General features: G+C 63.9%; 39 protein-coding genes and 1 other RNA gene (1 of these 40 running past the window's edge). 18 read left to right on the top strand and 22 right to left on the bottom strand.

Annotated features, from left to right (window positions below):
* Both bamA and dnaB read right to left on the bottom strand, forming a co-directional pair.
* On the bottom strand, positions 1 to 1,062 hold the start of the coding sequence (bamA, locus tag N3J91_08385) for an outer membrane protein assembly factor BamA (protein ID MCX8156447.1). It extends 1,308 nt beyond the left edge of the window; 1,062 of the gene's 2,370 nt are visible here — the first part of the coding sequence; it begins with the start codon at positions 1,060 to 1,062; its stop codon lies off the left edge, out of view.
* A gap of 23 nt (positions 1,063 to 1,085) precedes the next feature.
* On the bottom strand, positions 1,086 to 2,681 hold the full coding sequence (gene dnaB / locus N3J91_08380) for a replicative DNA helicase (protein ID MCX8156446.1): 1,596 nt from the start codon (positions 2,679 to 2,681) through the stop codon (positions 1,086 to 1,088).
* Positions 2,682 to 2,973: 292 nt separating this feature from the next.
* Between dnaB and purB the strand changes: the two genes are divergently transcribed.
* A complete protein-coding gene (gene purB / locus N3J91_08375) occupies positions 2,974 to 4,287 on the top strand; it encodes an adenylosuccinate lyase (GenBank protein MCX8156445.1) in 1,314 nt (437 codons plus the stop codon).
* A 134-nt stretch (positions 4,288 to 4,421) separates the two neighbouring features.
* Here purB and N3J91_08370 read toward each other — a convergent pair whose 3' ends face one another.
* Complete coding sequence (locus N3J91_08370; protein ID MCX8156444.1) at positions 4,422 to 5,210, bottom strand: polyphosphate polymerase domain-containing protein; 789 nt, start codon at positions 5,208 to 5,210, stop codon at positions 4,422 to 4,424.
* A 192-nt stretch (positions 5,211 to 5,402) separates the two neighbouring features.
* Here N3J91_08370 and N3J91_08365 point away from each other — a divergent pair, with 192 nt between their 5' ends.
* Together N3J91_08365 and N3J91_08360 are read left to right on the top strand one after the other, a co-directional pair.
* Positions 5,403 to 7,964: a U32 family peptidase gene (locus N3J91_08365; protein MCX8156443.1), complete on the top strand. Its 2,562-nt coding sequence runs from the start codon at positions 5,403 to 5,405 to the stop codon at positions 7,962 to 7,964.
* Positions 7,965 to 7,990: 26 nt separating this feature from the next.
* Positions 7,991 to 8,449 (top strand): beta-hydroxyacyl-ACP dehydratase, encoded by a 459-nt coding sequence (locus N3J91_08360; GenBank protein MCX8156442.1) that lies wholly within the window; start codon positions 7,991 to 7,993, stop codon positions 8,447 to 8,449.
* A gap of 68 nt (positions 8,450 to 8,517) precedes the next feature.
* On the opposite strand, the gene N3J91_08355 is transcribed toward N3J91_08360, so the two are convergent.
* The gene (locus N3J91_08355) at positions 8,518 to 10,923 is read right to left on the bottom strand and encodes a carbohydrate binding domain-containing protein (protein ID MCX8156441.1); all 2,406 of its coding nucleotides are present in this window, start codon (positions 10,921 to 10,923) and stop codon (positions 8,518 to 8,520) included.
* A gap of 144 nt (positions 10,924 to 11,067) precedes the next feature.
* Between N3J91_08355 and N3J91_08350 the strand changes: the two genes are divergently transcribed.
* The 3 genes from N3J91_08350 to N3J91_08340 all read left to right on the top strand — a co-directional run bounded on the left by N3J91_08350 (position 11,068) and on the right by N3J91_08340 (position 16,185).
* Positions 11,068 to 12,255 (top strand): FIST C-terminal domain-containing protein, encoded by a 1,188-nt coding sequence (locus N3J91_08350; GenBank protein MCX8156440.1) that lies wholly within the window; start codon positions 11,068 to 11,070, stop codon positions 12,253 to 12,255.
* Between the two features lie 117 nt (positions 12,256 to 12,372).
* Positions 12,373 to 14,580, top strand: a complete 2,208-nt coding sequence (locus tag N3J91_08345; GenBank protein ID MCX8156439.1) for a carbohydrate binding family 9 domain-containing protein — start codon at positions 12,373 to 12,375, stop codon at positions 14,578 to 14,580.
* Between the two features lie 174 nt (positions 14,581 to 14,754).
* Complete coding sequence (locus N3J91_08340) at positions 14,755 to 16,185, top strand: NAD(P)H-hydrate dehydratase (GenBank protein MCX8156438.1); 1,431 nt, start codon at positions 14,755 to 14,757, stop codon at positions 16,183 to 16,185.
* A 38-nt stretch (positions 16,186 to 16,223) separates the two neighbouring features.
* Here the strand turns inward: N3J91_08340 and infA are convergent, their stop codons facing one another.
* Positions 16,224 to 16,445, bottom strand: a complete 222-nt coding sequence (infA, locus tag N3J91_08335) for a translation initiation factor IF-1 (protein MCX8156437.1) — start codon at positions 16,443 to 16,445, stop codon at positions 16,224 to 16,226.
* Between the two features lie 227 nt (positions 16,446 to 16,672).
* Between infA and deoC the strand changes: the two genes are divergently transcribed.
* Positions 16,673 to 17,434 (top strand): deoxyribose-phosphate aldolase, encoded by a 762-nt coding sequence (gene deoC / locus N3J91_08330; GenBank protein ID MCX8156436.1) that lies wholly within the window; start codon positions 16,673 to 16,675, stop codon positions 17,432 to 17,434.
* A 28-nt stretch (positions 17,435 to 17,462) separates the two neighbouring features.
* On the opposite strand, the gene N3J91_08325 is transcribed toward deoC, so the two are convergent.
* Entirely contained in the window at positions 17,463 to 19,298 is a 1,836-nt protein-coding gene (locus N3J91_08325) for a carboxypeptidase-like regulatory domain-containing protein (protein ID MCX8156435.1), read from the bottom strand.
* 200 nt (positions 19,299 to 19,498) lie between these two features.
* Between N3J91_08325 and N3J91_08320 the strand changes: the two genes are divergently transcribed.
* From N3J91_08320 to N3J91_08305, 4 genes are all read left to right on the top strand, one after another.
* Positions 19,499 to 21,265 carry a DUF885 domain-containing protein gene (locus tag N3J91_08320; GenBank protein ID MCX8156434.1) on the top strand — a complete coding sequence of 589 codons (1,767 nt, stop codon included), beginning with the start codon at positions 19,499 to 19,501 and terminating at the stop codon, positions 21,263 to 21,265.
* Complete coding sequence (locus tag N3J91_08315) at positions 21,262 to 21,843, top strand: hypothetical protein (protein ID MCX8156433.1); 582 nt, start codon at positions 21,262 to 21,264, stop codon at positions 21,841 to 21,843. The genes N3J91_08320 and N3J91_08315 overlap by 4 nt, the downstream gene beginning before the upstream one ends.
* 168 nt (positions 21,844 to 22,011) lie before the next feature.
* Entirely contained in the window at positions 22,012 to 22,674 is a 663-nt protein-coding gene (locus N3J91_08310) for an adenylate kinase (protein MCX8156432.1), read from the top strand.
* Positions 22,675 to 22,753: 79 nt separating this feature from the next.
* Positions 22,754 to 24,130, top strand: coding sequence for a hypothetical protein (locus tag N3J91_08305; GenBank protein MCX8156431.1), 1,377 nt, complete (start codon positions 22,754 to 22,756; stop codon positions 24,128 to 24,130).
* A gap of 12 nt (positions 24,131 to 24,142) precedes the next feature.
* Here the strand turns inward: N3J91_08305 and N3J91_08300 are convergent, their stop codons facing one another.
* Positions 24,143 to 25,168 (bottom strand): Gfo/Idh/MocA family oxidoreductase, encoded by a 1,026-nt coding sequence (locus N3J91_08300; protein ID MCX8156430.1) that lies wholly within the window; start codon positions 25,166 to 25,168, stop codon positions 24,143 to 24,145.
* Positions 25,169 to 25,230: 62 nt separating this feature from the next.
* The gene (locus tag N3J91_08295; protein MCX8156429.1) at positions 25,231 to 27,606 is read right to left on the bottom strand and encodes a VIT and VWA domain-containing protein; all 2,376 of its coding nucleotides are present in this window, start codon (positions 27,604 to 27,606) and stop codon (positions 25,231 to 25,233) included.
* Between the two features lie 126 nt (positions 27,607 to 27,732).
* Here N3J91_08295 and N3J91_08290 point away from each other — a divergent pair, with 126 nt between their 5' ends.
* Genes N3J91_08290 through N3J91_08280 form a run of 3 tightly spaced genes read left to right on the top strand, consistent with a single transcriptional unit; the run spans position 27,733 to position 30,118 of the window.
* Complete coding sequence (locus tag N3J91_08290; protein MCX8156428.1) at positions 27,733 to 28,536, top strand: LysM peptidoglycan-binding domain-containing protein; 804 nt, start codon at positions 27,733 to 27,735, stop codon at positions 28,534 to 28,536.
* Positions 28,537 to 28,550: 14 nt separating this feature from the next.
* On the top strand, positions 28,551 to 29,369 hold the full coding sequence (locus tag N3J91_08285) for a hypothetical protein (GenBank protein MCX8156427.1): 819 nt from the start codon (positions 28,551 to 28,553) through the stop codon (positions 29,367 to 29,369).
* 14 nt (positions 29,370 to 29,383) lie between these two features.
* Complete coding sequence (locus N3J91_08280; GenBank protein MCX8156426.1) at positions 29,384 to 30,118, top strand: ABC transporter ATP-binding protein; 735 nt, start codon at positions 29,384 to 29,386, stop codon at positions 30,116 to 30,118.
* A gap of 101 nt (positions 30,119 to 30,219) precedes the next feature.
* Here the strand turns inward: N3J91_08280 and gltA are convergent, their stop codons facing one another.
* From gltA to N3J91_08250, 6 genes are all read right to left on the bottom strand, one after another.
* On the bottom strand, positions 30,220 to 31,644 hold the full coding sequence (gltA, locus tag N3J91_08275; protein ID MCX8156425.1) for an NADPH-dependent glutamate synthase: 1,425 nt from the start codon (positions 31,642 to 31,644) through the stop codon (positions 30,220 to 30,222).
* A gap of 15 nt (positions 31,645 to 31,659) precedes the next feature.
* Positions 31,660 to 32,496, bottom strand: coding sequence for a sulfide/dihydroorotate dehydrogenase-like FAD/NAD-binding protein (locus tag N3J91_08270; protein MCX8156424.1), 837 nt, complete (start codon positions 32,494 to 32,496; stop codon positions 31,660 to 31,662).
* A gap of 298 nt (positions 32,497 to 32,794) precedes the next feature.
* Entirely contained in the window at positions 32,795 to 33,751 is a 957-nt protein-coding gene (locus tag N3J91_08265; GenBank protein MCX8156423.1) for a sugar phosphate isomerase/epimerase, read from the bottom strand.
* Between the two features lie 4 nt (positions 33,752 to 33,755).
* Positions 33,756 to 34,538 carry a DUF1080 domain-containing protein gene (locus N3J91_08260; protein ID MCX8156422.1) on the bottom strand — a complete coding sequence of 261 codons (783 nt, stop codon included), beginning with the start codon at positions 34,536 to 34,538 and terminating at the stop codon, positions 33,756 to 33,758.
* Positions 34,539 to 34,573: 35 nt separating this feature from the next.
* Positions 34,574 to 34,789, bottom strand: coding sequence for a hypothetical protein (locus N3J91_08255; GenBank protein ID MCX8156421.1), 216 nt, complete (start codon positions 34,787 to 34,789; stop codon positions 34,574 to 34,576).
* An 18-nt stretch (positions 34,790 to 34,807) separates the two neighbouring features.
* Positions 34,808 to 35,797 (bottom strand): SPFH domain-containing protein, encoded by a 990-nt coding sequence (locus N3J91_08250; protein MCX8156420.1) that lies wholly within the window; start codon positions 35,795 to 35,797, stop codon positions 34,808 to 34,810.
* 289 nt (positions 35,798 to 36,086) lie between these two features.
* Here N3J91_08250 and N3J91_08245 point away from each other — a divergent pair, with 289 nt between their 5' ends.
* Both N3J91_08245 and N3J91_08240 read left to right on the top strand, forming a co-directional pair.
* Positions 36,087 to 36,614: a hypothetical protein gene (locus tag N3J91_08245; protein ID MCX8156419.1), complete on the top strand. Its 528-nt coding sequence runs from the start codon at positions 36,087 to 36,089 to the stop codon at positions 36,612 to 36,614.
* A 134-nt stretch (positions 36,615 to 36,748) separates the two neighbouring features.
* Positions 36,749 to 37,330, top strand: a complete 582-nt coding sequence (locus tag N3J91_08240) for a hypothetical protein (protein MCX8156418.1) — start codon at positions 36,749 to 36,751, stop codon at positions 37,328 to 37,330.
* 4 nt (positions 37,331 to 37,334) lie between these two features.
* On the opposite strand, the gene rnpB is transcribed toward N3J91_08240, so the two are convergent.
* From rnpB to N3J91_08220, 4 genes are all read right to left on the bottom strand, one after another.
* Positions 37,335 to 37,735: RNase P RNA component class A (gene rnpB / locus N3J91_08235), an RNA gene on the bottom strand.
* Positions 37,736 to 37,776: 41 nt separating this feature from the next.
* Positions 37,777 to 39,261: an NADH:flavin oxidoreductase gene (locus N3J91_08230; GenBank protein ID MCX8156417.1), complete on the bottom strand. Its 1,485-nt coding sequence runs from the start codon at positions 39,259 to 39,261 to the stop codon at positions 37,777 to 37,779.
* A 132-nt stretch (positions 39,262 to 39,393) separates the two neighbouring features.
* Positions 39,394 to 40,716: a LemA family protein gene (locus N3J91_08225; GenBank protein MCX8156416.1), complete on the bottom strand. Its 1,323-nt coding sequence runs from the start codon at positions 40,714 to 40,716 to the stop codon at positions 39,394 to 39,396.
* A gap of 138 nt (positions 40,717 to 40,854) precedes the next feature.
* Complete coding sequence (locus N3J91_08220; GenBank protein ID MCX8156415.1) at positions 40,855 to 42,450, bottom strand: sulfatase; 1,596 nt, start codon at positions 42,448 to 42,450, stop codon at positions 40,855 to 40,857.
* A 221-nt stretch (positions 42,451 to 42,671) separates the two neighbouring features.
* Here N3J91_08220 and N3J91_08215 point away from each other — a divergent pair, with 221 nt between their 5' ends.
* Positions 42,672 to 44,360 carry a BatD family protein gene (locus tag N3J91_08215; protein ID MCX8156414.1) on the top strand — a complete coding sequence of 563 codons (1,689 nt, stop codon included), beginning with the start codon at positions 42,672 to 42,674 and terminating at the stop codon, positions 44,358 to 44,360.
* Positions 44,357 to 45,106: a tetratricopeptide repeat protein gene (locus N3J91_08210; GenBank protein ID MCX8156413.1), complete on the top strand. Its 750-nt coding sequence runs from the start codon at positions 44,357 to 44,359 to the stop codon at positions 45,104 to 45,106. Before N3J91_08215 ends, N3J91_08210 begins: the two co-directional genes overlap by 4 nt.
* Here the strand turns inward: N3J91_08210 and N3J91_08205 are convergent.
* The 4 genes from N3J91_08205 to N3J91_08190 are packed head-to-tail and all read right to left on the bottom strand — an operon-like array spanning position 45,072 to position 57,626.
* On the bottom strand, positions 45,072 to 45,746 hold the full coding sequence (locus N3J91_08205; GenBank protein MCX8156412.1) for a hypothetical protein: 675 nt from the start codon (positions 45,744 to 45,746) through the stop codon (positions 45,072 to 45,074). The two genes, N3J91_08210 and N3J91_08205, sit on opposite strands and share 35 nt — an antisense overlap.
* 8 nt (positions 45,747 to 45,754) lie before the next feature.
* Complete coding sequence (locus N3J91_08200; GenBank protein ID MCX8156411.1) at positions 45,755 to 46,624, bottom strand: hypothetical protein; 870 nt, start codon at positions 46,622 to 46,624, stop codon at positions 45,755 to 45,757.
* 12 nt (positions 46,625 to 46,636) lie between these two features.
* Entirely contained in the window at positions 46,637 to 47,257 is a 621-nt protein-coding gene (gene coaE, locus N3J91_08195; GenBank protein ID MCX8156410.1) for a dephospho-CoA kinase, read from the bottom strand.
* A gap of 31 nt (positions 47,258 to 47,288) precedes the next feature.
* The gene (locus N3J91_08190; protein MCX8156409.1) at positions 47,289 to 57,626 is read right to left on the bottom strand and encodes a hypothetical protein; all 10,338 of its coding nucleotides are present in this window, start codon (positions 57,624 to 57,626) and stop codon (positions 47,289 to 47,291) included.
* Positions 57,627 to 57,671 lie beyond the last annotated feature (45 nt).

Genomic DNA, 57,671 nt, shown 5'->3' with positions numbered 1-57,671 from the left:
GGTCAAATCCATCGTCCCCCGCTCGACGTTGGGATTTTTGAGCGGCACCACCGTGGCATCAATATACCCCCGGGCGCCGTAACGATCCCGCAGCGCCTCCAAATCCCGCTCCAGTCCCTTGGGCTTGAAGATTTCCCCGGCGCCCATCTTGAGGGTGCGCGCCAGCTCTTCATTGGAAAACAGCGTATTGCCCTTGAACGCGACGTCGCCCACCTTGTATTGCCGCCCCTCGGTCAGCACAAACCGCACCACCACGCTCTTGGGACCGGTGGAATCCACTTTCACATCCTGCAAATCAAAATCAATGTACCCCTCGTTGCGGTAATGATCCGCCAGCCGCTCCCGGTCATCCTCCAGCACGTCATCCTTCAACCGCCCCGAGCCGGTCAGCCACGAGAAAAACCACCGCTTGCGCGTCTTCACCACCCTCCGCAGCTTGGATTCCTTGAGTTGCTGTGCCCCCACAAACTCCACCCGCTCGATTTTGATCTTCGGGCTTTCGTTAATCTGGAACGTCACCGTCCCCCGCCCGGCGCGCTCGTCAATGGACACCAGGTTGGTGACCGTCGTCTGATGGTACCCGCTCTTTTGATAAAACTTCTGCAGCTCCAGCGTGTCATTGAAGATCTTGGCTTCGTCCAACGGCTCCCCCACCTTGGAGCTGACCTTCTTGCTGAGCTTGCTCTCCGAGTATTTCTTGTTGCCCTCAAACTTGATGGAGGTCAGCCGCGGTTTGCCGATGATGTGATACACCAGCTCAATGCCGTCGGGCAGGGCGATCGGCTCCACCACCACCTGCCGGAACTGGCCGGTGCCGTACAGGGAGCGGATGTCCTCGCTGGTGTTGGCCTGCAGGTAGCTGTCCCCCGGTTTGACCCGGATGTGCGAGCGGATCATCGGCTCGCTCACCGTGGCCGGCCCCACGTAGTCAATGGTCACCTTCCGCACCACCGGCGCGGTTTGCGCGCCCAGCGGCGCCGTCCAGAGCCATCCGCTGCACACCACGGCCACGAGCCACCCAAGGGCGCCCCCGCGCGGTTGTTGCCTGAGCCATGTCATCATAGATCAAACCCTGCCGTCGCACACTAGCCGGTTGCGGGCACATCTTCCGGCTCCACCTTCGCCACCGATTCAAACCGCGTGTACCCCTTCACAAACATGAGGCGGATGTCGCCGGTGGGGCCGTTGCGCTGCTTGGCAATCAGCAAATTCACCGGGATGGCTTCCGCCTGCATCATCTCCCCCGCGTCGTCGCCGTCCATGTTGGCCGCCTTGTAAGGGCTTTTCGGATCGGCCCGGTACAGCAGGCCCACCACGTCAGCGTCCTGTTCGATGGACCCCGATTCCCGCAAATCGGACAGGCGCGGCTTGCTCTCGCGTTTTTCCATCTCGCGGTTGAGCTGGCTCAGGACAATAATCGGCACGTTCAATTCCTTGGCCAGCGCCTTGATGCCTTTGGAAATGTCGGCGATCTCCTGTTGCCGGCTTTCCATTGCGCGGGAGGAAGTAGAATGGAGGAGTTGCAGGTAGTCAATGACGAAAAGTTGAATGCCATACTGCTGATGCAGCCGCCGCGCCCGCGCCCGAAGCTGCAAAATGCTCAGATTGGCCGTGTCATCAATGTACAGCGGCGCCTGGCTCAGCTCCCCCGCATGCTGGGTCAGCCGCTGGAAATCCTCATAGTTCAGGAAGCCCGAGCGCAGGTTCTGCGCGTTCACCCGCGCCCGCGAGGACAGCATGCGCAGCACCAGCGATTCCGCCGTCATTTCCAGACTGAAAATCCCCACCGGCTGCTTCAACTCCAGCGCCACGTGCTCGGCTATGTTCATCGCCAGCGATGTCTTGCCGATGCTCGGCCGCGCCGCAATGATGAACATTTCCCCCCCATGCAGCCCCGTCGTCATGTCGTCCAAATCCGGAAAACCGGTGGACAACCCCGTAATTTGCCCCTTGCGCTGGTGCCGCTCCTCAATGATCTGTATGGAGCGCATCACCAGATCATGCATCTTCATGGACTTCTCCTCCACCCGCTCCTCACTCAGGCGCAGGATGTCCGTCTCCACCTGGTCCAGCAGCGCATCCACATCCCCCTTGTAATCATACACATTCTGAATGATGTGCGTGCAAGCATGGAGCAATTTCCGGAGGATGTATTTCCCCCAGACAATGTCCATGTAATACTGCAGATTCGCCGGCGAATGCTCCGCCTCCAACAACGATGCGATATACGCCGCCCCCCCGGCCTTCTCCAGCTCGCCCCGCGATTGCAGCCGTTGCAGCAGGGTGACCATGTCAATCGGCTCCCGCCGGTCAAACATCTGCACCAGATTGTCGTAAATCACCTGATGCTTGAGATCGTAAAAAATCTCATGCTTGTCCCGCAGCCGCCGGTCCTTGAACCGGAAACCCCCGCCGCCCTCGGCCCCCGCCCCCTCTCCCGCCACCGCCTCTTGGAACTGCTGGACTTTGAAACGTTGAATGGACGCCCCCAGCCCCTCCTGCGGATCCAACAAAAGACACCCCAGCACCGCGCGCTCCGCCTCCAACGAATGGGGCGGCAGCCGGTCCACCGGCGTTTCCCGGCCCGCCGCCTGCCGGACGCCCTCTCGCCGGCGCGCGCGTGGCTTCTCCCCGGCGGGGTCATTCACATCCATCGGTTGTTGTTGCGGCTCGTTAAGCATGGGGGATAGCAAAGCCTATTTTCATTAAAAAGAGGCGACCTTCTTATTAAAAGTTATTGAGCTACTTTTCACAAGTTATAAGCATTAGCCCTGAAACAGGGGTCGGTCCTCATTTTTAAGTCCACATGCCCTCCCCTGAAATTCATGCAAGTTTGTGTCTATTCATGTCTATTTGTGTCTATTCGTGTCTATTCGTGGTTAACACCCCCCCCCGGCTTTCGGAGCGGGTCCTTTGGTCATTGGTCATTGGTCATTGTCTGACTTCGCCGCTTCGGCTACATTCCCCCCCGCCATGATACAACGTTACACACGGCCCGCCATGCGGGAAATCTGGACGGAGCAACGCAAACTGGAAATCTGGCTTCAGGTGGAGCTGCTCGCCCTCGAAGCCCTCGTCAAGGAAGGCATCGTGCCGGAGCAGGATTTCCGCCTCATCCGCGAGCGCGCCGGCTTCGATGTGGAGCGCTGCAAGGAGCTGGAAAAAACGCTCAATCACGATGTCATTGCCTTTACCACCTGTGTGGCTGAGCGCATCAACCACCCCGCCAGCCGCTGGTTTCACTTTGGCCTGACCTCCAGCGACATTCTGGACACAGCCTTCGCTGTGCAGATGACCCAGTCGGCGGATTTGCTGCTGGAAGATGTGCGCCAGTTGCGCCAGGTCATCGCCCGCCGCGCCCGCGAGCATCAATTCACCCCCTGCATCGGCCGCAGCCATGGCATTCATGCCGAGCCGATCACCTTCGGCCTCAAAATGGCCCTCATGTATGACGAGTTTGGGCGCGCCGAGCAACGCCTGGCCGCGGCGCGCCACACGGTGGCCGTGGGCAAGCTCAGCGGGGCGGTGGGCACCAGCGCGCATTTGCATCCGCGCGTCGAAGCCTACGTCTGCAAAAAACTGGGACTGCGCCCCGCGCCGCTGGCCACGCAAGTGGTGCAGCGCGATTTGCACGCCGAGTTTCTCATGGCCCTGGCGCTGGTGGGAGCCAGCATCGAGCGTTGGGCCACGGAGTTCCGCCATCTCCAACGCACTGAAGTGCTCGAAGTCGAGGAGTATTTCGCCAAGGGCCAGAAAGGCTCCAGTGCCATGCCCCACAAGCGCAATCCCATCACCGGCGAACGCCTCACCGGCCTGGCCCGCGTCCTGCGCGCCAACGCCCTGGCCGCCCTGGAAAATGTGGCCTTGTGGCACGAGCGCGACATCAGCCACAGCAGCGTCGAGCGCATCATCTTCCCCGACAGTTGCACGCTGTTGGACTACATGCTCGCCACGCTGACCAAATTAACCGACGGCCTGATCGTCTATCCGGAAAACATGAAACGCAACCTGGCGCTCTCGCTGGGCATGTGGCACTCCCAAACCGTGCTCCTGGCCCTCATCCGCAAGGGCCTCACCCGCGAGGCCGCCTACGAGCTGGTCCAGCGCAACGCCATGCTGACCTGGCAGGCCAAAAACGCCGGGGATCCCCAGGCCGATTTCCTCAAGCAGCTCCAGGCCGATCCCGAAGTGGCCCGTCACTTCGCACCCGGCGAACTGGAAAAAATCTGCTCGCTGGATTTCCATTTCCGGCAGGTCAAGGCCCGGTTCAAAAAAGTCGGTTTGTAAGAGGCCGATCATCACGCCAGCCCGGGCAACTTCCGGCAGCACCGCTCCGGCCGGTGGCGCTTCCCGCCCGGGGTCGGGGAGAAATCAGCCCACATTCGGCGTTCAGGAGCAGTTATTGAGTCGGGCGGCCTGGCTCAATCGTAATTGACCTCTTCCTCCTGCACGATGGTGGTGTGCGCCTCCAGCAGGCGCGGATCCCCGATGGCCTGGATGGAGCTGACGTATTTGGCCGCGCCGCGCTGCATGACATTGAACACCCGCACCAGCTCCTTGAACCAGTTGGGAAAACGATTGGTGAACTTCAGCTCCAGAATCACATAGGGCCGGTACGAGTACCGCGGCCGCTCCATTTCCGTGGTGATGGCATAGCGCAAGTTCGGTTCGCCGCAGACCTGCCGGTCCATCGTCACCCGCACCGTGTCGTTGTCATTCACGTAGGCTTCCCGCAGATAGGCAATGTGCACCTTGGGCTTGGCCTGCAGCCGCTGGGCCAGCTCGCAAAACCGTTGCAACGCCACCAGCGCCTTGGCGGAGTAATTGACCAGATGCTGCGGCTCCGGCAGATGGCCGCTCAACAGCGCCTCCACCGCCTGCTGCCGCACCCCGCCGCGCTGTTTCAAAATGCAGTTGTTCATCCGGCGTTTGATCTCAAAAAACACCGGCGTGTCGGGATCCGTGCTGTAGTAACGCAGCCGCAATTTGAACCGGTTTTTGTTCCCGTTGATCGTTTCCCAGTAGGTGGTCAGGGCGTCATTGTCCAGGTACAGACTGTGCACCGGATAGGAAAAATTGGGGCGAATCGCACTGTATTCATCCAGCTCCATCCCGGCGCTCCGCACAAAGTCGCGTACCATCAGCGCTTTGTCCTCGGTGATGAGGTACTTCAACTCGAAGCGCTGTTGTTGCATTCGGTCCACCGCCATAAGCCATCAAATAAATAAGCCGCATTATCCTTGACCATTTCCCCTCTGGGGAAAAGAAAAATCTCGCCCCCGCCCAAACGGCCCCCGTCGGCCCGCCCCCTCCCGGAATGCTCATGGGGGGTGGGGCAACGCGCCGGCTCCCGCATGGCCTGGCTTGCGTCCGCAGGCAATCTGGGGAATGATTAACCCTTGATGGCACTGACCGCGGCCAACGCCCAACCCAACGCCTCGCCCTCCACCGAGGGCGCGGCCGTGGTGCGCCCGGAACTGATCGCGCCGGCGGGCAACTGGGATTGCGCGCGCGCGGCCGTGGAAAACGGTGCCGACGCCATTTATTTCGGCCTGGAGCGCCACAATGCCCGGTTGCGCGCGGACAACTTCACCCTGGAGGGGTTGCCCGCCCTCATGGAATGGTTGCACTACCGTGGAGTGCGGGGGTACGCCTGTTTCAACACCCTGCTCTTCACCCACGAACTCGAGGAGGCCGAAAGCTGCCTGCGCGCTCTCATTCAGGCCGGCGTGGACGCCGCCATTGTGCAGGACGTTGGCATTGCCCGGCTGGCGCGGCGGCTGTCGCCGGATTTTCCCCTGCATGCCTCCACCCAAATGACCATCACCAGCGCCGCCGGCGTGCAGTTTGCGCGGGAACTGGGCTGCCAACTGGTGGTGCTGGCGCGGGAATGTTCGCTCAAGGAAATTGAACGCATCCAGCAGGAACTGCCGGCCCGACAGGCCGCCCTCCCCCTGGAGGTCTTTGTCCATGGCGCGCTGTGCGTGGCCTACTCCGGCCAATGCCTGACCAGCGAGTCGCTGGGCGGCCGCAGCGCCAATCGCGGCGTGTGTGCCCAAGCCTGCCGGCTGCCCTATCAATTGATCGCCGATGGCGCCGTGGTGCCGCTGGGCGATCGCCGCTACCTCCTCAGCCCGCGCGATCTGGCCGCCCTCGAGCTGGTGCCGGACCTGGCGCGCGCCGGCGTGGCCTCTTTCAAAATCGAGGGCCGCCTCAAGACGCCGGAATACGTGGCCAACATCACCCGCCTCTACCGCGAGGCGCTCGACGCCGCCTGCGGGCCGGCGCCCCGGCCCTACGATGCCGAGGCCCACCGCTATGAAATGGAGATGGCCTTCTCACGCGGCCTCTACACCGGCTGGTTTGGCGGCGTCAACAATCAGGCCCTGGTCCATGCGCGCTTCGGCACCAAACGCGGCGCCTTCATTGGCGAAGTGCTCGAATCCCGCCCCGGCCGTGTCCGCGTGCGGCTGGCCGGCAGCGTCAAGCCGGGCGACGGCGTCGTCTTCGACGCCGGCCGGCCGGATTTGCGGGAGGAAGGCGGCCGGGTGTATGAAGTCCTGCCGGCCGGCCGCGGGGCGGCAGCGCGCGAGGCCTGGTTGACCTTTGGCCGCGGCGATGTGCAGACCGCCCGCGTGCAACCGGGCCATTGGGTCTGGAAAACCAGCGACCCCGAGCTGGAGCGCCGCTGGCGGCAGAGTTTTGCAGGCGAAACCCCGCGCTTTCAACAACCGGTGCAGGTGCATGCCAGCGGGCGCGCGGGCGAGCCGCTGCGGGTGGAAATGCGCGATCCCCAGGGGCATACCGCCACCGCGCTTTCGCAAATGCCGCTGGTCGCCGCCCACCATCAACCGCTGACGCCCCAAAAACTGCGCGAGCAACTGGGCCGCCTGGGGGGCACCCCCTTCCGCCTGGGCACCCTTGAGTATGCCCTGGAGGGCGAGGTGATCCTGCCCGCCAGCGAATTGAATCGTTTGCGCCGCGAGCTCGTAACCGCGCTGGAAAACCAGCGCCGGCAGCCGCGGCGCTGGACCCTGCACCCCGGGCCACACATCAAGGACGGCCGCTGGCTGCAGGGACTCGCCACACCCCGGCAGACCATCGCCACCCCGGACCAAGTGGAGTGGATTGTGCTGGTCCGCTCGCTGGCCCAACTGGAGAGCGTGCTGCAACGCGACGTGGCCACCCTTTATTGCGAGCTGGATGATCCCCGGCAGTACGCCGAGGCGGTACGCCGCGTCCGCGCGGCCGGCCCCACGCCGGCGGGACACTCACGCCAGATTTTCGTGGCGCCCCCGCGCATCACCAAGCCCGGCGAAACTTGGATCTTGCGGCAGGTCCGGGACAGCGGGGCGGACGGCTACCTGGTGCGCAATTACGATCATCTGGAATTTTTCGCCGGCTGCCGGTGCATCGGCGACTACTCCCTGAACATCGCCAACCCCCTGAGCGCGGAATATTTCCTGACGCACTACCCGCTGGAGCGGGTGACGGCCTCCTACGATCTGAATGTGGCGCAACTGCTCGATTTGCTGCGCGCCGCGCCGCCCGCCTGGTTTGAAATCACCCTGCACCATCACATGCCCATGTTCCACATGGAGCATTGCGTGTTTTGCGCCTTCCTTTCCTCGGGCACCGACTTCACCAATTGCGGCCGCCCCTGCGAAAAGCACGACGTGAAGCTGCGCGATCGCGTGGGCGCCGAGCATCCGTTGCGGGCCGATGCCGGCTGCCGCAACACCGTCTATAACGCCCGCGCCCAAACCGGCGCCGAAGCCCTGCCCCAACTGGTGCAGGCGGGGACGCGCCGTTTCCGGCTCGAGTTTGTCCATGAATCGCCGGAGCTGGTGGGCCGCACCCTCGAACGCTACCAGCAGCTCGAACGGGGCGAAATCACCGCAGCCCGCCTCTGGCAGGAGCTGCGCCTGCTCAATGAACTGGGCGTCACACGAGGCCCTTTGTAACGCATCCACCGCGAGACACGCTCCGCATGCCCACTCCGCTTGAATCCAAACCATGCCTGGCCGAGGCGCTGGCCCGCCTCCCCCACGGGCCTGAATTCCGGTTTGTGGACCGGCTCACCGCACTGGAGCCAGGCGTGCGCGGCGCGGGCGAGTACCACGTGCGCGGCGACGAGCCGTTTCTGCGCGGTCATTTCCCCGGCCTGCCCCTGTTTCCCGGCGTCTTGCTGGTGGAAGCCGCGGCGCAACTCGCCGGCGTGGTGGCGCAAACGGCCCCCGGGCAGGCGCCCCTCGAAGATTTGAAACTCACCGCCCTCCGGCACATCAAAATATGGGACACCGCCCGGCCCGGCGAAACGCTCCAGCTCACCGCCCGCATCACCGGCCGCCTGGGCGGCCTCATCCAGGCGGAAACAGAAGTATCGGCCGGCGGGCGCCTGCTGCTGCAGGGGCAGATCACGCTGGGCGGCAGGGATCAAGGCCGCTGATCAACAGCGCGGCCTCCGGCCTCACCTCGCCACCGGCGCGGTTGAGGCCGTTCACCCGCCCCACCGGCTTATTGCACCCGCACCCGCAGCACGTTCACCGAGTTGGGAGCCAGCGTCTGCTCAAAGCGCGGCCCCGGCAGATTCACCGTGCTGCTCTTGGGCGCCACTTTCAGCGGATGATCCAGGCTGTTTTCGTCCGTGGCCTTTTCGCTGGTGAGCACAATCATCCGGGCCGGCCCAGCCACGCGATTGACGCCCTGCAACGCAAAGGTGGTGGTCACCGGATCATAACTGGCATTGACCACCTTCAGGATCACCTCATCCCGCGCCCGTGTGGCCGAGGCATAAAGCGCCTTCAGTGTCGGATATTCCGAGTCATGCACCAGTTGCCCGTCCAGATAACATTTCACCCCCTTGGCCCCGGATTCAATGCGGATGTCATACCACCGGCCGGTCTCGATGCGCCCCTCCACTTCGCGCCCAATGACCCCCCCCATTTCGATGGCATGGCGGCGGTTGCCCCACCCGCCCAGATTCCACCACGACTTGGCGTTTTCGTCCTGCACATTAAAGAGGATTAGGAATCCCTCATCGCCGCTGATTTTTCGCGCCTTGAGCGTCAGGGTGTACTCCGTCCACTGCTTGTCGCCGATGATCGCCCGCACATTCTCGGCGCGGCTCATCTGGCGCAGGGCGCCGTCCTGGATGCTCCAGTTGCCGTTGCCCAGCAGCCGCCATGGCTGCGTGCCTTTGGCCGGATCAAACTCATACAGCACCTCGTTGCCGCGGGTGACCTTGATGTCCTTGAACTCCGCCTGCGTCAGCCACGTGCCCACCCCGATGGCCCCGCCCTGCGTGCGCGTGGTGGCGTTGGGCGATTCCACCGTGATCGGCAAAATGGTCTCGCCGCGGTTTTCACTGAACATCTTCTGCACGTAGTACGACGGAATGCCGTAGGCCCGCGAGCTGTCAAAGTTGATGAGGTCCGGATTCCAGCGCCGGTGATTCACATGCACAAACAGCGGCGCGTAAGACGCCATGACCACAATGTCCGAGTTGCGCTCCAGCCCGGTCATGAAGGCCGCCTCGCCCACCGCCGCCCGCAGATTCCCCTGTCCGCCGCCCTGGGTGACCGCATACTCGCCCACAAACACCTTGAAGCCCGTGCGCGGGTATTTGTCATACCGGGTGGATTGCACCATGAAAAATTCCGGGTTGTTGTAATAGTGCTCGTCCACAATTTCCAGCGGCACGTTCTTGGGCGGACCGCCCCAGTCATTGGCGATGAGGGTCATATAAGGGTACTTGGCCTTGATGGCGTTGTACATCAGGCGGTAACGCTCCGCATACGCCGGGCCGCCGTTTTCATTGCCAATTTGCATGTATTTCAAATTAAACGGCGCCGGATGCCCGTGCTTCGCCCGCAACGCCCCCCACTTGCTGGTCACCGGCCCGTTGGCATACTCGATGGCGTCCAGCGCGTCCTGCACGTACTCGTCCATCTTGTCCATCGGCACGTTCTCACGATGGCTCATGCCGCAGTTGATGACAAACAATGGCTCCGCCCCGATGTCCTCGCACATTTGCAGGTATTCGTGGTAGCCGATCCCGTGCGTGGCGTGATACCCCCACAAATTCCACTGGGTCCGCCGCTCGGCCACATCACCAATGGTCTCCTTCCACCGGTAGGCCTGGGCCATGGTGTCCCCCTCCACCCAGCAGCCGCCCGGAAACCGGTTGAACGACGGTTTCAAATCCACCAGCATTTGCGCCAGATCCGGCCGCAGCCCGTTCGGGCGGTTCTTGAAGGTCTTTTTTGGAAAGAGCGAAACCATGTCGAGCCAGAACGTGCCCGCCCGCGTGGTGCTGATTACCAGCCGCGCATGGGGATCCGTCCCCCGCGCCGTCAGACTCACCGCGTATTTCTTCCAGGCGCCCTCAATCCGCGCAATCCGCCCCTCGGCATACACCTCGCGGTCCTCGCTCTCCAGCGTCACCATCAGCGGCCCCGCAAAACCCGCCGCCGCGCGGGCAAAGAGCGTCAGCTCATAAGTTTCGCCCTTGCGGATGTTCATGCCCCAGTAACCGCCGTTGGCCACCCCCACCCGGCCGCTGCCCCCGTCGCGGATCTCCACTTTCAACGCCCGCGGATTCTTGGCGCTCAGCGGCTGGCTCCGATCCACGCTGATCTCCACCTGCGCCGTCCCGCTCCGCACCACGCTCCAATAGTCCGGCTTGTCGCCGTCCTCAAAGTTGCGATTGCGCACCAGCTCGGCGTAGATGCCGCCGTCCGTCGAGTGATTGATGTCCTCAAAAAAGATGCCCCACAGCATTGGGCTGGAAGCCGGGCCGGGCCGGTCCACCGCCACGGTAATCGTGCCCGACGCCGCGGCCGCCAGCGTCGGCCAGCTCAGCAACAGGGCGCCCAACAGCGCCACTCCACCCAGGACATAGCGAAAGCAATTGCGTTTCATGCCGGCCAATTTATCACGGCCACCACGCGTGGCAATGTCACATGTTTGGAGGACACCCCCCCCTCGGCCCCCGCCCATCCCCCGGCGCCAGGGAAGATGCACCTCCCCATTTGCCCCTCCGCCCGCCACGGATTATCTTGGAGCGTGCGTAATGAGTTTTCCATGGCGGCCTTCTTTCCGGGGCGCTACGAAGAGCTCCGCCTGGCCGCGTGGGCGGAAGAGCTGCGCCAGCAACTGCGCCGCCCGCCCTCGCTGGGCCTGGTGTTTTTCAGCCCGGACTGGGCCGAGCACGCGGCCGAAGCCCTGGAAATCATCCAGGTCCATGCCCGCGTGCCGCTGCTGGCCGGTTGCAGCGGCATGGGACTGATCGCCGGCGCCCGTGAATTCGAAGACACCCCCGGCGCCGTGCTGGGATTGTACCACCTCCCGGAGGCCCAACTGCGGGCATTTCACCTGACCCAGGCGCAGGTCCTTGAAGCCGCCAACCGCTCCTACTGGTATGCGGAAACCGGCATCGGCTGCGAGCAGACCAATGGCTGGCTGGTCTTTGCTGATCCTTACACGTTCGACGCCGAAACCTGGCTCAAACAATGGAATGAGGCCTACCCCGCCCTGCCCATGGTTGGCGGCCTGGCCAGCGGCACGCCCTCCCTGCGCAGCACGCAGGTTTACTTGAACCACCAGGCGTTTGATGATGGCGCCGTGGTGATCTCCGTGGGCAGCGCCGTGCGCCTGGGGGCGGTGGTCTCCCAGGGCTGCACCCCCATCGGCGAGCCGTGGACCATCACCCAAAGCGAGCGCAATTTCATCCGGCAAATCGGCAACCGCCCCGCCTACAAAGTCCTGCTGGACACCTTCCACTCCCTGGACCTTGAAGAGCAGCGCAAGGCCCGCGGCAATTTATTCATCGGCCTGGCCATGAGCGAATATGTGGAGCAATTCCAGCGGGGGGATTTCCTCATCCGCAACCTGCTCGGTGGCGATCCCAATTCCGGCGCGCTGGCGGTGGGCGCCTGGCCGCGCACCGGCCAGACCATTCAATTTCAGCGCCGCGACGCCGAGGCCGCCACCGAAGACATGGTAACCCTGCTCACCCAGGCCCAGGAAAAGTGGCGCGGCCACACTTTCTATGGCGGCTGTTTGTTTGCCTGCAACGGCCGCGGCATGGGGCTGTTCGGCGCCCCGGACCACGATGCCAACCTGGTCCAGAAATACCTCGGGCCGCTCGGCGTTTCCGGCTTCTTCTGCAACGGCGAAATTGGCCCCGTTGGCTCCCGCAACTACCTTCATGGTTACACCGCCTCCGTTGGGGTGTTCATGAATGTAATCTGAATCCCCCCGGCCGGTTTTCGATTAAATAGGCTTCTAAGCTGCTGCGTCTAATAAGACTGCATCATGGCCGCCCATCCCGGCGTACCATTCCCGCCGGGAAGCTCGCCATGAAACAGTGTGGAAGCAACCCAGGCATGGTCCTACGTCCGGCAAGCCACACGGCGGTTTTTTGCGGCCGCCGTCCTGGGACTTTTCTGCCCGTTTCTTCCCGCGCAGGAGACGGCGCTTGCGCCCCCCCCGCTGCCTCCTTCCACCGCCCTCTGGCCAGTCACCTTCACGGAGCACCCGCCCGAGATGGACGGCCGGCTGAATGATGCCTGTTGGGCCAAAGCCCCGGCCTTCACCAATTTTACGCAAGTCCTGCCCGTCGAAGGGGCGCCTCCTTCCGAGACCACCGAGGTGCGGCTGCTGTTCACCCGCGATTACCTTTACATCGGCGTCCGCTGTTATGATTCCCAGCCCCAGTCCATTCTGGCCAAACAAATGCAGCACGACGCCAACCTCCGCAGCGACGATTATTTCATGGTGGCGCTGGACTCGTTCAACCGCCAGCGCGAGGGCTGCTACTTCATGGTCAATCCGGCGGGCGTCCGCGCCGAAGGCCTGATCGAAAATTTCAGCGTGGCCAACAAATCCTGGGACACCCTCTGGCATGCCCACGCCCGGGTGGACGAACACGGCTGGACGGCCGAGCTGGCCATCCCCTTCCGCAGCCTGGGCTTTGATCCCCAAACCAACGCCTGGGGCTGCAACTTCGAGCGCGTCATCCGCCGCAAACAGGAAATCGTCCGCTGGACCGCCCTCAGCCCGGCCAAGGCCATGACCACGCTGGCCGATTTTGGACAAATCCAGGGCCTCGAAAAACTCCGCCAGGGCAAAGGCCTGGAGCTGCGGCCCTTCGCCAGCGGCAAATTCCGCGATGACCGCCTCAATGCCCGGCAACAATGGGAATTCCGCCCCGGCCTGGACGTCACTTACCAAATCACCCCCATGCTCAAGCTCCAGGGCACCTTGAACACCGATTTTGCCGAGGCGGAGGTGGATGAGCGGGTGGTCAATCTCACCCGCTTTCCGTTGTTCTTCCCGGAAAAGCGCGATTTCTTTTTGCAGGACGCCTCGGTATGGCGCTTCGGCGGCCTCACCTACTCGCCCCTGCCGTTTTACTCACGCCGCATCGGTCTGGCGGAGGATGGCATGCCGGTGGATTTGCTGGGCGGGGCGCGACTCACCGGGCGGCTCAATGGCACCACCCTTGGACTGCTCAATGTCCAGCAGGAGGCCTATCGGGATGTGCCCTCCAAAAATCTCACCGTCGCCCGCCTCTCCCAACTGGTCTTTGAAGAGTCCAACGTGGGATTGCTGTTGACCCACGGCGATCCCCGCCAGCGCGGCGATAACACCGTGGTGGGCGCGGACTTCAATTATCTCAACAGCCGCCTGCCCGGCAACCGCCAGTTGCTGGGCCACGCCTTCCTGCTCATGAGCGACTCCGACGCCAAAGGCGGCCGCGGCCTGGCCTGGGGGTTCAAATTGGATTTCCCCAATGAGCCGCTGGAGGCGGAGGCCATCTTCCGCCAGGTGGACGCCCGCTTCGACCCCGCCCTCGGCTTCGTTTCCCGGCGGGACATTCGCCAGTACATCCTGGGCTCCCGTTATGTCTGGCGGCTCAACACCCGCGCGCTGCGCTCGATATCCCTGGGCGTGCGGCCCACTTGGGCCACCGATACCAGCGGCCGGTTGATTGAGGAAGATTATGACCTGCCCTACCTGATGCTCACCACCCCCGCCGGCGACACGTGGTACATGGAATACTCACTCAACCGCGACGTGGTGGACGCGCCTTTCGAGATGTGGCCCGGCGTCTGGATCCCGGCCGACGATTACGGTTGGGGCGGCTTCCGCACCTTCCTCCGCACCAGCGAGGCCCGCCCCCTGAGCTGGTTCTTCAATTATCGCCACGGCGACTATTACCACGGCACGCGCCAGGACTATCTCACCGAGTTGAACTGGCGCCCCTCCAGTCACTGGCTGTGGGGCCTGAATTATCAGCTCCGCCGGGTCCGCCTGCCCAGTGGCGACTTTGATGCGCGCCTGGCCGGCCTGCGCCTCAACCTGACCTTCACCCCCAACCTCTCCTGGAACAACCTCGTGCAATACGAAAACCAAACCCGCTCCGCCGGCTGGAACAGCCGCCTCCGCTGGACCTTCCGCCCCGGTTGCGACGCCTACCTCGTCTTCAACCAGGGCATGGCCGTCGAGGAATGGCGCCTCTCCCGCCAGTGGAGCGAAATCTCCTGCAAAGTGGTGGTCACCTTGCGGTTTTAACCGCCCACCCCAAAGTCTCCCCGCGCCGCCTGCACCCCGGCCCATGCACAGGAGTTTCGTCCCGCGCCGGCCCCAGCCTCTTGCCCGCCAAACACCCGCCACCAGCCCGGCAGCCCCCTACTTCCCTGCGACTCGGAGGTTGTCACCCGTCCCCCGGCAGTTACAATCCCCTTCATGCCAGTGCCTGTCATTTCCATTGCGCAGATGCGGGAGTGGGAAAACCAAACCTGGGCCGCCGGCCGCTCGGAAACGGACGTCATTCGCCAGGCCGGCACTGCCTTCGCCGCCGAGTTGAAGCACTGGTGGCAACCCCCGCAACCCCTCCTCATCCTTGCCGGACGTGGCCACAACGGCGACGACGCCCGAGCTGCGGCGGAATGTTTTCCGCGCGAGCAAGTGATCCTGCTTAATGTGCACGATCCCGCCGCCGCCCTGCCGGAACTCAAAGCCCACCTTGCACGGCATGCCGCCACCCCGGGTTGGATCGTGGACGGTTTGTTTGGCATTGGCCTTAATCGCCCCCTCGGTGATGCCTGGCGGGCGCTGGTGGAGGAGATCAATGCCTCCGGCTGGCCCGTGGCCGCCGTGGATGTGCCAAGCGGCCTGGACGCCGATACCGCACAGCCCCTCGGCGCCGCCGTGCGCGCCACCCTCACCGTCACCTTTGGCGCTCCCAAATGGGGACTGCTCGCACCAGAGGCGGCGGAATTCACCGGCCGCCTCTGGGTCGCGCCCGACATTGGTTTGATCCCCTGTCCCTTCAGCCACCGCGTGCAATGGACCCTGCCCGAAGATTTCCGCCATTTCCCCCCGCGCCGGCCGGTGGCGGGACACAAAGGCACCTTTGGCCACCTGGGCCTGGTGGCCGGCAGCGCCGGCTATCACGGCGCGGCCGTGCTGGCCGCCCTGGGAGCGCAAAAAGCCCAGCCCGGCCTGATCACCGTGGCCACCATGGAAGGCACCTACATCCCGATTGCCTCGCAGTTGCGCGCGCCCATGGTTTGCGTCTGGACGCCGCACACCTTCGAGCAAAAAGCATGCGATGCCTGGCTGCTCGGCCCCGGTTTGGCCGGCGCCTTGCACCATCAGGAACTCAAGCCGGCGCTCATCGCCTTGTGGCGCGAATTCCCCGGCCCCGTCGTGGCCGACGCCAGCGCCCTGGACATGCTGGAGCCCGGCCCCGCTGCCGGCCTGCGGGTGATGACCCCTCATCCGGGCGAGGCGGCGCGTCTCTTGCAATGCTCCGTGGCCGACATTCTCCGGGATCGCTGCGCGGCCGTGCAGGCCCTGAACGAAAAATTCCCCGGCTGCCACATCGTCCTCAAAGGCCGCCTGACGGTGGTGCACGAACACAAAACCGGCACTTTCCTTAACCCCACCGGCAACCCGCATCTGGCGCAAGGCGGCGCCGGCGATGTGCTGGCAGGATACCTTGCCGGCTGGCTGGCCCAGCCGACCCTCGCCGCGCGGGCCATGACGGCCATTCGCTATGCAGTCTGGGAGCATGGCGCCGCCGCCGACCGCCTGCAGCAACGCGGCGGCGCGTGGACCATGGAGGACTTGCTCGAAGAGCTGGGAAAAACGGAAACCGGCCGCCCCGCCTGAACCTTCGCGGGCCATGCGGCCCTTAACAGCCCCGCCACCTACTGATTGATGCGGTAGGTGATCCGGGCCTTGCCCAAATCATAGGGCGACATCTGCACCCGCACCTTGTCGCCCACGCTGATGCGGATGAAGTTCTTGCGCATTTTGCCCGAAATATGCGCCAGCACCTCGTGCCCGGTGGGCAGGGCCACGCGAAACATTGTCCCCGGGAGCACTTGCGTCACCCGGCCGTCAAATTCAATCGGTTCTTCTTTCGACACGTTGTTGGCAGTAATCCACTTTCTGGCAACGTCCGCCCTTGCGGACGCCGCACCCTTATCAGGGTGCCTAATCTGTCCGCCTGCCCAATAATTGCAAGCACTTTTTGGAAACCGGACACCGCGCCCGCCATCCCTGAATCCCTTGGGCTTCCGATAGCCGGGCGCCGGAATTTTCGCCCGGGCAATCCTCACTCGCCTTGCGCGGGATCTTCTGGCAGACTGCCGCCATGCAATACTCTTATGAAGAGCTGGCCGGGATGCTGGATCACTCCCTGCTGCATCCCACCTTCACGGATCAGGAAATGGAGGAAGGCTGCCGGCTGGCGGCCCGTTATCGCGTGGCCTCCGTCTGCGTCAAACCTTATTTCGTCAAACGCGCCGCCGAGCTGCTCCGCGGCACCGGCGTCAAAGTCGGTGCCGTGGTGGCCTTCCCCCACGGCAACAGCGCCACCGAGGTCAAACGTTACGAAACCCGCGTGGCCTGCCAGGATGGCGCGGTGGAAATTGACATGGTCATCAACATCGGCAAGGCCCTCAGCGGCGACTGGGACTATGTGGAGGCTGACATCCGCGCCGTGTGTGAAGAAGCCCACGCCCACGGCGCCAAGGTCAAGGTCATCTTTGAAAATGATTACCTGCCCAATGACGAAATCAAAATCCGCCTCTGCCAGATCAGCGAACGGGCCGGAGCGGACTGGATCAAAACCAGCACCGGCTATGGCTTCGTCAAGGGGCCGGACGGCAAGTACAGCTACCGCGGCGCCACCGAGCATGATTTGCGCCTGATGCGCGCGCACGTCTCCCCCAAGGTGCAGGTCAAAGCCGCCGGCGGCGTGCGCGATTTGGACGCACTGATCCTCGTGCGGGATCTGGGTTGCACCCGTTGCGGCGCCACCGCCTCGGCCGCCATGTTGGAGGAATACAAAAAGCGCGCCGCCGGCGAAGCCGCCGCCGCCGGCCCTGCCTCCCTCGGCGGCGGGGGCTACTAACCCTCAGCCCCCGCGTGGCCCGGCCGGTTTATTCGAGGATCTCCCGCAAGGCGAAATCATCGAAATCGGCGGTGAACCGATAATCATTGGTCATCGTCGTGCGCCCGCGCAACCAGATGCTCAGCCGATCCTTTTGCGGGCGCACCGGCTCGCTGCGGTAATCCACATATACCCCATGCAGCAGCGGGCCTTTGCTCCATTGCACCGTGGGGGCATCCGGGTTTTCCGTCTGGCCGGTGGGATCAATGCCCACCATCGTTTGATGCTGCCAGTCCAGCGGCCAAGAAGAACGAATCTTGCCGGTGAGCCGGTAGGCCGCAAAGCGGTTCAACCCGCCTACCTGTTGCACAAACCCGCCATCCGCCCGCGCCCCCGTCGCGCTGCCGCCCACCACCCGCGCCGTGAAATTGGTGTTGGCGGGACCATCCGCAAACCGCACCAGCCGCGTGGCCGGCTCGACTTTGAAGGGGGTCCAGCCGGCGGGCAGCTCGCCCTCGGCCGCCTGCATGTCGCCCTGCCGCAAGAGATTGGGGCCGGGCGGCGGCGCGCTGGCACTGAGGTATTCCACCACCTGCATATCCAGATCAAACGGCATGGCCTCGCGTCCCAATTTATACGCCGTCCCGTGCGCGTAATCATCCGGCGCCACCTTCTTGTAGGGATTAAACCCCGGGCGGTCATCGCTCACGTCCCCCTTGATGTTCACAAAGCCATGCAAGGTTTCGTAGTTTTCGATGCTCTCAAACTCCAGCGCATACGTGGCGCCCGGCGTCAGCGGCACTTCGCCGCGCGCGTACGCCGCGCCAAACATGCCCCACGACGCATCGCCCGTGTAGTTGCCATTGCCGATGGCAATTTTCTCCACCCCCACCACCGGCCCCTCCGGCCCGCCCTGCCGCACGCGCACCACCACCCGCTGGCGGCTCAAGGGCGGTTGCGCGCCGCCCACCGCCGCATGCAGCAGCACCCCGGCCAGGCTCCGGCCCCGGGCCACATACGTCTGGCTCCAGCGCTGCGCGAAACCGGCAAATTCCTGATACGCCAGATGCACTTTTTTGTTGTAGGGAATCACCCACCCCTCCGCATCCGTGGCCACGGCCAGCCAGAGCTGCTGCGGCCCCCAGCCGCGGCTGCCGTCCTTCCCCACGCGGTACAGCGACGGCTCGGCCGCCGTATTCGTCCGCCAGAACGTCTGCATCACGCCGCCCTCTTTTTCCGCGCGCAGCCGGATGGCGTACTTCTCCCCGGGGATTAATGGCACCTCGCCGGAATCCCACGCCGTGGCATAGGCGTAATTCTTGGCGCCCCCGCAATCCACCTTGGGAATGACCCCCGGCGGCCCGACCTGCGGCCACTGATCCGGCGTGCCGGCCCCCGCCCGATGCACCGTCGCCACCAAAGTCTGGCTCCCCGGCCCCTGGCCATCCACCCCGTCATGCGCCAGCCGGATTCCCACCGCCGTCAGGCTGTGCCCGCGCGCGGTGAAGACCTGATAATATTCCGTGGCCGGCCGGCTGTCCCAAGCCCCCTCATAAAAGCAGGCGTAATCAAAACTGGGCGTCACATCGCGCCCGTCCAGTTTCTCGCCATCCCGCAAGATCACCGGGCTTAAAATCTGAGGGCGGAAAAAACCGCCCGGTTGCGTGAACCAAACGGTGTACTCCCCGGGCGGGCCTGCAATCAAATACCACCCCGCCGGATGAGTTTCCCACGTGCGAAAACCGCGGGCCTCGGCTTGCCCCCCTTTCTGGCTGGCAAACACCATCACCGCCGCGCAATAAAGCGGCTCGCCTCCCTCGTACCGCGGATGATGCACGCGGCCCGATAGCTGGCTCTGGGCGCCCAGCGGCCAGCTCGCAGACAAAACCAGGGCCGTCAAGAAAAACCGTTTGCAGCAAGAGCGCAGTGAGGCAGGCATGAGCGAGACTTTAATGGCCCCGCCCGCCCACGCAAGTCTCAACAAAAGCATCCCCTGCTGCCTGGGCAATGCGGAGGCCAGCGCACTCCCCGCCGCTTTTGTCTGGCAGGGCTGCCGGGGGGCGCGCATATTAAGGCGCAGAACGCATGAAAAAATGTTTCTGGTTAAGTGGGCTGCTCGCGCTGGGTTGTCTCGGTATTTCCTGGGCCGCCGCCGCTTCGGCTGAAGATCAAAAACTGGCGGACTTCTTCCGCCAACATCTGGAGGAACAACTGCGCCAGCGCCCCCTGCTGGCCACCGAATTGGGGGACCACCGCTATGATCATCGGCTGGACGATATTTCCCCCTCCGCGCGCGCCAGGTGGAAAGAGGACTGCCGCGCCACGCTGGCCGCCCTGCCGCAGGCCGTGAATTACCAGGCCCTCAGCCGCGACGGCCAGGTGGATTATGAAATCTTCCGCAGCAGCCTCGAACGCACGCTCTGGCTCATGGAAAACCAAGACCCCTGGGCCGAGGACCCGCGGGTGTACAACCAATACCTCAATGACAGCATCTATCTGGTGCTGGCGCAATCCACCCTGCCCCGGGAAACCAACGTCAGCAACGCCATCGCCCGCATGGCCTTCCTGCCCCAGGTCGTGGCCGAAGCCCGCCGCAGTCTCAAGCATCCCCCGCGGGTGATGGTGGAAACCGCCATCCGCCAAAACCGCGGGGCCATCAACTTTTACGAGAAAACGCTTTTCGACCTGGTGGGGCGCACCCCGCAATTGCCGCGCCTCAAGGCCGCCGCCAACGCCGTGCTGCCCGTGTTGCGGGCGCACCAGCAATTCCTGGAGCAGGAGCTGCTCCCCCGCGCCACCGGCAACTGGCGCCTCGGCCGCGACAAGTTCAGCCGCAAACTCGAGCTGACCCTGCAAACCGGCTGGGACGCCGACACCCTGTTGCAGATGGCCGAAGCCGAGTTTGCCCGCGTGGAGCAGGAATTGTACGTGGTGGCCCGCCAGCTCTGGGGCGTGTATTTCCCCGGGCAGGTCATCCCCCCGGACACCCCGGAGGGACGCCGCCAGACCGTGGCGCTCGTCATCCAACGGGTGGGCCAGGAGCATGGCCGCCCGGCGGATTTGATCAAGGATGCCCGCGCCACCGTGGCCCGCATCAAACAATTCATCACCGCGGCCGACATCCTGCAACTGCCCGCCCCCGATCGCTGCCAGATCATCGAAATGCCGGAATTCCAACGCGGCAACGCCATCGCCTACATGAATTCGCCGCCCCCCCTGGACCCTGAAGCCACCGGCTATTACGCCATCAGCCCGCCCCCCCGCGACTGGCCGCCCGAGCGCGTGAAAAGTTTTTTGGAGGAATACAACCAGCACATGCTGCAAATCCTGACCATCCACGAAGCCTACCCCGGCCACTACGTGCAGCATGAGTACGCCAACCGCGTCCCCTCGCTCATCCGCAAAGTGCTCGCCAGCGGCGTGTACGTGGAGGGCTGGGCGGTTTACACCGAGCAAATGATGCTCGACCAGGGCTTTGGCGCAGGCGACCTGCGCCTCCGGCTCAACCAGCTCAAGTTCTACCTCCGCGCCATCGCCAACGCCATCCTCGACCACAAAATGCACTGCACCGCCATCACCGACGAGGAGGCCCTGGCCTTCCTCACCCGGCGCGCCTTCCAGAGCGAGGGCGAGGCCCGGCTGAAAATCATTCGCGCCCAGCAAAGCTCCGTGCAACTCTCCACCTACTTTGCCGGACGCATGGCCATGTACCAGTTGCGCCAGAACCTCCAGCAGGCCATGGGCCCGCGTTTCGCCCTGGGACGATTCCACGAAGCCGTGTTGCTCTGCGGGCCGGTGCCGGTCAAATACCTGCCGGAGCTGGTGCGCCGCCAGTTGCAAGAGAAACCATGAAAAACCTCCTGTCCATCGGCGGCGCTCTGCTCCTGCTGGCTGCCGCCCTGCTGACCGGCTGCGCCAGCCAGAGCAAAGCCGCCAAACTCCCGCCCCCGCAACCGCTGGCGGAGTCCACCAATACCGCCGGCCCCCTCATGCGCCATCTCCTGCGCGGGCCTTTCCCCGAATTGCCGGCGCTGCAAATGGAATTGCCTGCCACCTATGTGGCAGAGCGGGAAGACGGCCGGGATTTCACCGTCTTCTACCTGCGCGACCGCCGCCTCAAGGCCGGCGTGGGCATCTACCTCGGGCCCGCCCCGCAATTCCACCACCAACGCGACCCCTACCTCTCCGTGAGCGCCGAAAAAGGCAAACTGGGCAGCCGCGAGGTCGAATGGCGGCGTTACCAAAACAAAGGGCTGTTTTGCGCGGAAACGGTCATCCCGGAAGTCTTCAAATCGCTCTCCCGAAAAGAGGGAGACCGCCTGGCCCTCTGCAAAATGCATGTCTTCCTCACCGCTCCCAATCCCGCCCTGCTCGCCGAGCTGGAGGCCGCCGTCGGCCGCATGCAAGTCCGCGAACCGGCCGCCCCTTGATTCACGAGACGAAACCTCCGCCCCCGGCTCACCCCCCCTGCCCGGGGGGAGGCTGTAATAAAGCATTGCTAATACAAGTGCCGCTTGGCTATAAGTGAAAGCCACGGTGCGGCGGCCCGGACCGGTTGCAATCCCCGGGCGCGGCACCCCTGGCATCAGAGCAACTTTATGGCAAAAGCTGACAAAGCCTACGTGTTGTTTGGCGCCCCAGGTTCGGGCAAGGGCACGCAAGCCGAGCAACTGGTCAAACACTACGGTTTCGTCCATGTGGCCACCGGCGATTTATTCCGCGAAAACCTCAAGCTCAACACCCCGCTGGGACAACTGGCCAAGGGCTACATGGAAAAAGGCGCGCTCGTGCCCGATGATGTCACCGCCCAAATGCTCAAGGAGCGTCTGCAACGCGGGGACGAGGCGCCGGCGTATCTGCTGGACGGTTTCCCGCGCACCCTGCCCCAGGCCAAAATGCTGGAGGACATTCTGCGCGAGCTGGGCATCAAGCTGGCCGCCGTCATCTTCATCCAAACCAGCGATGACCTGATTGTCCGCCGCCTCGGCGGACGCCTCATTTGCAAAAGCTGCCAGACCCCCTATCACAAAACCAACCGTCCCCCGAAAAAAGAGGGAATCTGCGACCGTTGTGGCGGCGAATTGTACCAACGAGCCGATGACAACCCGGAAACCGTCCGCGCCCGCCTGGCCACCTTCCACTCCCAGACCGCCCCGCTCATTGAGTACTACCAAAAAGCCGGCCTCTTGCATCCCGTGAACGGCGAGATCAGCGCCGAACAAACGCTTCACGAAATCAGCGCCATTTTGCAAAAGCATTGAGCCGCATGAATCAGTGCGCCCGCGCGCGCTGCCTCCCCCCGCCGCGGGGCGGGGTGCGCTGCCCTGCGGCCCGGTCCCCATGGTGATACGTAACGTCCTTCTGGCCTGGCTGGCCGGCCTCCTCTGCGCCTGGGCCATGGAGCCTTGCCGGCTGGAAATTGTGGAACAGGACACCGGCTGGCCGGTGCCGCTGGTCGAATTACGCACCACCCACGGCGTCCGCTTCGTCAGCGACAACGCCGGAGTCATCGCCTTCGATTTGCCGGAGCTGATGGGACGCGAAACCTGGTTTGACGTCATCGGCCACGGCTACGAACGGCCCAAAGATGGCTTCGGCTACCGCGGCCTGCGCCTGACTCCGGCCCCGGGCAAAACCCTGCGCGTCGAGGTCCAACGCACCATCATCGCCCGCCGGCTCGGACGCATCACCGGCGCGGGCCTCTTCGCCGAGAGCCAGAAAACCGGCCGCGAGCAGGACTGGCCCGAATCAGGCGTGCTGGGCTGTGACAGTGTGCAAAACGCCGTTCATCAGGGACGCCTCTACTGGCTCTGGGGCGATACCACCCTGGCCCATTATCCGCTGGGTATTTTCCACATGACCGGCGCCATCACCCCCGTTCAGGCCCTCACCAATTTCACCCCGCCCGTCCGCCTCCAGTTTGCACACTTCCGTGACGCCCAAGGGCGGGTCAAAGGGCTGGCGCCCCTGCCCGGCAGCGGGCCAACCTGGCTGACGGGCGTGGCCAGTTTGCCGGCCGCCGATGGCACCCCGCGGCTGGTGGCCAGCTACTCCAAAATCCGCAATCATCTGGAGGCTTACGAATGGGGGCTGTGTGTCTGGAATGAGGAAAAGACACAATTTGAGCGGCTGGCCGTGCTCTGGACCAAAACCGAAGCCTCCCGCCGGCCGCCGCCGCTCCCGCAGGGGCATCCCGTCTTGTGGCAGGATGAACAGGGCCGGGATTGGGTGTTGTTTGGCGATCCCTTCCCCCGCCTGCGGTGTCCGGCCACCTTCGAGGCGTGGCAAAACACCAACACCTGGCAGGAACTCACCCCTCCCGCCCAGCTCACCGCGGCCGGCGACGGCAAGGCGGTGAAACCGCACACCGGCTCCATTGCCTGGCATCCCTGGCGCAAACGCTGGGTGACTGTCTTCATGGAGGCTTTCGGCAAACCCTCCACCTTCGGCGAGTTGTGGTATGCCGAGGCCGGATCGCCCCTGGGCCCCTGGGGGCCGGCGGTGAAGGTGTTGACGCATGAGAATTACACCTTCTACAACCCCCGCCTGCACATCGAATTTTCCCCTCCCAATTCTCCCATCTTGATCTTCGAAGGCACCTACACAGCCGAGTTTGCCGACAAACCGCAAATCACCCCACGCCACAATTACAACCAGGTGCTGTACCGCCTGGACCTGGATGACCCCCGGCTGAAACCCGCCCAGGCCGCCCCATGAGCCGCGGCCGCCTCAGGCCTTGGCGCCCTGCTGTTGAATCTGGCGCGTAATCTCCAGCGCCAAATCCAGCGCCAGCTTGGCCTTCGCCCCGCTCACCGCCGGCTCGCGCCCCGCCTGCGCGCACCGCACAAAATGCTCCAGCTCCAGCCGCAACGGCTCCCCTTTCTCAATCGGCACCGGCTCCCGCACAATGCGGCGGCCGGCAAATTCGCTCACCAGCGTGGCCTCCTTGCCGCCCAGCCACTTCTTGAGCAGCGAGCTTTCCGGTTCATCCGCGCGGGCCAGACGGTATATGAATCCCTCCTGGGCGCGGTAATCCAAAGAAATATACGACGGCTGCGGCCCCCCGCTGAACACACGAATCTTCCGCATCCGCTCCGGACTGACGCGGCTGACCGTCAGGTTGGCCACACAGCCATTGGCAAAGCGCAGCCGCGCATTGGCGATGTCCTCCGTCGGACTCAGCACCGCCACACCCACCGCATCCACGGCCACGACCGGCGAGGCCACAAAGGCCAGCACCACATCCAGATCATGGATCATCAAATCCAGCACCACCCCAATGTCCGTGCTCCGCTTGGGGAAGGGCGAAAGGCGGTGCGCCTCAATAAAACGCGGCTCTGTGGCGGTCTTTTGCAGATAGGCAAACACTGGATTAAACCGCTCCACATGGCCCACCTGCAGCACGCACTGACGCCGCGCCGCCAGCTCCACCAGCTCGGCGGCTTGCGCCGCCTGATCCGTCATCGGTTTCTCCACCAGACAATGGCGCCCGGCCTCCAGCGCCTGCCGCGCCAGCGCGTAATGGGTTACCGTGGGCGTGACAATGCTCAAGGCCTCCGCCCTGGCGATAATCTCCTCCACCGAGGCCAGCACGGGCACCCCGCAACGGGCGGCCACTTGCGCCGCCACTTCGCGATTGGTGTCGTACACGCCCACCAGCTCCACCAGCCCGGCAGCGGCCAGCTCGGCATAAATGCGGGCGTGCTCCTTGCCCAGGGCGCCGGTGCCCAGTACAGCCACTTTGAGTTTGCTCATCCCGCTCCGCAGCGTAACCCGCCGGCCACGCCCCTGGCAAGGCACAGGTGGGGCCGCCTGCCTCAAGGTGGGGAGCCGCTCGCGACCTCCATAATCTCGTAAAGCCGGCCTTCCAGCACCACCTGCAGACTCGTCCCCAGCGAGAACCACGCCGCCGCCTGCGGATGCTTCCGCAGCAGCTCGAAATACTCCGGCGAACCAAACACAATGGCGATGGGTTTCTGATCCTTGAACTTCTGCGCCTCCGCGTCCACCCATTGCGTGCCGTTCTGATAAAAGGTGCGCCCGCCCACATGGCGCGTGGTGGCGGCAAATTGTTGCGCCGCCTGGGCCGCCTGCTCCGGCGAGGCCGGCTGCCCGCGCACCATCCCACCCCCCGCCCCGCCCGGGGCCACAGGGGCTGCGCGCATGACCGCCCGCCCGCTGTACAACATCGCGTCCTGCGCCTGCTCGGCCTGCTTCAAAGCGGCAGAGGCCTGCGCGCCCGCCACCGCCAAATCTCCCGCCCGCTGCCGCCGGCCCTCCTCGTACGCCCGCGAAAGCTCCCGCTGGGCGGAGCGATCCTCTGCCAGCCAGCGCATGGTCTGCTGGGTGGCAGCCACGTTGCGGCGCTGCTCGTCCTCCACAATCAAATAAGCCGTGTACGGCGTGACAATTCCATGGCGGCGCGCCAGCTCGGTGACTTCATCCTTCAATTCCTTGTTCTCGCCCCGCAGGCGGATTTCATCCAGCAAAAAGCCCACCCTCCGCGTGGCCCACAGGCGCGGGATGAAATCATGCTCCTCCCCGGGGCCAAATTTGACCGGGAAGGTGAACCGCCGCGGCTGCCCTTTCATCTGGCCCTCGAGCAACAGGGTCACCGCCCCCTCGCCTTCGAAACGCCCCGCCACCACCACCTGATCCCCGCGAAACACATCCGGCAACGGCGTGGGATGCACCTGGCGCACCGTCACCGGCCCCTCAAACTTGAGGGTGGGATTGGTCAGCACCGGCTCGCTGATCTTGGTGTAGAACTGCGACAGCTTCACCTCGAGGTCTTCCTCGGGCAGCACGTATTGGCTGGCGGCGCGTGTGTTTTCCGCCAGCAAATCCAGCAGATGCGTGTTCACATCCGTCCCAATCCCAAAACAAAACACCCGCGTCACCCCTTCCCGCGCCTTGAGCGCGCTCTTCAAAATCGCGTCCGCATCCGTCTCGCCCACCGTGGGTTGGCCGTCCGTCAGGAAAATCACCAGAAACGGGCGCTGCTCTCCGGCCGGTTTCTTGCGCAGCGCCTCCAGCAGGGCATCATGAATGGCCGTCCCGCCCGCAGCCCGCAGGCCGTTGATAAACTCCAGAGCGCGCTTGCGATTCTCCCGGTTGGCAGTCATGAGTTCTTTGAACAACGGCTCGGTCTCCGTGGAAAACCGAATCACCTCAAACCGGTCCTCCTCATTCAAGTTCTCCACGCAATACCGCAGCGCTTTCTTCGCCTGCTCCATCTTTGCGCCTGACATGGAGCCGGAGGTGTCCACCACAAACAAAATATCCTTGGGCGCGGGTTTTTCCTTGCCGGTCTCCGGCGGCGGCGACAGCAGCGCCAGAAAATAGCCATCCTCTCCCGCCCGTTTGTGCGTCAGCAGGCTCACCCCAAACTCGCCCTCCTCCACCGAATAATAAAGCTGGAAATCCGCCTCCGGCTTCACCTGCGTGGCCTCGTAGCCAATGACCGCCCGCCGCGCCCCGTCGCGTTTGATCTCCACTTTGTGGCTGGGCGAGTACAGCGTCTTGAGCGGGCGCGACGTCTCCAGGGTCAGCTTGAAACTCAGGTTTTTCACCGGCGCCGCGGAATGTTTTTCCGTGGACAACGGCAGCGTAAAGGCCACCAGCCCCCCATCGGCCTTCAACAATTGTTGATACGTCAGCGTGATGCGCTTCTTGCCGTGCGGTTCAATGGGAAAGATGCGCACCTTGTACAAGTCCCGCCCCGCATACTCCAGCAACGCCGGGTCCCGCAACCGCCGGACAATGTCCTCATAAATGCCCCGCGCCTTGTCCGCCGCCAGCAGCTCGGCCTCCATCGGCTTGCCGTTGATGTCCATCGCAAACTTCCGCAACTGCGCCCCACGCGGGACGGGAAAAAGAAAAGTGCCTTCCAGTTGGCGCGGATTGGGGTTGTAAAACTCCTGCTCCACCGTCACCACCGCCACCTGGTCCTTGAGGCTGATGTCCGCCCGCGTCGAGGCGATTTCCAGCGGCGCCCACACCGGAGGCGGTATCGGGCGCGGCGGCCATGGCGGGGGACGCGGGGGGGGAATGGGCGGATACGGCGGCGGCCAGATGATGGGCCGGGTCCAGAAATCAGGCTCGTGGACAATAATCAGGCCGGCAGCCCGGGTTTGGAAAAGGGCGGCCAGCGCCATCAGCAAAAACAGCAGGCTAAAAAGCGCACGTTTCATACACCTTATTGGACAGCTTTGGCCCGCGGATGCTCCCCATTTTTCATCACGCCGGGGACGGGCGATCCTCCCTTCGCCTCACTTGACCATTGCACGGCCCAGACGGATTGATTAGCTTCAAGTCCGATGTGTGCGTTGCTGCGGAACTGGTGGAAACGCGCCTGGCCGCTGCTGTTGCTGGCGGCGGCAGGCGGCTGGGGTTGTTTCCCCCCCACAGATTCCGCCCTCGACGAATCGAAAGAGCCTTATTACGTGCTCGGCCAGCGCAAACTGGGCAGCTTCGACTACAAGGGCGCAGTGGAGGCCTTTGAAAAAGCCCTGGAGGTCAACCCCCGCTCCTCTTCGGCCCACTTCCAACTGGGGGTGCTGTACGAGCAAAAAATTGCCGAGGAAAACTCCTACGCCATCGCCATTTACCATTACAACAAGTTCCTTCAGCTCCGGCCCCGCTCGCCCCATGCGGAGATCGTCAAACAGCGCATCATTGCCTGCAAACAGGAGCTCGCCAAGCCCATTGCCCTGGCGCCCGGCACCCAGTCCGTGCTCCGGGATATTGAGCGCTTGAAGGTGGAAAACGCCCAGTTGCGCAGCCAGTTGGAGGCATGGGTGGCCTATGCCACCAATCGCGCCGCCCTGGCCCCGCCGCCCTCAACCCCCAGCCCCGCCCCGCTTGCGGCAACCAATCCCCCTCCCCCCACCCCGGCCCCGGCCGCCACGCCCGGCACTGTGGCTGGCGATCCGGCCCGCCCGCACACTCCCGCCAACCCGCCCTCCGCGGCCCTCCGCACCCACAAAGTGCAGGCCAACGAAACCCCCGCCGCCATCGCCCGCAAATATGGCATTTCCCTTCGTGCGCTCATGGACGCCAACCCGGGGCTGGACGCCCGCCGCCTGAAGATCGGGCAGGTGCTGAACATCCCGCCCTCCTGATCATCCCTGCCCCCATGAGGCCACGCCCCTTTTTCCTCCTGGTTCTGGCGTTCTGGCTGGTCATGAATTTCTTGTTGTTTCGCGCCGAATACGGCGGCGCCCGCCAGGTGGGCGTGGCGGTGGCCCCCCAGGCCGTCTGGCACCGCATCATCACCGCCGCCGACAGCTCCTCCCTGGAAATCGTCTATCAAGGCCAGAAATATGGCGTCTGCCGCTGGATGGCCACCGTGGGCGAAGAGCGGCCCCCGCAGGACCTCCCCAACCGCGAGGCCGCCCCCGAGGGCATGGTGCGCCGCATCACCGGTTACACGCTGGATTTTGATGGCAACCTCATGCTGCGCGAACTGGGCCAGAATGTGCGCTTCTTCCTCCGCCTCCATCTCTCCACCAACTACACCTGGCGCGATCTCCAACTGCGCACCCAGCTCAAGCCCGATGTGTACGAAATCCATGCCGATGCCGTGGCGCAGCGCCTCACCGTGCGCCTGAGCGACGGCGTCAACGAAACCACCTATGCCTACACTTTCGATGAGCTGCGCGATCCCCGGCGGTTGCTGGAGGATTTCGAGGTGCCGCTGCCCGTCGTGTGGCTGCTCAACACCATCCAGCCCTCCGACCCCGCTGCCGCCTCCTTCCGCCTGGGCCTCGAATGGCAGGCCCGCCATGATGTCATGTCCCTGGGGCGCTCCGCCATGAAGGTGTATCGCCTGCAGGCGCGCGTGCTCGACCGCTATTATCTGGTGGTGTACGTCAGCCGCGCCGGCGAAATCCTCCGCGTGGATTTTCCGGGCAATGTTTCCCTGATCAACTATGTTCTGAGCGGTCTCCAATAGGCAGCAGGCAGGTCATGATCGAGCTGGTGCATCTGGTCAAAAAGTTCGGCGACCTCGTCGCCGTCAACGATATTTCCCTCACCGTGGCGCGCGGCGAATTCTTCGCCGTGCTCGGCCCCAATGCCGCCGGCAAAACCACCACCATCAAGATGCTCACCGGCCTCATCAAGCCCACCAGCGGCTGCGCGCGCATCAGCGGCTTCGACGTGCAGCAACAACCCCTCGAGGCCCGCCGCCGCCTGGCCTATGTGCCGGATTTTCCCTTCCTCTACGAAAAACTGACTCCGTGGGAATTCCTCCGCTTCATCGGCCAACTCTTTCGGATGCCCACCGCGGACCTGGAACACAAGGCGCGCGCCCTGGTCAACCGTTTTCAGTTGGAGGAATACCTGCACAAACCCATCGAGGGCCTCTCCCACGGCACCCGTCAGCGCACCGCCATTGCCGCCGCCCTGCTGCATGACCCGGAAGTCTTTGTCATTGATGAACCCATGGTGGGCCTGGATCCCCACCACGCCCGCATCGTTAAAGACACCCTGAAGGAACGCTCCCTCCAGGGCATGACCGTTTTCGTCTCCACCCACCAGCTCAGCGTGGCGGAGGAAATGGCCGACCGCATTGGCATCATTCACCAGGGCCGCCTCATCGCCGTGGGCACGGCCGAGGAGCTGCGCCGCCAGAGCGGCGCCGCCGGCCCCCTGGAGCAGGCCTTTCTGGCGTTGACGGAAAGTGACGCCGGGCCTCAATGATCAGGGCTTGGGGCTGACAAATCCTCCTCCCTCATCCCCTGTTCTCACCCGCATCAGACGACGCGGGGCGCGTCAGAAGCCCAGCCAAATGCCCGCCGCCCTTACGCGGCGGGCGTCTTCGCCGGCAGGGTTTTCAAATACGCATCAATCGCCTGCGCTGCATTCTTGCCATCGCCCATGGCCAAAATGACCGTGGCCGCGCCGCGCACAATGTCCCCGCCGGCAAACACCCCCGGCAGATTGGTCATCCCCCGCTCGTCCGTCTTGATGTGCCCCCGCTCGTCCAGCGCCAGCTCCGGGCAGGTGGAAGTCAGCAGCGGATTGGCCCGTGAGCCAATGGCCACCACCACCACATCGCAAGGCAGCGTAAATTCCGAGCCGGGCACCGGCACGGGACGCCGCCGCCCCTTGGCGTCCGGCTCGCCCAGCGCCATGCGCTGGCAGCGCAACCCGGTGACCCACCGCTTTTCATCGTGCAAGACCTCCAGCGGCGCCGCCAGAAATTCAAATTGAATGCCCTCTTCCTCGGCGTGATGCACCTCCTCCACCCGCGCCGGCATCTCGGCCTTGGTGCGCCGATAGACAATCATGGATGCCTCCGCCCCCAGCCGCTTGGCGGTGCGCGCCGCGTCCATGGCCACGTTGCCGCCCCCCACCACGGCCACCCGCCGCCCCTGCAGCACCGGCGTGTCCGATTTGGCAAAAGCGGCCATCAGGTTGACACGCGTCAGGTACTCGTTGGCGGAATACACCCCTTTGGAATTCTCGCCCGGCACCTGCATGAAAACCGGCAGCCCCGCCCCGTTGGCCAGAAACACCGCATCGAACCGCTGGCGCAGCTCCGGCAGCGTATAAGTGCGCCCAATGACCACGTTGCACTCGATCTTGACGCCCGCCTTTTGCAGGCGCTCCACCTCCTGCTTCACAATCTGTTTGGGCAGCCGGAACTCCGGAATGCCATACACCAGCACCCCGCCGGGCTTGTGCAACGCCTCATACACCGTTACCTCGTGGCCCATCGCCGCCAGCTCGCCCGCCGCCGTCAGCCCGGCCGGACCGGAGCCGACCACCGCCACACGGCGGCCGCTCGGCGCGGCCTTGGGCAGCTCCAGGTGATGCGCATGGCGATAGGCCCAATCCGCCACAAACCGCTCCAAATGCCCAATCGCCACCGGCGCCCCCTTGATGCCCCGCACGCATTCCACCTCGCATTGCGTCTCCTGCGGGCACACCCGCCCCGTGATGGCCGGCAGGGCGTTGTCGCGCAACAGGCTGCGCGCCGCCCCGGCCAGATCCCCCTCGGCCACCAGTTTGATGAACTGCGGAATGTTCACCCGCACCGGACAGCCCCGGATGCACCGGGCTTCCTTGCACTGAATGCAACGGTGGGCCTCCAACAAGGCCAGTTGCTCGGAAAAACCCAGGTTGACTTCGGCAAAATTGGCCGTGCGCGCCTCCGGCGCTTGCTCCGGCATTTTCTGCCGGGGCAATTGCAGGCGCTCCTTCAAATGAGCCGGCGGTTTCATGGGAAATCTAAAAAATTAGGCCGTGGGCAGGCCGATGAAACAGGCGTGATCCTGCATCAGCTTTTGCTCGTGCGCGCGATACGTTTGCAAACGATCAGCCAGCAAATCAAAATCCACCTGATGTCCGTCAAACTCCGGGCCGTCCACACAGGCAAACAGCGTCTTGCCCCCCACATCCACCCGGCAGCCCCCGCACATCCCTGTCCCATCCACCATGATCGGATTGAGCGAAACGATGGTGTGCACCTTCAGGGGCCGCGTCAGCTCCGCCACCGCGCGCATCATGGGCACCGGCCCCACGGCATACACGATGTCCACCCCCCCTTGGGCCAGCAGCTCGCGGGCGGCATCGGTCACAAAACCCTTACGGCCATAGGAGCCGTCATCCGTGCAGACCACCACTTCCCCCAGCCGCCGCAGCTCGGCCTCGTAAATCACCCATTCTTTCGCCCGGCCCCCTATGATGCTGGTGACACGCACCCCGCGGCGATGCAAACCCTGGGCAATGGGATGCACCACCGCCGTGCCCACCCCCCCGCCAATGCACAAGGCATGACCGCGCTCAATCAGCTCCGTGGGCCGTCCCAGCGGGCCGCACACCGTGGCAATCGCCTCCCCCTCCGCCATCGCCACCAGCTCGCGCGTGCTTTTGCCCACCGCCTGCACCACCAGTGTTATCACGCCCGCCGCCGGATCCGCGTCCGCGATGGTCAACGGTATCCGCTCCGACTCCAGCGTGCGCTGCACAATGACAAATTGCCCCGGCGCCCGCGTCTCCGCGATGCGCCGCGCCTCCACCTCCAGCCGCGTGACATTGGGGCTGAGGGGCGTCCGCCGCACAATTCGATGCATAACTCAAACACTCGGGCGCCGGCCCCGGGAAAACGGCCGCGCCTCAAACAGTCGCACACTAAACGCCAACCAGCCATCTTGGTCAAATGTCTAATTTGTTAAAATGTCACACTTTTTTGGCCGGGGGTGGATAACAGAAAAACCGCGGCCACTGCGGAAAAAGCTCCTTGGTCAACCCACGCCCTCCCTCTCCACGCCCTTGCGGTTTTGCACCGGCCCAGGCCCGCAGCAGCTTGCGGGCTTGGCAACCTGGCTTCGGAAATGATCTCTGGGGGGGCCTCCCGGCCCGGGGCACCGCTCATTCAGCCGGCAAAAAAGCCACCCCGGCCTTCGCCCCCACTTCCTTGATGTAGCGCGCGGCCTCGGCGTATTCCTCGGCCTTGCTCAAATGCTCCATCATCAGGGGCGGTTGCTGGGGCAGCGCGGCCAGGCGTTTCAGAAAGGTGGTGTAATCCAGCGAGCCTTTGCCCGGGATCACCTCGCGGAAATGCACGTTCATCTCCACCTCCCAGAACAAATCCTTGGCATGGCAACTGGCAATGTGCGGCCCCAGTTTGTCAAAGCACTCATGCAACAAGTCCGTGTTGCGATAAAACCGCTCCGGGGAATTGATCAGATTGCACGGGTCCAGATGCACGCCAAACGCCGGCCGGTCCACCGCCTTGAGCAGCCGCAGATTGCTCTCCACGCTGTCCGGCAGGGACCAACCCATCATCTCATAACAAAACTTCGCGCGCTTCGGCTTCACCGCATCAATGATCTTGCGCGCATTCTCCACCGCCGCCTCAAAAAAACGCTCGGACAAATTGTCCGGATGCGGCCCGTACCACACTTTGGGGTTGAACGAGCCGGCAATGTCCACACAACAGCGCGCCCCCACCGCCTCGGCCAGCGCCAGGCCCTCGGTGACCAGCTCCAGGTTTTTTTTGCGCTGCTCCGGGTTGGCGTCCAGCAGGTTCACCCACCGGCCCACCTCCGCGATCACCACGTCGTGTTTGGCAAAAGCCGCGGCTGTGGCGCGAATGCGCTCCGTATCGGTAATTTTGATGTTCGGGCAATACGCCGCTCCGTACCCTAGGCGGCGGCATTCCCGGGCCAGCTCCTCCGGATCGTCCGTCCGAATAAACGTTGGCCCTCCCAGGCGAACGCCGGGCGCCGGCGCCGCCGCCAGCGCCGTTAAACCTCCACTGGCCGCCAGCCCCGCCATGGCCAGGCTGGTCCGGATGAATTGACGCCGCGGTTGTTCAGTTTTCATGGAATTAAAAGTTGGTATCCGGCTTTTCAAAATTCATCTCCTTGATCCAGATGTTGCGATACCGCACATCATGCCCCTCGGCCTGCAGCTTGATGCCCCCCGGCGTGTCGGTAATCCCTTTGCCCCCATCACGCCCCCCATCCAACCCGCTGTTGGGGCCGCCCCACACCTGCGTGATGGGCACGTTGGTATGCACCTTGATGCCGTTGAAATACATCGTCACCAGTGCGTGCTCCACCTTCTTGCCCTCCTGAAACCGGGCCGCCCGAAATTGAATGTCATACGCATTCCATTTGCCCACCCCGTTATAGGCGTGATACGGCGACTCGCTCTCATTGATCACGGCACCCATGCCGTGCTTGGTCTTGTCGCCGTCCAGAATCTGAATCTCATACCGGTTTTGCAGATACACCCCGCTGTTGCCGCCGGGCTGCATGACCAGAAATTCCACATGCAGCCGGAAGTCGCGAAAGGCCTTCTTGGTCACAATGTCCGCCGCCCCATACTTGCCCCCGGCAGCCGCCGGATCCGCCGTGGAAACCACCGTCCCGGCATCCACCGGATCCGGCACAATCTGCCATTTGATGGGCAGCGTGGCCGCCAGCCGCGGGCCCTCCCAATACGTCCATTTCTCGTCCAGCATCTTCCGCGTGCCGTCAAACAACACCTCCGCCCCCGGCAGTGGCTTGGCGCCCACCCCCAAATGCGGGTCCACCGCCCCCTGAAGCACCGCCAGACTGCAAAACAGGCTCAAAAGGCCGCCGCAAAAAACATGGTGATTTTTCATGCATCCACTTTGCCACGCCGGCCCGGCACTGTCCATTATTCTTGCGCCGGCTCCTCCGCCGTCCCCAAGGCCGGCGGCGGCGCGGCGGCCGGAGGCCCGGACGGCAGGCCCTTCTTTCGCCGTTGTACCGCCTGCTGCAGGAGATATTCGATCTGGCCGTTGACGCTGCGAAACTCGGCCTGCGCCCACGCCTCCAGTTCGGCCCACAGGGCAGGATCCATGCGCAGCAGAAATGATTTGCGCGGGGGCATGGAAGCCACTCATCCGGCTCAGGTGTACAGCGTGCCGGTGTTGACCACCGGATGCACCTCCGACTCCCCGCACAGCACCACCATCAAATTGCTCACCATGGCCGCCTTCCGCTCGTCGTCCATTTGCAGCACCGCCTTGCTGGCCAGCTCCTTCAGCGCCATGTCCACCATGCTCACCGCCCCCTGCACGATCTTCTGCCGCGCCGCAATCACCGCCTCCGCCTGCTGCCGCCGCAGCATCGCCTGCGCGATTTCCGGCGCGTAGGCCAGATGCGTCAACCGCGCCTCCTCCACCACCACCCCCGCTTTGTGCAGCCGTTCCTGCAGCTCCTTTTGCAAGGCCGCGGAAACCTCCTCCACGCCGCTGCGCAGGGTGATCTCATTGTCCTCCCCATGATCATACGCATAGGCGCTCGCCAGATGGCGCACCGCCGATTCACTCTGAATGCGCACAAAGCTCTCGTAGTCGTCCACATCAAACAGCGCCTGCGCTGTGTCCGCCACCCGCCACACCACCACCGCCGCAATCTCAATCGGGTTTCCCCGCTTGTCGTTGACCTTCAATTTCTCCCCGTTCAAGTTTCGCGCCCGCAGCGAGATCTTGTACCGCGTAAAACTCGACAAACCCTGTTTCCGGCCCAAAAGCGACTTGGACTCCCCCTCCGCCCCGCCCTTGAGCGGGCCGTTGGAATAAAAGGGATTGCCCCAGTGAAACCCGCTCCGGCGCACTGTGCCCTTGTATTCTCCAAACAAAATCAGCACCCGCGCCTCATTGGGCTGCAGGGTGAAAAAACCCATCATGCAGATGATGGAGCCGACCAGGCCAAGCAGTGCCAGGATGAACAGCCCCCAAATGGGGTGACGATATAACTCCTGCCCTTTGACCAGTGAATAGATGAGCAGGGCGATGCTGCCCAAAAATAAGCATATAACCACCGGCAGCATGACCCAGCCGTTGTGGGTTTCCACCACTTTTTCGCGATGACTGGCAGTTTGCATGGTACTCATAATTGTATATGTTATCAATATGATATCATATTGATTACATAACTCAAGCTTTTTTCGACGTTGATTCTCCACTACCAGGCCATGAAGGCTGATTTTCTCATTAATAGTTCTGGTTTTTCACCTGATGAGAAAAATGAAATTAACTATTAAGTTCCTGATTTTTAATGGTTTAGAAAACAATTAGGTCCAGCCCAAATTATTTTTTGCATCTGGCACAGCATGTGCTCCATTAACTGACCGCCATGTAAATGGCAATTATTAGAAAGTGCCTGTGAACCTGCTGAAAAACATGAAAACGCTGCTCGCGATGTGCGGGGGATGCCTGATCTTCCAGGCCGCCGCCAGTGACACGCCAGCGTTTCGGCTCACGCAACGGGACATCCCCGAGCGGGGTCAGGTTGGTGCCCTGCAACTTGCTGTAGGGCAGCAGCAGGTTTCGCTGATTCTCCCCAAAAACTGGCGCGTAGGCCAGGCCGCCGAAGGCGTCGTCTTGCAGGCCGCCGACTACTCAGCCACCCTGATCGTTAAATCGGTCAAATCCAGCGAGTCCTTGAACCAGGAGCTGAAAAACCGCCTCGCGGAAGCCTCCCCGGCAGTGGTGATTGGCAAGGAATACGGCTGGACCACCGGCGCCGGCGAGGCCACCGTCATCGAAGCGTGCCTGGGCGACGCAAACGAGCTGCCGCTGCAATCGCGCACCTACATCATCAAGCTCAAGGAGCAGTCGCTCGTGCTCACCTTGAGCGCCGCCGCCACTCAATTTGCCAAAGCTGAACTTTTGATCTCCTCGGTCATCGCCTCTCTGCGGGTGGAATAACCCGTGGAGATGCGATCAGGTTTCAAGGCCGGATGCACCATCCGGCCTTTTCCATTTCGTGAATGGCATCGTAATTGCTCCAACTCTTCTGTCGCAAATGTGCTTTGGAGCATTCCGGCGGCAAAGAATTATTTATGGCCAGCAGCCATGGCATCCGGTGGTTTTGGCATGGGGCGATTCTGAGTGGAATCGCCGCCGTTAGCCTCCTGTCCGCCGCCGAGCCTTCCTTGGAGCTGGTTTCCGTCACCCGCGATGTGCCCGAGCGTGGCAAGCTGCCGGCGGCCACCATGGTCCAAGGCAAGGAGCGCAACTCGTTCATCGTCCCGGCCGGATGGCGCCTGGGCCTGGAAACCAAAAGTGGGGCAGTCCTGCTCCAATCCTCCGAGTATGCCGGCATGATTGAAATTCGCCGCATGCCCCTGCCGGAAAACGGCGCGGATTGGAAAACATTGCGGGAACAGATTTCAGAACCGGCCAAGCCCCAGGAGGTGCGGGAAGATTACGCCTGGGTGGGCACGCCCAACCGTGCCCAGGTGTTTGATACTTCTGAAACCATGGGCAGCTTCAAGCTGCATCGGCGCGTTTGTTTCATGCTGCGGGAAGACCACGTGCTGGTGATCTCCCTCCTCGCCCGCGAGCAGGGTTTCGTCTCCTGCCTGCGAGCCTTCGAAATCGTGCTCGCCTCCCTGCGCCAGGAACAACCCGCTTCCCCATGAAAAGGATTTCGGGAAGGCTGTAAGCCGAATTCTGTCTGCCTCCCGCAGGAGGGAGAGAATCATTTCTCTAAGCGGCCCATACCCGGGACTGGCCCGCCTTGGGGGCGGGACTGGAGCGAGCCACTCCGCAGTCCCCTATTTGGCCTTGCTCCCGATGGGGTTTTCCGTGCCGCCTCGCTTGCGCTTGGCGCGGTGCGCTCTTACCGCACCTTTTCACCCTTGCCGCCGGGTTGCCCCGGAGGCGGTCTGTTTTCTGTGGCACTGTCCGTCGGCGGCCCTTGACGGCCGCCGCCCGCGTGTACCCCGCCGGCTCGCAAGCCGGCAGGTTACGCGGCATCGCGCTCTGTGGAGTTCGGACTTTCCTCCCCCGGCCCAAAGGCCGGGAGCGATTCTCCGCCTTCCCGAAATCCCGCGTCAATATACGCGCCGCCGGACGGCAAAACAAGTCAGGCGGCGGCAAACTGCCGTTTGATGGCCTTGAGCTGCTGAAACTCCGGTTTGCTCGTGTAATGCTTGTCCAGCGGATAACAGCCGCTGATCAACCCGTTGCGGGGGGCGGTGGTGCAATCGCTGAAAGTGCGGCAAATGAAACGGCTCTGCATCCGGCCCTCACGCAGGGCATCGGCCAGCATGCCGGGATAACTCAACACAGCCCGGCCAACCCCCACCAAATCCGCCCACCCCTGCCGCACCACCGCCTGGGCCACGTGGGGCAGATACTCCTGCAGGTAGCTGTAGGCCGAGCCAACAATGAGCATCTGCCGGGGCGCGCGCGCCTTGAGCAGACGGGTGACGGTGATCTGCCGCGCCACATCCATCAACGGATCGTAGGCCGGCTGATACCCGTCGCTCGGCGGATAGGCGGCGGGCCGTTGAATATGCGGATTGTAATAAGGCGACCCGGCGCTGATGTTGAGGATTTTGACCCCCAGCTCGGCGCACAAATCCACAAACCGCAACGGCTCGGTCAGATCATACTCCACGGGGTTCTCTGGATTCACCCCAAAGGCATACCGGTAAGGCAGACACTGGGAGTAATCCTCGGGAATGCCCGGCCCCAATTTGCCGGGAGTGGTTTGGGCCGGATCAGGCCGGAACGGCACCAAGTCAAACGCGCTCACCCGCACCGCAATATCAATCGCGTTGCCGCTGGCGCGGATGCCCTGAATGATCTCGCGCAGGATGCGCGTGCGATTTTCAAAACTGCCGCCGTACTTGCCGGGCCGGGTGTGGGCCCCCAGAAACTCATGCAACAGGTAGCCATGACAATGCTTGATGTCCACAAAGTCCGCCCCCGCCTCGGCGGCAACCTGTGCCGCGGTGATGTAGCATTGAATCAAAGCCTCCACCTCCTCATCCGTGAACACCTGCGCCTCCGAGGTCACCCCAAACCGGCGGTCCAGCAGCGGATGCCGGAAGGCCACCCGCGGCTCCCAGCGCTTCATGTCGTGCGGCCGGCAAAACCGCCCGGAGTGCGTGAGCTGGAATCCAATCACCAGATCCTCCGTGCCTCCAAATTGAGCCGCATGGGCGCGCACCAAAGTTTCGCGCAACTGCTTCAACCCGGGAAGGGTCTCCGGCCGGATCATGATCTGATGGGGATTGGCCCGCCCATCGGGGCGCACCGCCATGGCCTCGCCGCCAAAAATGAGCTTGGCGCCGCTCTGCCCAAACCGCTCCCACCGCCGCAATGTATCCGCGCTGGGCAGGCCCTCCGGCGTCCCATCCCAGCCTTCCATCGGGGAAATGCAAATCCGGTTGCCGATGATTTTGCCGTTGATGCGGACGGCCCCCGCGGGGGCCGCGAGCGGCGAATCGGCGCCCGTTAAAATCGCCTCGTCGCAGGGCAGCTCCAATCCCAGGGAAGCCACATGCTCGCGAAATTCCGCCACCGTCTTCAACGACGGGATGCGTACCAGTTTGAAACTCATGGCCCAATGATAGTGTGCAAACCGCCCCGCCCAAAAAAGGAAATTCCGAACCTCCCCCGCCGCGCTGCTGTCCGGGGCAACGCTCCCGCGCCAGTCGCGGCCACCATCTCCCTCCTCCCCGGCCCTGTGGCATCACGTCGGGCTGGGCAGGGCATCCACCACCACCGGCGGGCGCTGGAAATCATTGGCCTCCATCAACGGCCGCGGCTGCATGCCGGCCAGGCGCGCCAGGAAACGATCCGGGATCAACTCCAGCCGCAGGTTGTGATGGGTGGCGATTTCATTGTAATACCCCCGCGCCAGTGCAATCCGCGTCTCGGTGTCCGCCAGCTCGCGTTGCAGACGCAAAAAGGGTTCCTGCGCCTTCAGCTCCGGGTAACGCTCCGCCAGCGCCAGCAGCCGCTGGCCGACCGCCGCCGGATCCGGGCCGGGCTCACCGGGCGCGGTGGCCTGCATTTGCGCGCGCAGCAGGGCCAGGGTTTCCTGCACCTCGCGCTCATAATCCCGCAGCCCGCTCACCACCGCGACCACATTGGGAATCAAATCGTGCCGCCGCTTGAGCTGCACATCCACCAGCGACCAGGCCTGTTGGACGCGGTTGCGCAAGTCCACCATGCTGTTGAACACCACCCACATCCATCCCAGCAGCAACAGCAACAGGTACCCTCCCCCGGCCAGGGCGGCCACCGCCACCGGCGGCCACTGTCCCTGAAAACTGATCACCGCCCCGCCCGCCGCGCAGAGCAGCCCCAGCAGGTTCCATCCATACCACGCCCACCCGTATCCGCGGCTGATTTCCCTTTCCGTGCGCGTCGAAATCAAAAACATCGGCGCGCTTTTATCCGCGGCAATTTCGGGAGCCACCACGTCCTGACGCTCGCGCGCCTGGCCCATCACGTACACGGGCGCCTTCAACGGGATGGCCTCCTCCTTGAACCGCCGCCGGTGATCCGAATTGGCCACCGCCCAGGCCGGCCCCTTGGCGTAATACAGCGGCTCCGTGCGCCCGCAAATCGTCGAAAATACCGTCCTGGGTTCAATCGTGGCGCCCTCCGGCCGCACCAGCACCGCCCCGTAATCATCCTGCAAATAAAACGGGATCATCCGCCCGCCGCTGTCCACGGTTTTCCAACCGCTCTCGTGCCGCGTGCGTGTGCGGCGATTTCCCTGGCTGTCCGTGTAGGTCTCGGTAACCGTCCGGGACCAATGCTCGGCCACTTCATACTGGTAATAAACACAGGGGATCTCCGCCAGAAAACTGCGCAGCGGCCGGGGCGTCTCCGCCGTGCCCTGCAATTCCACCAAGCCAATAAAGACCCCGGTGGTTTTGCTCGTGGGCAGGTTGTCCACCAGCCGGCGGCGACGATTGGCGCGCAGCGCCAGCCCCAGAAACAGCAGCGCCAACACGCCCCCCACCAGGGCCGGCCACCCGCTTGCGCCTGCGGCATCGTGCATGGCTACACCTTAACACCCTTGGCCGTTTTAGGAAGCCACTTTGTCGCCATTCAACCTCACCACCCCATGCTTTGAGTATGGCTGGCCGGTTCCCACCCACTGCCATGGGGGGCTTTGGTTGGCAGTCAGGCCAGGGACTTATTGCGCCGTTGCCCCCGCCGTCTTTCTCGCCGCCGGGGGTTTGAAGTCCGGCGCCCACGCCGGCGCCGGGCCGTCCACCCCGTCCGGCGGCTGGTTGGTGGCAAACTGATCCTCATCCTTCAGCTCCGCCTTCAGGCGCTTCAACTCCTCCTGCAATTTTTTGACGGTCTCCTTCTGTGCCGGGTCATGGAAGATATTGCGCAGCTCCTCCGGGTCTTTCACCAGGTCGTACAGCTCCCACTGGTTTTTGGTCCAGTAATAGATCAGCTTGTGCGTCTCCGTGCGCACGCCGTAATGCGCCCGGGTGTTGTGATGGCCGGGATCGTGATAATAACGGTAATAAAAACTCTTCCGCCAGTCGTCCGGCTTCGCCCCCAGCAGCAGCGGCACGAGGCTGCGTCCCTGCATGTCTTCAGGAATGCCCTGGCAGGCAAGGTCCAGGAACGTGGGGGCAAAATCGCAGTTGATGACCAGCGAGGTCTCCACCCGGCCGGCCGGCACCACCCCCGGCCAACGCACCAGGAATGGCATCCGAATGGATTCTTCGTACATGAAACGTTTGTCGTACAGCCCATGATCCCCCAGGAAGAAGCCCTGGTCACTGGTATAAATCACCACCGTATTCTCCTCCAGTTGATTGGCCCGGAGCCAGTCCAGCAGCCGGCCCACGTTGTCATCCAGACTCTGCACACAGGCCAGATAATCCTGCATGTAACGCTGGTATTTCCACGCGTCCAAGGCCTCCCCGCGCAACACCCGCTTCACGCCGTTTTCCTCGATTTCCACCTCGGTGGGCTTCACGTTCAACCACTGGTTGGACTGAGCCGGGGTCAACCCCGGCGGCGGAATCAGCTTGAGATCGCGCCGCGTCAAATCCCGAAACACACTTTGCTGCTGCTCGCGCAGCGCGTCCGCCCGCCCGGCATAATCATCGCGCAAGGTGGCCGGTTCCGGAATACGCCGGCCGGCAAACCGCGCCTGATGCTGGGGCGGCGGCGTCCACTCCCGATGCGGCGCCTTGTGGTGGGACATCACAAAAAACGGTTTGTTTTTGGGCCGGTTTTTGAGCACCTCGAGGGTCAAATCCGTAATAACATCCGTCACGTAGCCGGGATAAATCCGCGCCCCGCGGGCATCATAGAAAACGGGATCATTGTAGCGGCCCTGCCCCGGCAGGATGTTCCAATAATCAAAGCCGGTGGGATCACTCCCCAGGTGCCACTTGCCAATCATGGCCGTGTAATACCCTCCCGCCTGCAACATCTTCGCCACCGTCGGCTGGCCTCCATCAAACCGGTTGAACACTGGCGTGCCATTGAGATGACTGTATTTGCCCGTCAAGATGGTTGCCCGGCTCGGCGTGCAAATGGAATTGACCGCAAAACAGCGATCAAACCGCATCCCTTCACGCGCCAGCCGGTCCAGATGAGGCGTCTGATTGACCTTGCTGCCATAGGCGCTGATCGCATGGGCCGCATGATCATCGCTCATGATGAACAAGATATTTGGGCGCGCTGGCGGGGCGGCGGCCTGCATCGCCCAAACCCCCAGGCCGGCCAGGAATCCCATGCCCCAAAACAAAAAAGGCTTCATACGGGTGACTGATTGCAAGGCAGTATATGGGCACAACACCCCTCCGGCCAAGGGAATAACGAGCCCGCCAGCCCACCTGTCCCGCCCGCGCCCCTTGAACAAGACGACTCTTGCGCTGTCCAACGGACAAAGGCAAAAATGCGCCCGGGATGATGCCTGCAGGCCCAAGTCAGACTCTTTCGCGCGGGCGGGCCGCGTGTGGCCGGTCCGTACTGGCCGCCGTGTGCCTGGTCCTGGCCCTGGCCTGCGGCTACGCCGCGGCCGCCCCGGTGGAATTGCGCGTCTCCACCACCAACCTGAGCGCGGGCCAGACCATCGAGTTGCAAATCGTCATTGAGAACGCGGCCCCGCGCGCCGTCCCGCGCATCGAGGTGCCCGGCCTCCAGATTCAATACGTGGGCCCCTCGCAGGTCATGCAAATCATCAACGGCCAGGCCATTCAGCAAATTACCCTGAATTACCAGCTCACTGCCCCCCAGGCGGGCACCTACGTCATTCCCCCCGTCCGCGTGCCCATTGGGGAGCAATGGGTCACCACCCAGCCCATCGCCCTGCGCGTCACCGAGATGGACCCCGCCATCATCCAGCAACAAGCCTTCCTCCGCCTGCACCTGGCCCGCAGCAACCTCTACGCCGGCGAGCTGGCCCTGGTCACGGTGGACCTCTACGCCGTGGCCGAACAACAAGGCACCCCCGAATGGACCGCCACCGGCTTCACCACCGGTCCCTGGCAGGCGCAACGCCCCCAAATGGTGGGCTTCGGCGGCCGCAACTTTGTCCTGCACCGCTTTCAAACCTATGTGCTGGCACATCAGCCCGGCCGCTGGGAACTGGGGCCGGTGCGCTTTCAAGCCCGCCTGCCCGCCGCCAACGCCCGCCGCAGCTTCTTCTTCAATGAAATCCTGGATTGGCGGCAGGTCATCATCACCAACGCCCCGGTAGCCATCGAGGTCCTGCCCCTGCCCCCCAATGCGCCACCCCATTTCTCCGGCCTGATTGGCGCCGTGCAAATGAAGGTCTCCGCCTCCCCCACCAACGTGGCCGTGGGCGATCCCATCACCGTCAAAATCGAGCTTTCCAGCGAGCACCTGCTGCTGGACACCGTGCGCCTGCCGGAGCAGCCGCAGTGGACGGCTTTCAAGGTCTATCCGCCCACCTCCAAACTCGAAAACACCGGCCCCCTCGGGCTGGGCGGACGAAAAATCTTCGAGCAGGTCGTCGTCCCCCAAAGCACCGAAACCCGCCTGCTCCCCGCCTTTCAACTCAGCGTTTTTGATCCGGTGACCGCCCGCTACCAAACCTTGAGCGGGCCGGAGTTTGCGCTCGTGGTGCGGCCCAGTGCCGGCCTTACGCCTTTCCTGCCTGCCGAGGAAACCAATACGGTGGGGCTGGTGGCCATCAAACCGCACTTGGGCGCATTGCTGGCTCCCGCGCCACCGCTGCTGCAACAGCCGTGGTTTCTGGCGCTGCAACTGGCCCCCCTCGCGCTGTTCACCGGCTCCTGGCTCTGGCGCCGCCGCCAGGAGCAGCTCGCCACCAACCCGCGCCTGCGCCGCCGGCGTGATACGCAACGCCTGATTACACGCGGCCTGCAGGAGCTGCAACAACTCGCCCAAACCCAGCAAACCGGGGCCTTCTATTCCACCCTCTTCCGCCTCCTGCAGGAGCGGCTGGGCGAGCGCCTGGACCTGCCCGCCTCCGCCATCACCGAGGCCGTGATTGACGAGCGGCTGCGCCCTGCCGGCGTGGACGCGCCCTGGCTGGCCGATTTGAGCGCGCTGTTTCAGGCCTGTGACCAGGCGCGCTACGCCCCCGCCGCCGCACCGGCGGATCTGCCCGCCATGCTGGCCAAAGCGATGGCCGTGCTGCGTGCACTGGAACAACTGGAACTCAAGGAGCCGCGGGCATGAAGCAACGGAGGCATTGGCTCGCTTTTCTGGCGATGGCCTGGCTGACGGCGGCCCTGGCCGCCGCCACGCCGGAGGAGGAATTTGCCCAGGCCAATCAATTATGCGAGCAGGGCCGGTATGCCGAAGCCATTGCCCGTTATGAGCAATTGCTGAAGGCCGGACAGGTCTCCCCCGCCCTCTACTACAATCTCGGCACGGCGCACTTCCGGGCCGGCCAGCCGGGCCGGGCCATTTACGCGCTGCGCCACGCCGAGCGCCTGGCTCCGCGCGACCCCGACATCCGCGCCAACCTCGCCTCCATTCGCCGGGCCGTCAGTGGCCGCGAAGAAGTTGGCCCCCGCGGACTGGAAGCCCTGCTGGGACGCCTGACGCTCAACGAGTGGTGCGTGGCCGCCTCCATCATTCTGTGGGCATGGCTGGGCGTTTTAACTTTGGGACAATGGCGCGCGGCCTGGCGCACCCGCTGGCGCAGCGTGGGTTGGCTCCTCCTCGCCGTGTGGTTGTTCAACCTGGCCTGCCTGACCGGCGCGGCTTATTTCCACTGGGGGCAGCGCGTGGCCATTGTGGCCCAAAAGGACGTCCAGGCCCGCCTCGCACCCTACGACGTCTCCAAACCCGTCTGGAACCTCCCGGAAGGCGCCGAAGTGCGCGTCCTGAGCGAAAACCAAGACTGGCTGGAAATCCGCGACGACCGCGGCCGTGCCGGCTGGGTTAAGCGGGACCAGGTTTTGCTTTGGCCGCGTTGATCCGGCGCCACGGCAGGAACGCCAGCAGCCCCGGAAGGGCCAGCAAAAGCCATAGCCACTCGTCTTGCGCCCTGTCCATCCGGCTGCTGCCAAGCACAGCGCAGCCCATCATGCTCACCCAACCTACCCACGCCACCGGCCCCACCCAGTCGCGGGGCGCCGGGGCGGGCGATTTGCGAATCAGCCATGGCGTCATGCAAACCTGCCAGACCACCGCCAGGGCAAAAGCCGCCCCTGCGAAGGTCCAGCGCCATGGCTCCATCAACAAGGCGTAGGGCCAGGCCACCAGCAGGCCGGTCACTGCCATTACTTCGTATCCGTAGCGCGGCCGCTCCGCCCGCCATTCCCATAAATCCTGGGCAATCAAACGGGAAATCATAAGGCTGGGACTCAGGCACACGCCGAGCCAAATCCACCCGCTCCACCCAGGCAGGCCCGTTGCCACGGCACACCACCAGCCCGATAACAAACCCATGCCCAGGGCACTGCCGGCGTATAAAACGATGACGTTGACCCAGGGCAACTGCCGCCGCCAGGCCCAGATCATCAGGGCCGTGTTGATCGCCACCGCCGTGGGGGAAGCCGCATGGAAGACTTCCTGGAGAGCACTCGTCATGGCCCCTGCGGCGGTGGCGTCCACAAAATGCCTCACCCTGCTGATTTCAACCAAAACCACTCCATGAGCCGGCTGCGTTCTTCGCCCACCATGGCGTGGATTTCGGCAAAGGTGAGTTGTTGCAACTGGGGATAATGGGCGTAGGCCAGCCCCGCCGTGGGAATCACCTGCAGCTCATGCGTGCCCGCAAACCGCCGCCGCAATACCTCCGCCACCCCCGGCGCCATGAATTCGTGCACCTCCACCAAAACATCCGCTCCTGCCAGCCACGGCACCGCCTCCGGATTCAACAGCTCCCGCTCCGCCCCCTCGCAATCGCACACCACCAGCGGGCCGGGCTGCCCCCGCGTCTCCCCTGACCGCATGACGGCTCCCGCTCTCGGCGTTTGCGTGCCGCTGAGCGGAAGCTGTCGCAGGGCCTCCACCGTGGCCACCCCCAGCACGTGGACCCGCGCCGCCACCCCGTTCAGTTCCGCCATCGCCCGGCACATCTGCCGGCGCGCCTCGTCCATCTCAAAGGCATGCACCGTGGCCGCGGGGATGCGCCGTGCCAGGCCCACCGCGTAATAACCTTCCGCAGCGCCGATGTTGACAATATCGGCGTAAGGCGTGGCGCAGAGGGATTCCACCACCGGATGCAGCTCGGCCTCGTAAGCCCCAATGATTTTTTCGAAACGGCTGTCCGCCCAGCCCGGCGGATAGCGCAGCCCCTTGAAAGGGCCGAAGCTCACCACATCGCCGTACTGCCCCGCAGCACGCAGGCGCGCCTCCACCTGCCGGCGCAGGGTGCGCCGCCGCTGCCAGGCCAGCCAGTCAAACACGCGCCCCACCGGCGCCAGGCTTAAAACAGCCATCGCCCCATCGGCCAGCCAACGCCGCACGCATTTTTTTGCCGCACCCATGAGTTGCGGGCATTATGCCGGGGTGGCCGCCGGAGACACGCCCAAATTTTTCAGACTCCGCACCACGCGCTCCACCTGGGCTTGGTGGGCGGCAAGGCTGCCCTCCGTCCAGATCACAAAATCCGCCCGCCGGATTTTCTCCTCGACCGGCCACTGCGCCGCGATGCGCTGCCGCGCATGCTCCTCCGTCCAGCCGCGCGCCTTCAACCGCAAAGCCTGAGTCCCGGGGGAGCAGGCCACGCAGGCCACCTTGTCCACTTCGTGGGCGGCGCCGGTCTCGTACAGCAGAGGAATCACCACCACCCCACCCCACACCCCGCCCGCCCGCCAGCGCTCCGCTTCCGCCTGCCAGGCGTCACGGATGCGAGGATGCAGGAGGGCTTCGAGCCGCTGCCGGGCGGCCGCGTCCGCAAAAACTTTCTGGGCCAGGGCGGAGCGGTTGAGCGCGCCTTCTGCCGTGAGGTATTCCGGGCCAAACTCCCGCGCAATCTCCTGCAACGCCGGCTGCCCCGGCGCCGTGAGTTCACGCGCCAACAGATCCGTGTCCACCACCGGCAGGCCCAGCTCCTGGAAGAACCGGGCGGCGGTGGATTTGCCCATGCCCACACCGCCGGTAAGCCCCAGCAATATCATGGCAGAGTCGCGCCCGCGGCCGGCCACCGGCTCAAGGCAGCACGATGCGGAAAAAGCCGCGATCGCTCAGGTTCATCGGCACCGAGAAGGTGCTCGACGAGCCGGTGAGCACATTGGTGGACAGGCGCAGCCATTGCACCAGGTTGGTCGAGGCTTCCAGGTAATACACACTCCCCGGCTGGCCGGTCACCGTCAACTGCAAAGTGCCCCCCGCCGCCACCACCCGACCGAAGGACGGCGGCGTGGCCGGCGTGACGCCCACCACCACCCGCGCCAGGTTGTTGTCCGCTGCCGGGTCGTTCACCGTGCCCGTCACCGTGACCAAATTGGTCAACACACCCGGATTCGGGCAGTTCACCACCAGCGTCAACGTGGCCGAAGCGCCCACCGCCAGATTGCCCACATTCCACGTCACAAGCTGGTTGGTGACCGCCGGCGTGCCCACCGACGCGCTCGCGTTCACCAACGTTGTGCCCGCCGGCAGCCGGTTGGTGACCACCACCCCCTGCGCCGCCGCCGGTCCGCCATTCTGCACGGTGATGGTATAGGTGACGTTGCTGCTGGCCACCAGACTCGCCGAGGAGGCGCTGGCCGCCACAGCCACATCCGCCGCCGGCGCAAAGTTCTCCACCGTGCTGATGTCCAGGCTCCAACCGCCGGCAATCTGGCCCACGTCCGGCGAGGCCATGTCCTGCACGTACAACGCCCACACCCCGTTGGGATTGGTGCCGTTGAAGACGGCCAGCAAATTATTAGTGGCCGCCGGCAGCGCCGGCGCCGGCGCCGGGAAGGGCAGGCTGAAGTAGTTGGTGGGACGATACCGCCCGGAGCTCACGGCCGCGTTGGCGGGCAGCGCGTTGGTGGCCGCGTCGTCAAACGTCAACGTCACACCCTGCAACGCATTTTCCCAGCCGCCCACCGCGTAGCCCATCAGCACCACCCGCTGCCCCTGCGGGCCAACCAGCATCATGCTGATGTCGCGCGGGAAGGCATGCGAGAGATTGCTCACCGTGACCGTCACCTTGCCCACACTGCCGTTCAGACCGCTCACATTGATGAGGGAAGGATACGGCGTGGCTGGACTGTCATCCACGATGGTGATGGGGTTGGCGTTCACAAACCGCGTCGTGCGCGCCCCCACCTGCAAATCAAACGTCACCGTGCCCGCGTCCTGCGCACCATCTTGCAGGCGCAACGTGGCCCGCACCAGCCCGCCATTGGTGGCGCCCACCGTGAAGGTGAACGGACGGCTCACCGACACCCCGCCCGGCAGCACCAACCCGTAGGTTTGCGCCGCCCCCGGATTCACCACGCCATTGGTGGGCAGCAGCGTGGCCACCAGATTGGAGGCAGCCACATTGCCAATATTCCGCAACGCCAGGCGCACGGTCACCGTCTCGCCCGCGTCCAGCGAGCCATTGACCGGCCCGCTCTCGGACACCAGCGCCGCCGCCACCGGCACCAGGATGCTGTCGTCATCATCCAAAATCGTCAGCACCGCCGCCCCCTGCACGATGGTGGCCCCGCGCGAGGGGAACGTCAGCGCCACGTTCACCGTCCGCGCGCCGTCCTTCACCTGGTTCTGGAAGATCGGGATGCTCACTGTCTTCTGGCTCTCGTTGGCGCTGAAGAACAGCGTGAAATTCGTCGGCGCATAATGCACGCCCGGCACGGCCGTGCCGCCGCCCACGCTGAAATTCACCGAGGCGGGCGCGCCCAGGCTGCCGCTGCGGCGCACCAGAATGACCGCCGCGCCGTCGCCTTCGCTCACCGTGTAGGCCGTGGCGCTCAACGCCAGATAGCTGTCATTGTCCACAATGGTCAGCACCGCGTTGCTGCGCGAGCCCACCTGCGCCCCAAACGACGCGCCAAAGAGTTGCAGATTCACCGTCTTGTTGGCGTTGGTCACCGTGTTGTCCGTAATGGGCACCACAATGTTCTTCACCGCCTCATTCGTCCCAAACACCAGCGTGCCACTCACCGGTGTGTAATCCGCACCCGGCACCGCCGTGCCGCCGCTGGTGGCATAACCCACCGTGGCGGCGCTGAACAACCCGCCCAACCGCTCCACCGCAATGGTGGCCGTGCCCGCGTCCTCATTCACCGTGTACTGGGCGGCGGTGAACTGGATGAGCGATTCATTGTCCTGAATCGTCACCACCGCTGTGGACGGCTCGGCCAGCCCCGCCCCGTCGCGCGGATTCACCAGCCGCAAAATCACCGTCTCCGGCCCCTCCACCTCGAAGTCGTCATACACCCAAAGCAGCAGGTTGGTGGAAAGCTGCCCATCGCCAAACACCAGCGTGTTGGTGATGCCCTCGTAATCCAGCCCCGGCGTGGCCGTCCCGCCGCCGCTCACCAGATCCACCCGCACCACCCCCGTGCTGCCATTGGTCCGCACCACGGTAATGAGCGAGAGGAACCCGCCCTCGGCCACTTCATAGGTGGCGGCGGAGAAGCGGAATGCACCCGGCGTCAAATCGTCATCCACAATGACCAGCTCCGCCTGGCTGGCCAGCGGATCCAACGTCGCCCCGCCCCGCGGGTTGGAAAGCACCAACAGCACCGTCTCATTCCCCTCCGACAGGCTGTCGTCCAAAATCCGCACCGGGAAGCTCTTGGCCGTCTCGCCATCGGCAAACTGCAGTGTGCCGCTGGCCACCACAAAGTCGGCTCCCGCCGTCGCGCTGCCCGGCACCACCTGGTAATCCACCGACACAATGCCCAAACTGCCGCTGGTGCGCCGCACGGTGATGTTCACTGTCCCGGCATTTTCCCCCGCCTGGTAGGTGAGCACCGGGAAGCCCAGCACGCCCGGCCCGAAGTCATTGTCCACAATGGTCAGCACGGCATTGGTCAGCCCCAGCACCGCCCCCTGCGCATTGGACAACCGCAGCTCCACAGTTTCATTCCCCTCAATCAGGGTGTCATCTATAATGGGGATCAGGATGGTGGCGCGATCCTCCCCATCCAGGAAAAACAGCGTCCCCGAGACCGGCTCGTAATCCACCCCCGCATCGGCCGTCCCGCCGCCCACCGTGTAATCCACCAGCGCAATCCCAAAGGTGCTGCCCGTGCGCTCCACCACCACCTGCGCGAAGCCCCCGTTTTCGTTGACGCTGTAATTCACCTGCGCAAAACCGATGACCGCATCGTCCTCTTCGATCAACACCGTGGCCGTGGCCGGCGTCCCCAGCTCCGCCCCGCCCTGCGGGTTGGACAACGTGACCCGGAAGATCCGCCCGCTCCCCGACACCTTGTCATCATAGACAGGCACCGTGAACGTGCGCACCGTCTCCCCGTCGCCAAAAATCAGCGTGCCGCTCACCGCCGTGTAATGCACCCCCGCCCGCGCCGTGCCGTCGCTGGTGGCGTAATCCACCGACACACTGCCCGCCGTCCCAATATTCCGCACCACCGTGATGACCGCATTCGAGGCGTTCTCCGCCACGGTGAAGCTGGCCACGGCAAACCCAATGGCGCCCGGCCCGCGATTGAAGCCGTTGTTCAGCCGCGTCAGATAAGGCTGGCGCACGCCGTTAAACGTCTGGAATCCGCCCGCCACCACGATGCGTTGATCCGCCTGCAAGGCCACGGCGCTGATGTAATTATCTGCACCCGTGCCAATGTTGAAGCTGGTATCCACCGCCCCATTGGCCAGCAGCCGGGTCAGCCGGCTGCGCGGATAGCCGTTGAACGAGGTGAACGCGCCCCCCACCAACACCCGGCCATCGGGCTGCAACGCCAGCGTATTCACAAATTCGTCCGCCCCGCCGCCCGGATTGAATTCCAAATCCAGCGCCCCGCTGGGCAGCAACCGGGCAATGCGCCCCCGGCTCACGCCCGAAACCGTGGTGAACAGGCCGCCAATCAACACCCGGTTGTCCCCATCCACCACCACCGCCCGCACCGAGCCTTCCGGCCCGCTGCCCGGGTTGAACGCCGTGTCCAACATGCCGCTGGCCAGCAACCGCGCCCCCCGGGCGCGCGGCACGCCGTTGACGTGCGTGAAGTCGCCGCCAATCACAATGCGCCCATCGGCCTGCAAGGCGATGGCCCGCACCGGGGCATCCGGCCCTTCGCCCGCCAGGAAGGTGAAGTCCGCCACGCCGTTGGTGTTCAGGCGCGCCAGGTAATTGCGCGGCGTGAAGCCCACCCGCGTGAACAGCCCGCCGACCAGGATGCGACCATCAGGCTGCACATAAAGCGTGTTCACGGCATTGTCCAACTGCGCATTGAACGTGCGATCCACCGAGCCATCCGGCAACAGCCGCACCAGGTAGCGGTTGGTCGTCTCCCCAAAGCCCGTGAACGAGCCGCCCACATACGCCCGCCCGTCCTCCAGCGCCACAATGGCCCGAATCACGCCATTCGACGGCCCCACCCCCGCATTATACACGCTGTCCAGCGTGCCATTCGGATTCAACCGCGCCAGATTCGTGCGCGGGAAACCGTCCACCAGCGTGAAGGTGCCGGCAATGTAAATCTTGTTCTCGCCATTGGTCTGCACATACAAGGCATCCACCGAGCCGTTGATGAACGGCGCGAAGCCCACATTCACTGACCCGGCCACCGCGCTGCTTTCCGTGATGGTCAACACCGCGTTGGTGATCGCCCCCAGGCCCGCATTGACCGGCCCGCGCAAGCTCAACCGCACGGTCTTGTTCAAATCCGCGCCCGCCCGCTCAATCAACGGCACTAAAAACACCCCCACCGCCTGGCCGTTGGTCAGCGTCAACGTGCCGGACACCGCCTGATAATCCACGCCCGCCACCCCGGTGCCGTCGGCCGTCGCATAGTCCACCGACACCTCGCCCAGCAGGCCGTTGGTGCGGATGACGGTGATGACGGCGTTAGTGCTGTTTTCCGCCGCCGTGTACTGGGCCGCAGCAAAGCTCAGGAAGCCCGGGCCCTGGCTGCTGTCACGGATGGTCAGCGTGGCCTGCGCGGGGGCGCCCAGCGTGGCGCCGCCGGTGGCGTTGGAGAGCACCAGCCCCACCGTCAAATCGCCCTCCACCAGATTGTTGCTCAGCACATTCACCACGAAGGTCTTGGGCGAACTGTCACCATTCAGCCACGTGAGCACCCCGTTGGTGGGCACATAATTCACCCCCGCCTGCGCCGTGCCCGTCGTGGTGGCGTACGCCACGCTGACGTTGCCCACCGAGCCATAGCGGCGGTTGACGGTGATGACCACCACCCCGCTGGTTTCACTGCCCACAAAGTTGGTGGCCGCAAACGCCAGATTCCCGTTAAGCAGCGGCGTGTCCAATATCGTCACCGTCGCCTGATTCACATTGCCGAGTGTCACCCCCGCCGCCCCACGCGCATTGGCCAGCCGCAACAGGAAGACCTCGTTGGTCTCCGCAAGGTAATCCTGCAAAATCGGCACATTGAAACTCTTCACCGTTTCGCCCTCGGCAAACGACAACGTCCCGGAGCGCGGCGCATAATCCGCCCCGGCCTGGGCGGTGAAATCAGCCGTGGTGTAGTCCACCGCCACCACGCCGCTGCTGCCGCCCGTGCGCACCACCCGCACCACCAGGTTGGTCTCATACTCATTGACGACATAGGCCGGGAATTCAAAGTTGAGCGTCCCCGCCGCAAAGTCATTGTCGCGAATGGTCAGCGTCGCCACCCCCTGCCCGATCACCGTGTTGGCCGAGGGATTGCTCAGGCTGAGGATCACCGTCTCATCCCCCTCCGCCCGGTTGTCGTCCTGAATGTTGATCGTGTAGAATTTCACCGTCTCCCCGGGCAGGAAGGTCAGCGTGGTGGCCGAGGCCGAATAATCGCTGCCCGGCGTGGCCGTGCCCCCGATGACCTCAATATCCACCGCCGCATAATTGTTGGTGGCGCCCGTGCGCTGCACCGTAATCACGGCAAAGCCGCTCGGCACATTTTCATTGACCACAAAGTCCGCGCTGGCAAAGCCCACCAGGTTGTCATCGCTCAGGATCACCAGTTGCGCGCTCACCTGCGCGTCCAGCTCGGCCACCGTGCCCAAGGTCACATTGGTGGGATTGCTCAGCACCAGATTCACCGTCTCCGGCTCTTCCACCTCGCTGTCATTGATGAGGGGCACCTCAAAAGTCTGCAACACCTCGCCCGGCGGGAACACCAGCTCGCCGCTCACCGGCAGATAATCCTGCGGCCCGGCCGTGCCGCCCGGCACGGTGGCATAGGCCACGCGCACCTCATTGGACAACCCCCAGTTGCGGCGCACCGTGATCACCGCATTGGTCACGTTCTCCTGCTGGTAGAAGAACGGCGCCATAAATTCCAGCCGCCCTGAACCAACATTCTTGTGGCCAATCACACGCGCCAGATAAGCACGGGGCACCCCGTTGAACGTCAGGAAGCCGCCGCCTATCACAATCTGATCATCCGACTGGTTGACCACTGCCGCAATGTGGGCATCGGCGCCTGTCCCAAAATTAATCGTCAAATCATTGGCGCCATTTTCCATCAACCGGGTAATGCGGCCGCGGTACACATCATTGAAGCGCAGGAAATCGCCCACCACCACCACCTTGCCGTCGCTCTGCAGTGACAGGCCAAACACCGCGCCATCCGCGCCCGACAGACCGGCCAGGAAGTTGGTATCCAGCGCGCCCGAAGGCAGCAGCCGCGCCACATGCCCGCGCGGCTGGTTGTCCACCGCCGTGAACAACCCGCCAATCACAATGCGCCCGTCCTCCTGCACCACAATGGCGCGCACCGAATCATTCGGCCCAAACCCGGCATCAAACGCCGGGTCCGGCGTGCCATCGGGATTCACCCGCACCAAATGGTTGCGCGGCAGGCCGCGGTACTTGGTGAACGTGCCGCCCACCAGCAGCTTGCCGTCCGGTTGATAGGCCAGCGCATACACCGGGCCGTTGGGGCCGGTGCCCGGATTGAAACTCAGCAACACCGTCCCGTTGGTTTCCAGCACCGCCACACTGGGCCGCTCAATGCTGTTGAAGGTGTTGAACGACCCGCCAATGGCCACCCGCCCGTCCGGATGCACCGCCAGCGCATGCACGGGATTGTTGGCGCCCGTCCCCCGCGCAAAGAACGTGTCCAGCCGGCCATCGCTGTTCAGTCGCGCCACCCCAAACCGGTTGGTGACATCAAACCGGCTGAAACGCCCGCCCACCAAAATCTTGCCATCCGCCTGCACCGCCACGGCGTGCACCGTGTCGTTGAACCCCTGCAAAGGATCAAAGGTGGTGTCCACCGCGCCGTTGACGTGCAGCCGCGCAATGCGGTTGCGCGGCAGGCCGTTCACGCTGGTGAAATCTCCGCCCACGATGAGCTTGCCATCGCGCTGCACCGCCAGCGCCCGCACGAAGTTGTCAATCCCGGGACTGGCATTAAAGATCGTGTCCACCGATCCGGCCGGCAGGTTTTGCGACTCCAAATCAATAATCATCAACACCGCCGTGCCATTGACCCCCAGCCCCGCCTTGGCCGGGTTGCGCAACCGCAGGCCCAGCATCCGGTTGCCCTCCAGCGCCGGATGATAGAGGATGGGCACGGTGAACGTCTTGGGCAGCGTATCGCCATCCTCCCATACCAGCACCCCCGAAGCCCCCATGTAATGCACGCCCTCCACCGCCGCATCCGGCCCGCTCAAGGCCTCGGTGGAAAATTCCACGGTCACCCGCCCGCTGCGCCCGCCCCGCCGCACCACCGTCAAGATGGCCAGCGGCTCCTGCTCGTTCACCGCAAAGCGCGGCTGCAGAAACTCCAACGTGCCGTAGGCGTCATCGTCCAAAATGTTGACCACGGCGCTGGTGATGACACCCATCTGCGAATACGTCCCGGCATTGGTCACCAGCAGCACCTGGAACTGCTCAATCCCCTCCACCAATTCATCCGGCAGCAAGGGCACCAGCACCGTCTTGGAGGTCTCCCCGTGGGCAAAGAACAACAAATTGGTCGAGGCCACAAAATCCGCGCCCGCCAGGGCCACGCCGTTGGTCAGCCCCGGAATCTCCCGCACCACCATCTGCACCACCTGCGTGCTGAGCGCCCCGCCCGTGCGCCGCACCGTGATGGGGATGGCATTGGAGCTTTCGCTGATGAAATACTCGTGGCTGCTAAAGCTCAGACTGCCCCGCCCATTGTCGTTGTCGGTGATGATGAGCGTGGCCGTGTCGCGGCCCAACGTGGCCCCACCCTGCGGATTAAACAGATACAACAGCACGGTTTCTTCCGGCTCCACCGCCGTGTCATTTATAATGGGCACCCGGAAAGTCTGGTTGGTGACGCCCGCCGCAAAGGTCAGCGTGCCGCTGGCCAGGAGGTAATCCGCATTCCGCGTGGCGGTGCCGTCCAACGTAATGTACTGCACGCTCACGCTGCCGTTGGCCCCGTTGGTGCGGGTCACGGTGATGACGGCATTGGTGCCGTCCTCGGCCACGTAGTAGTACGGCTGGGCAAACCCGAGCACCCCGTTCTCAAAATCGTTGTCCACAATTGTCACCCGCGCCGTCGTCTGGAAACCAAAGGCATGTAAAACTGTATTGGTGGAAAAGCGGGGCGGAATCTCAAACACCAGCGAAAAGTCCCGATTCCCATCCCGCACCTGGTTGTCAATAATCTGCACCTGCACCAGATTGCTGCCCCCCAGGCAAGCGGACCACGTCACCGGCTGGCGGACTGGCACATAATCCACATTCGCCAACGCGCTGCCGTCCACCGTGTACACGACGCCCGTCACCGGCCCCAGCACCCCATAAAAGCGGCTCACATCCAAATTAACCCGTGCCGTGGAAGCATTTTCGTCCACCGTGTATTCGGTCCGTACAAACTGGATGTTGCCGCGGCGATTGTTCGCCGGCGGCGTGTCGCCCCCCACCAACAGCGTGTAATTATGCTGCTCTCGCACATCCTGGGCTGAATACCCGCCGCCCACCAAATCAAAACGCCCGCCCACCAGCACCGAGCCGTCCGCCGCATCCACAGCCAGCGCCCGAATGTTTCCGGGAATATAGACATCCGGGAACGGCGTGGATTGGTACACCCCCGGCCGCGTCTGATTGTAATGACTCTCGAGGAAGCTGGTATCCACCGTGCCATCGGCATGCAGCCGCGCAATGTTGGTGCGGGCCGTGCCGTTGACCATGGTAAATTCACCCGCAATAAACGCCTGTCCATTCGTATTGAACGCCATCGCATACACCGGCCCATCCGGCCCCAGGCCGGCGTTAAACGTCGCATCCAGCGAACCATTCGCCATCAACCGTGCCACGCCGCGCCGGTCAAACACTCCCACCCGATCAAAATTGCCGCCCAGCAGGATGCGGTTGTCCGGCTGCACCAGCAAGGCATACACGGTATTGTCCGGATTGGTGTCCGCCGCAAAGGTGGCATCGAGCGTGCCATTATTATTCAACCGCGCCAGCCGCGCCCGCGGCGCGCCGGCAATGGACGTGAAATCCCCGCCCACGATGACCTTCGCCGTGCTGCCCCGCGGCGCAATATTGAGGGAGAGATTGTAGAAGCCCACCGGCGCGGTGGTGCGCGCGTTCACCACCACCTCCAAAAACGTGGACGTTCCCGGCCCAAATTCCAGCGCCGCCTGCCCGCTGGTGTTGGTGCCGCTGTCAAAGACCAGCCGGTTCTCGTAATACACCTGCACCAGGCCGGAATACCCATTGGTCGGCGCATTGGTCACCGGCAACACAAACACGTTGTAGTCCAGCGTAAAGCTACCCACCACCGCCGTGGCATTAATGTTGGTGCGAAATTCATTCGAGCCAAACCCGCTGAAACTCACGGTGAATGGGGCCGGCGGCTGGATGGCCAGCGCCCAGACGGTATCATTGGCCCCCGGCGCCGGATCAAAGTTCAAGTCCAGCGAGCCGTCATCATTCAATCGCGCCAGATTCCGGCGCGGGACGGAATTGTAAGTTTCAAAATCGCCGCCAATGAGGATCTTGTTGTCATCCAGAATTAACAGCGTCCGTATCACCCCCGGCGTCACCCCGCCCAGCATCTGGGCGCCGTTGCCCGGGAAGAAGGTCGGATCCACCGAACCGTTGCGGTTGAGCCGCACAATCCCATGCCGCGGCTGCCCGTTAAACGAGGTAAACGCCCCGGCCACCAGCACCTTGCCGGCTTGCGTGGAACGCGGCGGATACGCCGCCACGGCAAACACCGACCCATTGGCCCCCTCTCCCGGATTCCAGGCAGTGTCCAACCGGCCGAGGGCATCCACCCGCGCCACGCCGTTGCGCGGCACGGTGTTCACGGCAGTGAAATCACCGCCCAGGATCGCCCCGCCCTCATGCCACGCCAGCGCATAAACGTTGTTGTTGGCGCCCGGATTGGGAACAAAAACGGTGGAGGGATTGTAGGACGTGCGCAGCCCCCCCACATTCACCGAGCTGGCGCCGGCCGGTTGATCATCAAAATCAATCAC

The sequence above is a fragment of the Verrucomicrobiia bacterium genome (assembly GCA_026414565.1).
GTDB lineage: Bacteria > Verrucomicrobiota > Verrucomicrobiia > Limisphaerales > Fontisphaeraceae > Fontisphaera.
This window is presented reverse-complemented; position numbering and strand designations above follow the sequence as displayed.

What these genes read in the sequence shown, in the direction of transcription:
- N3J91_08315 (MCX8156433.1), top strand. Translation starts at nt 21,262, where the DNA reads ATGAAAAACCTCCTGTCCATCGGCGGCGCTCTGCTCCTGCTGGCTGCC.
- N3J91_08230 (MCX8156417.1), bottom strand. Translation starts at nt 39,261, where the DNA reads ATGAGTTTCAAACTGGTACGCATCCCGTCGTTGAAGACGGTGGCGGAA.
- N3J91_08250 (MCX8156420.1), bottom strand. Translation starts at nt 35,797, where the DNA reads ATGAGTACCATGCAAACTGCCAGTCATCGCGAAAAAGTGGTGGAAACC.
- N3J91_08210 (MCX8156413.1), top strand. Translation starts at nt 44,357, where the DNA reads ATGAAGCAACGGAGGCATTGGCTCGCTTTTCTGGCGATGGCCTGGCTG.
- N3J91_08300 (MCX8156430.1), bottom strand. Translation starts at nt 25,168, where the DNA reads ATGAGCAAACTCAAAGTGGCTGTACTGGGCACCGGCGCCCTGGGCAAG.
- N3J91_08340 (MCX8156438.1), top strand. Translation starts at nt 14,755, where the DNA reads ATGCCAGTGCCTGTCATTTCCATTGCGCAGATGCGGGAGTGGGAAAAC.
- N3J91_08305 (MCX8156431.1), top strand. Translation starts at nt 22,754, where the DNA reads ATGGTGATACGTAACGTCCTTCTGGCCTGGCTGGCCGGCCTCCTCTGC.
- N3J91_08255 (MCX8156421.1), bottom strand. Translation starts at nt 34,789, where the DNA reads ATGCCCCCGCGCAAATCATTTCTGCTGCGCATGGATCCTGCCCTGTGG.
- N3J91_08265 (MCX8156423.1), bottom strand. Translation starts at nt 33,751, where the DNA reads ATGAAAACTGAACAACCGCGGCGTCAATTCATCCGGACCAGCCTGGCC.
- N3J91_08245 (MCX8156419.1), top strand. Translation starts at nt 36,087, where the DNA reads ATGAAAACGCTGCTCGCGATGTGCGGGGGATGCCTGATCTTCCAGGCC.
- N3J91_08320 (MCX8156434.1), top strand. Translation starts at nt 19,499, where the DNA reads ATGAAAAAATGTTTCTGGTTAAGTGGGCTGCTCGCGCTGGGTTGTCTC.
- N3J91_08200 (MCX8156411.1), bottom strand. Translation starts at nt 46,624, where the DNA reads ATGGGTGCGGCAAAAAAATGCGTGCGGCGTTGGCTGGCCGATGGGGCG.
- coaE (MCX8156410.1), bottom strand. Translation starts at nt 47,257, where the DNA reads ATGATATTGCTGGGGCTTACCGGCGGTGTGGGCATGGGCAAATCCACC.
- deoC (MCX8156436.1), top strand. Translation starts at nt 16,673, where the DNA reads ATGCAATACTCTTATGAAGAGCTGGCCGGGATGCTGGATCACTCCCTG.
- N3J91_08365 (MCX8156443.1), top strand. Translation starts at nt 5,403, where the DNA reads ATGGCACTGACCGCGGCCAACGCCCAACCCAACGCCTCGCCCTCCACC.
- N3J91_08280 (MCX8156426.1), top strand. Translation starts at nt 29,384, where the DNA reads ATGATCGAGCTGGTGCATCTGGTCAAAAAGTTCGGCGACCTCGTCGCC.
- N3J91_08290 (MCX8156428.1), top strand. Translation starts at nt 27,733, where the DNA reads ATGTGTGCGTTGCTGCGGAACTGGTGGAAACGCGCCTGGCCGCTGCTG.
- N3J91_08310 (MCX8156432.1), top strand. Translation starts at nt 22,012, where the DNA reads ATGGCAAAAGCTGACAAAGCCTACGTGTTGTTTGGCGCCCCAGGTTCG.
- N3J91_08225 (MCX8156416.1), bottom strand. Translation starts at nt 40,716, where the DNA reads ATGCACGATGCCGCAGGCGCAAGCGGGTGGCCGGCCCTGGTGGGGGGC.
- N3J91_08270 (MCX8156424.1), bottom strand. Translation starts at nt 32,496, where the DNA reads ATGCATCGAATTGTGCGGCGGACGCCCCTCAGCCCCAATGTCACGCGG.
- purB (MCX8156445.1), top strand. Translation starts at nt 2,974, where the DNA reads ATGATACAACGTTACACACGGCCCGCCATGCGGGAAATCTGGACGGAG.
- N3J91_08355 (MCX8156441.1), bottom strand. Translation starts at nt 10,923, where the DNA reads ATGAAACGCAATTGCTTTCGCTATGTCCTGGGTGGAGTGGCGCTGTTG.
- gltA (MCX8156425.1), bottom strand. Translation starts at nt 31,644, where the DNA reads ATGAAACCGCCGGCTCATTTGAAGGAGCGCCTGCAATTGCCCCGGCAG.
- N3J91_08240 (MCX8156418.1), top strand. Translation starts at nt 36,749, where the DNA reads ATGGCCAGCAGCCATGGCATCCGGTGGTTTTGGCATGGGGCGATTCTG.
- N3J91_08360 (MCX8156442.1), top strand. Translation starts at nt 7,991, where the DNA reads ATGCCCACTCCGCTTGAATCCAAACCATGCCTGGCCGAGGCGCTGGCC.
- N3J91_08295 (MCX8156429.1), bottom strand. Translation starts at nt 27,606, where the DNA reads ATGAAACGTGCGCTTTTTAGCCTGCTGTTTTTGCTGATGGCGCTGGCC.
- N3J91_08260 (MCX8156422.1), bottom strand. Translation starts at nt 34,538, where the DNA reads ATGAAAAATCACCATGTTTTTTGCGGCGGCCTTTTGAGCCTGTTTTGC.
- N3J91_08285 (MCX8156427.1), top strand. Translation starts at nt 28,551, where the DNA reads ATGAGGCCACGCCCCTTTTTCCTCCTGGTTCTGGCGTTCTGGCTGGTC.
- N3J91_08220 (MCX8156415.1), bottom strand. Translation starts at nt 42,450, where the DNA reads ATGAAGCCTTTTTTGTTTTGGGGCATGGGATTCCTGGCCGGCCTGGGG.
- N3J91_08370 (MCX8156444.1), bottom strand. Translation starts at nt 5,210, where the DNA reads ATGGCGGTGGACCGAATGCAACAACAGCGCTTCGAGTTGAAGTACCTC.
- dnaB (MCX8156446.1), bottom strand. Translation starts at nt 2,681, where the DNA reads ATGCTTAACGAGCCGCAACAACAACCGATGGATGTGAATGACCCCGCC.